Here is a 57671-nt window from a genome sequence, read left to right on the forward strand (position 1 = left end):
AGCTTTCCTGCATGCAGTTCCGGATAGCCGCCGGGAAGATAGATCGCATCGGCATCGGCTGCCGGCGCTTCATCGGCAAGCGGCGAGAAGAAGGAAATCTCCGCCCCGCGCCGCCGCCAGCCGAGCAGCATGTGCTCATAGCAGAAGGCAAAGGCGATATCGCGGGCAACGGCGATGTGCCGGCCGAAAGGCATCAGCCGGGCGATATTGGCAGCCGAGGGCCGGTTCAAGCCCTGCCGCGCGATGCGCATCAGGAACTCGAAATTGCACTCTTCGGAAACGGCATTGGCCGCATATTCGATGAATTCCTCGAGCGCCCCATGCTCGCCGGCCTGCACCAGCCCGAGATGCCGCTCGGGCAGCGCCAGCATCGCATCCTTGCGGATGACAGCGACGATGGGCATGCGGATCGCTTCCAGCGCCTGACGCAGCATCATCTCATGCCGGTCGCTGCCGACCTTGTTCAGGATGACGCCGGCAATGCGCACATCGGCGCGAAATCCCGCAAAGCCGCTGACGAGGGGCGCCACCGATTGCGACAACCGCGAGGCATCGACGACCAGCACCACGGAAAGCCCAAGCTGCGCCGCAAGTTCCGCCGCCGTGCCGCGCCCGTCGGCCGCCCCGTCGAACAGGCCCATCATGCCCTCAATGAGCAACACGCGGTCGCCGGAACGATGCAGTGTCGCGTTAGCCGATATCAGCTCCTGCCGCATGCCCCAGGGATCGAAATTCAGGCAGAGCGAGCCACTCGCCGCGGCATGGAAGGCCGGATCGATATAGTCGGGACCGGCCTTGCCGGGCGCAACGGCGACGCCTCGATTGCGCAGCGCCCTGAGCAGCCCGAGTGTTACCGTGGTCTTGCCGGAACCGGAGGATGGCGCAGCGATCAGCAATCCGCTCATGCCGTCTCCTTTCCCTGCCCGCCGGCATGACGAAAGGGATCGGGCTGCAGGCGGCGCCCGCCGAGCGCGCCGAGCCAGTCAAGCGAAGCGCGAAGCCGCACCACCTCGCCGACGACGACGACTGCCGGCGGCTCCAGCCCGGAAGCGGCAACTGCTGCAGGCGCTTCTCCAAGCGTGGTTTCCAGCACCTGCTGCTCGCCGGTCGCCGCATTGCAAACGAAGGCGACGGGCTCGGATGCCGAACGGCCCGATGCAATCAGATTGGCGCTGATCTGCGCGATATGTTTCATCGCCATATACATGACGATGACGGGCGAACCCTTGCCGATCGCGCCCCAGTTGATCGCATCGGGAACGATGCCGGAGGAATCGTGGCCGGTGAGGAACGTCACCGCATGATTGATCTCGCGATGCGTGACCGGAATGCCGGCATAGGCCAGCCCGCCGATGCCGGCCGTGATGCCTGGCACGATGCGGAACGGGATATTGTGCTCGACCAGCGTCAGCGCCTCTTCCCCGCCACGGCCGAAAACGAAGGGATCGCCGCCCTTCAGCCGCAGCACGCGTTTGCCCGCCCGCGCCAGTTCCACTAACCGCAGGGAAATATCCCGCTGTTTGGCCGAGGGCTTGCCGCCGCGTTTGCCAGCATATTCGAGCTCCGCACCCGTTCGCGCGAGCTTCAGACAGTCTTCGTTGACCAGCGCGTCGTGGACGACAACATCGGCTTCCGCCAATCCCTTCGCAGCAAGCAGCGTCAGCAGGCCCGGGTCACCCGGACCAGCGCCGACAAGCCAGACGCTGCCCGGCTCCAGCGCCGGCAGATGTGAGAATGCACCATCGATCATCCAGCTGATCTAGGCCCGCGGGATGACGAGGTCAACGGCGTCAAGGGCCGCACACTGGAAGTTGACGAAACGGGATTGAATCAACTCCGCAAGAACCAGAATCAAGCTCGCAAGCAACCCAGATAAACGATTGATTGGATTCCGGAATCGGAAACGGGCCGGCAGCAGATCGCGCATCCGGCCCGTCTGAGGCAATCAGACGCGCAGCAGTGTATCGCGGATCAGGGAGAGCACCTTTTCCGACTCGATACCGGTTGCAACCACCTGGCTCGGCAGGCCATCCCAGTCGCCCGGCGGGAAACGGCGGCCGTCCGGCTTGATCACGGTCTGGCCATCGGCAATGCCGCCACAGACGACGCGCAGCGCGCCGGTAATCGTCTTGAACAGGTCCGGCGCCACGACATAGACGGCAGCACAGCTGTCATGCACCATCATTCCGTCCTCGACCGCATGCTTGTAGAAGTCGATATAGGATTGCGAGAGCTCGTCGAGCTGCTTGACCGCCTTGTCGCCCTTGTCAGCCATGYCGCGCAGATAGGCCCTGCTCATCGTCGTGATCGCGGTCACATCGAGACCGATGACGACGACCTTCCACGGCGCGGTCAGCACGATATCGGCCGCTTCCGGATCGCCATGAATATTGGCTTCGGCAACCGGCGAGACATTGCCTGGCACATAGAAATTGCCGCCCATGATGACGACTTCCTTCACGAGGCCTGCAATGCCGGGATCTTCCTTCAGCGCCAGCGCGAGGTTCGTCATGCGGCCGACGGCAACCAGCGTCACCTCGCCCGGATTGGCCCGCACGGTCTCGATGATGAAGCGATATGCCGGACGCGGATCGAGCGGCAGGTCGATCGTCTCGGGCACCGGCATGTCGCCAAGCCCATTTTCGCCATGCACCATGGTCGGCCAGGGGCGCTCGTGACGCTTGGGATCGATGGTGACGCTTGCACCCTTGGCAACGGGGGCCGCGATATCCCATTCCCGCTTCAGGAACAGCGCATTGCGCGTCGTCGTCTCGATCGAGGCATTGCCGAAGACAGTGGTGATGCCGACCAGATCGATCTCGGGATGGCGGTGCAGGAAAAGCAGCGCCATTGCGTCATCAACGCCCGGATCCGTGTCATAAATGACCTTGTGCATGTGTATCCTCCAGAACAATTCCAGCAAAACCGTGCGGCGGCCTTGTACTCGAAACTGCATAAAAACAAAGGGATAGAGCAAATCCGTGAATCAGGATCGGAAGTGCTCCGGATGCGAGTCGCCGGCAGCCGGATGGCGCCGCGAAGTGCCGCCACCATAGCGCCCGTCAGGCTTTGTGCAACCCGATGCGGGCGACGGCCGCTGTCGCATGTCGAGATTTGATCTTGCCGAGCACGAGTTCAGCATCCGCGCCCAGGGCCGCAAGGGCCGCCGCTTCCGCCACCCCATGGCAGCCGACGCGGGCAAAGACGATCTCGGAGGGATTTTTCAGCCGCGGCGTCTCCGCTTCCAGCCGCGCCGCATCGAAGAACACGGCAGGCACGGAAAAATGCGCGGCAACGGCAAGGATCGCCGGCTCTTGCCTGCGGCTGTCGATCGAGGCAACCGCAGCCAGCGCCGTGCCCGCGATACCGGCCGCGTCCAGCGCCTGGGCTGCTAAGGCCATCACCTCGGCAGGCGAAGTCCCGCGCTCGCAGCCGAGCCCGAGCACATGCCGCCTTGTCTCATCAATGGTGATGTCGCTCATTCCCATCAGCCGATTGCGCCCCGCTGTGTCCGCCATGCCATTGCAGCTCATGGCCGGAAATGCAACAAGGCCGCCCGAAAGCCCCCGCCCCGAATGCCCCTCCCGGAATAATCTCTTGCCTGACATCGCCATCCATCTGCTTCTGCTGCTCTGCGCGGCTGCCTTCTTTGCCGGTTTCGTCGATTCCATCGCCGGCGGCGGCGGCCTCATCACCGTCCCTGCCATGCTGATTGCAGGCATTCCGCCGCTGCAGACGCTCGGCACCAACAAGGTGCAGTCCCTCTTCGGCGCCGCCTCTGCAACCATCGCCTATGCCCGCAAGGGCCATGTGAAGCTTTCGGACCAATTGCCGATGGCGCTGATGGCCGTCATGGGTGGCTCGCTGGGTGCGGCCCTTGCCACGCTCGTGCCCGGCCAGGTTCTGCAGGCCGTGATGCCGGTGCTCCTGATGGCGATCGCCATCTTCTTCGCCGTCAAGCCGAACCTGAATGATTCCGACACGCACCGCCGGATGACGCCCTTCCTCTTCGGGCTGACGCTGGTGCCGATCATCGGCTTCTACGATGGCGTCTTCGGCCCCGGCACCGGCTCCTTCTTCATGCTGGCCTTCGTCACGCTTGCCGGCTTCGGCATGCTGAAGGCGACCGCCCATACCAAGCTTCTCAATCTCGGCTCGAATTTCGGCGCGCTCGTCGTCTTCGCAAGCTTCGGCGCCACGCTCTGGAAGATCGGCCTGCTGATGGGTGCCTGCCAGTTCCTCGGCGCGCAGCTCGGCTCGCGGCTCGCCATGCGCATCGGCGCAAGGCTCATCAAGCCGCTGCTCGTCATCGTCTGCATCGCCTTTGCGATAAAGCTGCTCTCCGACCCCGCAAACCCGCTGCGTGTCTGGCTTGGCGTCTAGAATTTGATCTCGTCGATGGTCGTCAACACTGTCTTGGCCGAAACACCCGGCGCATTGGCGAAATGCCAGGCGACATATTGCTCGGCATAGGGATCGGTCGACGACATGCCGTCGACCGGCAGGATGATATTCATGCCGGTCAGCGCCGCATAGGCCGCCGTATTCAGCACCGCCCCCTCGGATGCCGTGCCGGCCACAATGATGGTCTTGATATGCTTTTCGGTCAGGATCTTTTCGAGATCGGTGTTGATGAACTTGTTGGCGCCGCCCTGCACCACCGGATCGCCCTCTCTCGGCGCCAATACGCTGGCGATATCGCCCTTCGTGGCGCCGCCGGTGATACTGTAGATGACGGGCACGCCGCTCTTGCGTGCCTCGTTCAGAAGCTTTTCCACCTTCGGCAGCGAGGCGATGCAACGCGGCTTGGTCTTCGTGTTGCACGGGCCTTTCGATGGGTCCTGCGCGCCGTTGAAATCGAGCAGCAGCAGCGCCGTATCCGATAAATTCACATTGACCGGCCTCAGCACGGGTGCAGCGGGCACCTTGATCGTATTCCAGTCGTCGATCACATTCGCTTGCGTGGCCGGAGCGCCCAGAAGCGCGATGGCGAAGGCGGCTAAAGCCTTGCAGGAACGGGTTTTCATGGGGTTTCTCCTCCCGGGGCAAAAGAGTTGCCGCAAATCTTCGGGCTCGCTCCTCACCTGTCAAATCACCAAGCCGCGACCTGGATTTGATTCCGGCAATCAGGCTTCCATTACGTCAGGCGTAATTGATAGGCTGCACCGCTTTCGCCGATGATCGCCCTGCCTGAACATGGCAGGCGATCAAAAGGAGACGACCCGATGAACGACACCCAGATGAACAAGGCAAGGACCAACGCCGAGCGGTATCTCGCGATCTGGAACGAGACGGATGCCACCCGCCGCCGTGCGCTGATCGCCGAGAGCTGGACGGAAGCCGCGACCTATATCGACCCGCTGATGCGCGGCGAAGGCCATGAGCAGATCAATTCGCTGGTCGAGGCCGTGCAGAGCCGCTTCCCCGGCTTCCGCTTCGAATTGATCGGCACCGCCGATGGCTACGGCGACAACCTGCGCTTCTCCTGGGGCCTCGGCCCCGACAATGGCGAAGCGCTGATCAAGGGCACGGATTTCGCCGAACTCGAAGACGGCAAGCTGAAATCCGTCCGCGGCTTCATCGACCAACTGCCGGAAGCCGCCTGATGAGCCCGACCGCCCGCTCTCTCGGAGATCATCTGCGCGAATGGCGCCAGCGCCGCCGCATGAGCCAGCTCGATCTCGCGCTGGAAGCCGATATCTCGCAACGGCACCTGAGCTTCATCGAGAGCGGGCGCTCGACCCCGAGCCGCGAAATGCTGTTGCATCTGGCCGAACGCCTCGGCGTCCCCTTGCGTGATCGCAACCCGCTGCTTCTGGCAGCGGGTTTCGCCCCCGTCTTTGCCGAACGCAAACTGGACGATCCGGCCCTTCTTCCTGCACGCCGCGCCATCGACAGGGTGCTGAAAGGCCATGAGCCCTACCCCGCCATCGCGATCGACCGCCACTGGACGTTGATCGCGGCCAACGCCGCCCTGACGCCGCTGCTCGAAACCATCGCCGATCCCACTTTGCTGGAACCACTCGTCAACGTGCTCCGCCTCAGCCTGCACCCGCAGGGCCTGGCACCGCAAATCGCCAATCTCGCCGAATGGCGTGCCCACCTGCTCGATAGGCTGCGCCAACAGATATCTGTCTCGGGCGATCCCGTGCTGGAAAAGCTCTTGAAGGAACTGCTCTCCTACCCCGCGCCCAAAGAGGCGGCCGAGCCCCACACCGACCTCGCCGGCATCGCCGTGCCCCTGCAGCTTTCGACCAAAGCCGGCCTTCTCTCCTTCATCTCGACGACAACAGTCTTCGGCACGCCCGTCGATATCACCCTGTCGGAACTCGCAATCGAGACGCTCTTCCCGGCCGATGAGGAGACGGCCGCGATCCTGCGCAGCCATCTGGCCAATTAGACCTTTTCCGCGCAATTCCGGACGCAAAACCGCGGACATATTTGCTGGAAATGCTTTAGAATTCGACGCCCGGCTGCCCCTTGATGCCGGAGCGGAACGGATGCTTGACGAGCTCCATCTCGGTCACCAGATCGGCAATCTCGATCAGTTCGTCCTTGGCATTGCGCCCCGTCAGCACGACATGCGTCATGTAAGGCTTCTCGTTCTTCAGGAATTCGACGACTTCGTTGATATCGAGATAGTCGTAGCGCAGTGCGATATTGATCTCGTCGAGCAGCACCATGGAATTGCGCTCGTCGCGGATCAGCTCCTTGGCCTTTTCCCAGGCAGCCCCTGCCGCCGCCACATCCCGCGCCCGGTCCTGCGTCTCCCAGGTAAAGCCTTCACCCATCGTGTGGAACTGGCAGAGATCGGAGAAATGCTTTTCGATCAGATCCCGCTCGCCCGTCCACATCGCACCCTTGATGAACTGCACCACGGCCGACGGCTTGCCGTGGGCGATATGGCGGAAGATCATGCCGAAGGCGGAAGACGACTTGCCCTTGCCCTTGCCGGTATGGACGATAATGAGGCCCTTCTCATCCGTCTTGGTCGCCATGATCTTGTCACGCGCGGCCTTCTTCTTCGCCATCTTCTCGTTGTGACGGGCATCGTCCTTTTCGGCTGGTACGACTGGCTCTTCGCTCATGATTGGCTGCCTGCTTTTTTCTTGGTTTCGTTGATGTCTGTAAGATCGAATTGCGCCGAGTTGCTGCGCGGCGTCCAGAGCCTGCGCTCGATCGCCTCCAGCAGCCGATCCTTCATTTCGGAGAGCGCCGCCGGGTTCTTCTCCTCCATGAAATCGCGCACTTTGGGATCAGCGACGAAAGCCTGATAGACCGCCTCGAAATGATGGTTGCCGACAGCCCCCGTCGTCGCCGCAAAGGCAAAGAGATAATCGACCGTCGCAGCAATCTCGAAAGCACCCTTGTAGCCATGGCGCATCACGCCCTCGATCCATTTCGGATTGACGACGCGCCCGCGCACCACCCGCCCGATCTCCTCTTCGAGCGAACGGATCACAGGCTTTTCCGGCCGTGAATGATCGTTGTGATAGATCGCCGGCCGCACTCCGCCCAACGTCTCGGCCGCCGCCGCCATGCCGCCTTCGAACTGGTAGTAATCATCGCTGTCGAGCAGGTCGTGCTCGCGATTGTCCTGGTTCTGGACAACAGCCTGGATGGAGCGCAGCCGCTCCTCGAAGACGCCGCGCTCGGCCTTGCCTTCTTCACCCGCACCATAGGCATAGCTGCCCCAGACGAGATAGGCTTCGGCAAGATCAGCCCGCCGCTCCCAGCCCTTCTCGTCGATCAGCGCCTGCAGCCCGGCGCCATACGCACCCGGCTTGGAGCCAAAAATGCGATACCCCGCCCGCTTCGCCGCCGCCTTCTCGTCGAGCCCGGCAGCGATCAGCCGCACCGCCTCGCCGCGCATGCGCCCAGCTATCGGATTGTCGGCCGCGTCCTCGTCGAGTGCGCCGACAGCGCGGATCGCCTTGTCGAAGAGCGCGATCTGCTCGGGAAAGGCATCGCGGAAGAAACCGGAGATCCGCAACGTCACATCCACCCGCGGCCGCCGCAGCATGGCTGGCGGAGTGATCTCGTAGCCGGTGACGCGCCGCGACGCCATGTCCCAGACCGGCTTCACGCCGATCAGCGCCAGCGCCTGGGCGATATCGTCGCCGCCGGTGCGCATATTGGACGTGCCCCAGGCCGTCAGCCCGAAGGAGACGGGCCATTCGCCGTGATCCTGCACGTAGCGGCGGATGAGCAATTCGGCGGATTTCTTGCCGAGTTCGTAGGCGGCGGGTGTCGGCACCGCGCGGCTGTCCACGGAGTAGAAATTCCGCCCGGTCGGCAACACGTCAGGCCGCCCGCGCGTCGGTGCACCGGATGGACCGGGCGGGACGAAACGACCGTCGAGGCCGCGCAGCAGACTGGTGATTTCGGCCGGACCGCAGGCGAGAATGGAAGGCTTGAGGCGAGCTTCGATTTCGTCAAGCACCCGTCTGGTTTGGGACCAGAGGGTTGAGCAAGCGAGTTCGCCGGAGACGAGCTTGGCTGCGAGCAGCTCGATCCGCTCGACGGTGTCGCCGTTCGTGCGCCAGGGGGCATCAGTGATTTCTGCTAGGATTGCCGGGCGTGAGCCGACCCAAGTGCCGGCCATGTCACAATCAAGTGGATCGAAGGAACGCTGAAGCACGCGACTCCCCTTCTCCCCAGCGGGGAGAAGGTGGCCCGACGGGTCGGATGAGGGGGCCATAGGCTCGGCCTCGCCTTCGCCCAGCCGCTCGCTCCTCACGTCGTTTGCCCCCTCATCTGCCCTGACAGACATCTTCTCCCCGCTGGGGAGAAGGGGGAATGTCAACACATCCCCCGCAATCGCCCGCTGCAGGCTCGGATCCCCGCCCTCACCCAGCCCACGCGGCACCCGCGCCAGCGCCACGGTGAGATCCGTCAGCAGCCGGCCCTCGGGCGACACGCCAAACACATGTAACCCGTCGCGGATCTGCATTTCCTTGAGATCGCACAAATAGGCATCGAGCTTCTTCAAAGCCTCGCCTTCGCTCTCACCCTTTGCAATCCCCGCGTCCCGATCCAGCCCGATATCGGCAACAAGCTCGAGGATCTGCCGCGACAGCAGCCGGATACGCCGGGGATCGACGCCCGAGGCCTCGTAATATTCATCGACCAGCGTCTCCAGATCCTTGAGCGGCCCGTAGCTTTCGGCCCGCGTCAGCGGCGGCGTCAGATGATCGATGATGACGGCGGCCGTGCGGCGCTTCGCCTGAGTGCCCTCGCCGGGATCGTTGACGATGAATGGATAGAGATGTGGCAGCGGCCCGAGGATCGCTTCGGGATAACAGACCTCCGACAGCGCCAGCGCCTTGCCCGGCAGCCATTCCAGATTGCCGTGCTTGCCCATGTGGATCACCGCATCGGCGCCGAACTCTTCGCGCAAGAAGGCATAGAAGGCGAGATAGCCGTGCGGCGGCACGAGATCGGGCGAGTGATAGCTTTCCTTCGGATCGATATTGTAGCCGCGTGCAGGCTGGATGCCGACGAGCAGCCCGCCGAAACGCGCAAAGGGGAGCGCAAAAGCACCCTCGCGCATATAGGGATCGGCCTCCGGATCGCCCCATCGCGCGTTGACTTCATCCTGAATCTGATTGGGAAGAGAGGCGAAGAAATCCTTGTATCGACTCAAGGAAAGCCGCTCGCGCACAACCTTGCCGTCGAAACCGGAATTGGTCGGCCCGGCCATCAGATGCCGCATGAGCGCATCGCCATCATCAGGAATATCGGCGAGCGGATAACCGGCCTTCGCCATCGCCCGCATCACCTCGATCGTCCCGGCGGGCGTATCGAGCCCGACGCCATTGCCGAGCCGTCCGTCCCGGTTCGGATAGTTCGCCATGACCAGCGCGACACGCCGCTCCGAAACCGGCCGCTGCCGCAGCCGCGCCCAGTTAGCGGCAAGGGCCGCGACATAGGCCATACGTCCGGCATCCGGCTCGCTGGAAACGATATTGGCCTCGACCGCGGCATCGTAGCGAGCGGCAGCCTTGAAGGAGACGGCGCGCGAAAGCACGCGGCCATCCACCTCCGGCAGCGCGACGTTCATGCCGAGATCGCGGGCCGACAAGCCTTGCGATGAGGCGGCCCAGGCCTCCCGCGACGAGGCGGAAAAGATCGCCTGCAGCACGATCGCGTCGTTGGCCTCCAGCACCGTCGGCTCGCGATCGGCGCCGGGTGCGGAGACGGCAAAGCCTGTCGTGTTGATGACCACGTCGGGTTGGAGATCGGCGAAGATGGCTTCGAGGATGCCCTTGGAAACCGGGTCCTTGAGGCTGTAGGCAAAGACCGGCAATGGGCGAAGACCCTGCGCCTGCAGGGTTTCGATCAGTGCCTCGACAGGGCGGGTTTCGCCGCTGTGCACGAGTGCGCGGTAGAAGGCGATGGCAACGACGGGTGCTGCCTGTCCCTTCTCCCCAGCGGGGGTCCGGAGGACAGGTCGAGACCCGTGGCTCGACCCCGGTCGGTGGCCCGAAGGGTCGGATGAGGGGGCCACCCCACAAACCTCGAAATCGTGCTCCTGTTGCTCGCTCTCTCCGTCGCTCGCCCCTCTCATCTGCCCTGCCGGGCATCTTCTCCCCGCTGGGGAGAAGACAGAACCGGTGAGCTTCCGCCACTCCTCGACCCCAACAAGTCCCCGCCCCGGCCACCAGATCCCGGCCTTCATCAACGGCACAGCCGGCGCCGGCTTCTCCTCTCCCGAGAGCATCGCCGCCGCATAGGCCAGAAAGCCCCGCGCATTGGCATCGCCACCCTCGATCAGATAGGCCCAGAGCGCATTCAGATCCTCCAGAACCACATTGGAAAACGGCGTCAGCCCGGCATCCGGCTTGGAATCCCCCGGCAGCACCGCAATCAGCGCACCGCTGCGCGCCGCGACCGCATGCAGCGCCTCCAGCGCATAGTGGAAATAGCTCGCCCCGCCGAGCGCCCGCACGATGATCAGCTTCGCATGCCGCGCCGTCCGCTCCACATAGGCATCGACCGACATCGGGTGCTTCAGGCTCATCAGGCTCGCAAGCCTCAGCGAATAGCCTCCTTCTCCGCCGCTATGGGCCGCGGCAATCGCCGCAAGCTCGGTATCGGCAGCGGACAGGAACAGGATATCGCCCGGCGACTGGCCGAGGTCGATCGCCTCGTCCCCGTCGCTGATCGTCCCCTGTTGAGCGAGAAGCAGATGCATTCGTTATGTCCTCAGACGAGCGCTTCGATCGCCTTGCGCACTGCGTCCTGATCCATCTCGTGCAGACCGATGACGACGAGACGCGTATTGCGGGCCTCACCCGGCGCCCAGGCACGGTCGAAATACTGGTCGATGCGGGCACCCACGGCCTGTAGCTGCAGGCGCATCGGCTTGCCGGAGACATCGATGAAGCCCTTCAGGCGCAGCACGTCATGCTCGGCGATGATGCCCTTCAGCTTCTCGACGAAACCTGCCGTATCCGAGACAGCCCCGAGTTCGACGACGAAACTGTCGAATTCGTCATGGTCGTGCGGCTCGCCATCCTCATGCTCCAGCTCGTGATGGGACTTGCGGTTGACGATATCGTCTTCCGTGCCGATGCCGAGGCCGAGCAGCACGCTTGCCGGCACCTCGCCGTTCTTCGCTTCGATCATGACAGGCTTGCGGGCAATGCGCGAGGCAACTTCGCTCTTCACGCGGCCAAGCCCGTCCGCGTCGATCAGATCGGTCTTGTTGAGCACGATCAGGTCGGCGCAGGTCAGCTGATCCTCGAACAGTTCCTCGATCGGGCTTTCATGATCCAGCGATTCATCCTCGACACGGCGCGCATCGACGGCATCGTGGTCATCGGCAAAACGACCGGCAGCAACGGCCGCACTATCGACCACGGTGATGACGCCATCGACGGTGACTTCGCTGCGGATGTCTGGCCAGTTGAAGGCGGCGACAAGCGGCTGCGGCAGGGCAAGGCCCGAGGTTTCGATGACGATATGGTCAGGGCGCTGCTCGCGCTCCAGAAGCTTGGTCATGGTCGGAATGAAATCGTCGGCAACGGTGCAGCAGATGCAGCCATTGGTGAGCTCGATGATGTCGTCCTCGGTGCAGTTTTCCGCACCGCAGCCCTTCAGCACGTCGCCATCGACGCCGAGATCGCCGAACTCGTTGATGATCAGCGCGATCTTCTTGCCGCCGGCATTGGTGAGCAGGTTGCGGATCATCGTCGTCTTGCCGGCGCCGAGAAAGCCGGTGATGACGGTTGCGGGGATTTTCTGCTGCATGGAACTAACCCTTCATTTTCAGCGGCAGACCCGCTGCGATAAAATAAACATCCGCGGCCGAAGCCGCGATCATCTGGTGCAGCCGGCCTGCATAGTCGCGAAATTCCCGCGCCATGCGGTTCTCGGGCACGATGCCGAGGCCGACTTCATTGGAAACGATGACGAGCCGCGCCTTAGCATGAGGCAGAAAGCCAGCAAGGGTGGCAGACTGGGCGGCGATATCGCGCCCCTCCATCATCAGATTGGTGAGCCACAGCGTCAGACAATCGACGAGGATGGCCCTGCCCTCCGCGTCGATGGCGGTCAGGCGCTCGGTGAGATCGAGCGGTTCCTCATGCGTCGTCCAGGAGGGGCCGCGATCGGCCCTGTGCTGGTCGATGCGCGCCTGCATCTCGTCGTCCCAGGCGCGGCCGGTGGCGATGTAATGGCGCTCGATACCGCTCGTGGCAATAAGATTTTCGGCGAAGCGGGATTTGCCGGAGCGAGCGCCGCCGAGGATGAAGGTGGTGGTCATGACAGCACCGTCCGTTGAGGATGGGCGCGGCCTTCGCCACACCCCTCATTCCTGTGCTTGTCACAGGAATCCAGCCTGCCCAAGTCCTTGGGCAGGAGAGACTCATTCCGCGATAACATTGATTCATTCACGGCGCAGACGCGCCGTGGCTGGTTTCCTGTGACAAGCACAGGAATCAGGGAAGAGAAAACGGCCTGCGCCAGAAGCTCATCACAGAGGGGCGGCGGAACACCGCGCCCATATCGCACCACCAGAGGCAGCGCTGAATAACATCCTTCAGCCAAGACAACCTCCGTGCTGGCAGCGGGCAAAGCGCCCAAATTGGGCATTATGCCCGGCACGGATAGCAGGTCTCCTGGCTCGCAGTTATCGGCCGCGACAGGGGCGACCGCTCGGTCGCCCCTTATCGTGCCAGCGGATCTACCTCGCCTTCCCGGCTGCATCTCGTGAAAAGGCGGACGATTCGTAGAATTAGAGGCGTCCTGCCCCGGCTGATCACGATGCATTTCCAGTGGCTTTTCCGGCACTTGTCCGCCTTGCCCGCTTGCAGAATGCAAGACCGTCGGCGCCGCAATCCAAATGCCGGATGGAAGACCCTGACTGCTCTACAGTCGCGGGGTCGGCTGTGATGAAGGCGCCCGGCTTGGGTCCGCCCCGTCACATTCCCTTTTAATCCGGAAGGCGTTTGCCGATCCGGAACCATCCATTATGTGGATTCATGGTTAGGCGCGTGCAACTCCCATGTCAATTGCCGCGCAACGCCCCGCTCATGTTCATCTCGACTTACACTACCGATATTATCGTCTTTAATCAAAGGCTTACGTCACAAAAACTTTACGGCCCGGTCGGTTTTTTGCCGCAATTGCCGCTCATGCGGATGCCGGCTCCGCCCTTGACCCCTATTCTTGCCGCCTAATTTCCCCATGATGCTCTCCCGAATGCACATTCGCCGCCTCGGCCCTCTAGGCACCGCCTTCGATCCGGGGCGCCTGCGCGCGCTTATTCGCCACAGCGAAATGGGCATGGTCTTTGCCGGCGCGCTTGTCGGCATCGTATCGGGGCTTGCGGTCTCAGCCATGAGCTATGTCTCGGAAGAGATGCACAGCCTGATCTTCGGCATAGACGGCACGACGAGGCTCAGCGCCTCGCAGATCGACAGCAAGTTTTTGCTGATGTCGGCCCCGGTAGCCGGCGGCATGCTTCTCGGGCTCTTGCTCTTCATTCTCGCCAAATGGCGCAAGAAGCCGATGGTCGACCCGATCGAGGCCAATGCGCTGCATGGCGGTCGCCTGTCGCTGACGGACAGCATCCTTGTCGCGATCCAGAATCTCGTTTCCAATGGCTTCGGCGCATCCGTCGGCCTGGAAGCCGGTTATACGCAGCTTGCGGCCGGCATCGCCTCGAAATTCGGCCTGAAGCTGCAGCTGCGCCGCGCGGACCTGCGTGTGCTCGTCGGCTGCGGCGCAGCCGGCGCCATCGCCGCCGCCTTCAATGCGCCGCTGACCGGCGCCTTCTACGCCTTCGAGCTGATCATCGGCACCTACACCATTATGTCGCTGACACCTGTCGTCGTCTCGGCGCTTGTCGCAACTCTTGTTGCGCGCCTTCTTGCCGGCAGCGATTTCATCATCGATGTCGGCAGTTTCGGCGCTGTACAGCCGGCAGACTACGTGCCGGCCATCGCGCTCGGCGCCTTCTGCGCCGGCGTCGGCATCCTCATCATGCAGGGCGTCTCCTTCGTAGAGGAATTGGCGCGCAAGAGCGCCATCGCACTGCCTTTCCGCCCGGCGCTCGGCGGCATCGTCGTCGGCCTGCTGGCGCTGGTATCGCCACAGGTGCTGGCCGCCGGCCACGGCGCGCTGCATCTGAACCTCTCCCACGAGATCACGATCCCCGCGCTGATCGGTCTTTTCCTTCTGAAGTCGGTGGCATCCGCCGTCTCCATCGGCTCCGGCTTCAGGGGCGGCCTGTTCTTCGCCTCGCTTTTCATGGGCGCGCTGCTCGGCAAGCTCTTTGCCTATTCCGCCCCCTATTTCGCCGATGCGACGCTGACGCCCGTGATCTATGCCGTGGTCGGTATGAGCTCGCTCGCCGTCGCCGTCATCGGCGGGCCGCTGACCATGACCTTCCTGGCGCTGGAGATCACCGGCGACTTTCCAATCACCGCACTGGTGCTCGCAGCCGTCATCACCTCCTCGCTCGTCGTGCGCACGACCTTCGGCTACTCCTTCGCCACATGGCGCTTTCACTTGCGCGGCGAAAGCATCCGCAGCGCCCATGATGTCGGCTGGATCCGCAATCTCACCGTCGACAAGCTGATGCGTTCAGACGTAAAGACCGCAAAACTCGGGATAACGCTGGACGCGTTCAAGGAGGCCTTCCCCATCGGCTCGACGCAGCGTGTCATCCTCGTCGATGAGGGCGACAAATATGCCGGCCTCGTGCTCGTGCCGGAAATCTACGCAAACCCCACCAGCGCGCAGGACGAAGCCCAGAATCTCGGCGATTTCATCCGCTATAAAAACGATTTCCTGCAGCCGCAGATGAATGCCAAACAGGCGGCCGCGATCTTTGACAAGACGGAAAGCGAAGCGCTCGCCGTCGTCAACAACCTCATCGAGCGCAAGGTGATCGGCCAGCTCAGCGAAAGCCACACGCTGCGCCGCTACAGCGAAGAACTCGACCGCCGGCGCCGCGAGGTGTCAGGCGAGATCTGAGGCTTTTGCCGCCGATTTTCGAGCCGATGCCACAATCGGATCCGCGAGCTTGAACACGTCGGCCTTCCTCGAAACGCCGCGCAACTCGAACGATCCCAGGCGTTCGCAGGCGACACCGCAGGCAGCCGCGAAGCTTTCCGACATCAGAAGCGACTGGCCGAGTTCGCCGCAGAGTTTCTCGATCCGCGAGGCCTCGTTGACGGCCCTGCCGATCACGGTGAAGTCGAGCCTGCCGCGGGCGCCGATATTTCCGTAAAACACTTCTCCGAGATGCAGGACGACGTCGACGCCGATGTCGGGGCCACCCCTGCCTGCCCGCTCTCGGTTCAGCGCCTCGTTGGCCTTCAGCATGTTCCGGGCCGAGGCGAGTGCTGCGCGGCAAGCCTGTTCGGGATCATCCCCCTCTTCGCTGCCGGTCGGAAAGATCGCTAGCACGCTGTCGCCCATGAACTTGAGGATCTCCCCGGAATTTTCCTCGACATGCCTGCCGATCAGCTCGAAATGCGCATCCAGAAACCCGGCGATTTCGCCCGGCTCATAGACGTCGGTCAATGCCGTGAAATTTCTGAGATCGGCCAGCAGGACCGCAGCATTGATGGATCCGCCCTTGCCTCTCTGAGCCTCGCCCGCAAGGATGCGTGCGCTTGTCCTGGCGCCTGTGTAGACAGCCAGAATATCGGCAGCGGTTTTCGATGCGGCCATGCGGTAGCAGGCGAGCCCCAGAGCCGGAATAAGCTCTGCGACGGTCGTCAGCTGCTCGTCGGAAAATCCACCCGATGCGTCGCTGGTCAGCGCCAGGCTGAAGCCGCGCAACGCGACCTCCTTCGGAAACTCGAAAATGCTGACCACGTGATCGGTCGCTCCGGCAAGGGCGAATTCCTTGAGCCGCGGGTACTCCAGACCCTCTCCCTTGGCTAAATTCCAGCGCCCCGCTCTCTCACCGCGGCTCAGCAGATGAAATGTCGGCGTTTTCTCGAAGTTGCGCTCGTCCACGCCGCCATGCTCGGAGTTTTCGAGGGTCGTTACCCCGCCTCGCACGAAATTGGCGGAGATGCCGCGGTACATCGGATGAAGAGATGGCATCATGATACTGGCCCGCCAGATCGGAAACCCACCAGCGACCAGCCGGTCGCACAGGCCTCCAACGAGGTCGCCAATATTGTCGCTCGCGATTCCCTGCTCTATAAGCCACTGAATATGATCGTTAATTTCGGAATCTCCAGATGGTTGAAACCGTTCTATGATCGGGAAATCCGGCGAATGGGCGGCAAGGCCGGACCGTGCCGCCACAAAATCCGGCAATCGTCGCGCCAGCCGGGTTTCCTAGCCATCGCGCCCGGCGACGACAACCGCCGGGCAGGCACGGAGAGAGTGATACCTGGCATCATCAATCGCCTGCTTCACCTCGTCATGCCATTCACGGGCGACCGAGGCAGTGCGGAATTCGATGATGATCAGCCTGTTCATCTGCCGGTCTCCCTGAACCGGATGGACCGCGCCGCCACAGGATCGCACATTGCCTCCATGGAACGTCACGTCGGGCGATATGCATGCGAGATAATCATCGATCGTCTGATCTTCGATATCGGGATGGATTTCGAGAATGAAATAAGCGCTCATCGATCGCTGCCTCCGACAAGGACCGGGCAGCCATGCGAGAGTATCGACATGACGCCGACAGTTCCTTAGAATATCGAAACAATTATTAGTTCGGAGATCTAAACGTTTTGCCGCAAAAGTCAACCGGCCGCCTCGCGCGCTACATCCCGACGGTCCAGCTGTTTTCAGCCAGGCTCGTGCTGTTCCATCAGAAGATGGCCGAGAAAGTTGGTCTGACCGGCACCGAATTCAAGTGTTTCCGGCTGCTGGAGCAGCTCGGTCCGCTGTCGATGACGGCCCTGTCGCGCGAGGTCGGGTTGAAGGTCGGAACGGTCAGCGGATTGATCGACAAGCTGGAGGCCACCGGTTTCGTCGTCAGGCAGCGTGATGAGACGGACAAGCGCCGCCTTGTCCTGGTTGCCTGTCCCGAGGCCTCGGCACGCGCCAGCTCGCTCTACGAGGAGCATGGCGAGGCGATGGCCGCACTGCTGGAGACATACAGCGAGGCCGAGTTCAATCTGCTGCTGACCTTCCTCACCGATATCGGCAATGTCCTCGCCCGGACCTCGTCAACAGCACCGGAAGAACCGCTTCCCGAGCGCACCTCCGCACCTTGAGGAGCGGCGGGAAACGCCGGTTTCCGCTTACATCCTGACAGTCATGCCGCCGTCCACGGTCAGCACATGGCCATTGACGAAGGAGGCGGCACTGCTCGCAAGAAACAGCGCGGCACCAGCGATCTCATCCGGGCGGCCCCAGCGCTGGACCGGGATGCGCTGGCGCACGAAGGGCATCAACTCCTCGTTCGCAGCCATCGCCGCGTTCGTCTCGGTGGCGAACCAGCCGGGTGCAATCGCGTTGCTGGTGATGCCGTATGGGCCGAACTCGACCGCCATGCCGCGCATCAGGCCGGTCAGGCCCTGCTTGGCCGCCGGATAGACGCAGTCGCCGGGCATGACGACATGGCCGCTGATCGAGGTGACCGCGATTAGGCGGCCATGATTATGCCGCTTCATCAGCGTGGCGGCATCCCGCGAGAGCGTCATCGCGGCCGCCAGATCGGTGCGCAACAGCTCGATAATGGCATCGTCATCGAATTCGGCCAGCGGCCGCCTGTCGCGGGCGCCGACATTGTTGATCAGAATATCGAGACGGCCATGGATCTTTTCGATGTCGGCCATCAGCGCACGCTGCGCCTCCCGGTCGACGATGTCGAAGGYGGCAGCCTGCGCCGTGCCGCCGCTACTGCGGATCGTCCCTACGGCATCTTCAAGCGTCGTCGCCGTACGCCCGGTGACGATGACATGCGCACCGGCCTCGGCAAGTGCGCGCGCCATCTCGAATCCGAGGCCACGGCCGCCGCCGGTTACGAGCGCCACCTGGCCCGTCAGGGAAAATCTATCCAGTATGGTCATGGTTTTCATTGCTCTCGACCGGATGTATCGGAACAATTAATGGACTCAGTCAACTAATTTGGCAATAGCAAACGATGCCCTGATTGCGTCTGCCCGCTCGGCAGGTCCGTGAGGCAGGCAAGCGACATCCGGCCTAGCCGAACAGACCGGCAAGCCAGCGCGGGTCGAGATACTGTTCCAGGCCGCCTGCGACCTCGTCGAGCGCCCGGTCGACGTTTTCGCGGTAGTTGCTCGCTTCGCCTGACAGGCCAAAGCTTTGAAGCAGCCGGGCGCGGTAGACATCACTGCTGAAGAGGCCGTGCAGATAGGTGCCCATGATGCGGCCGTCTGGCGAAAGCGCTCCGTCGGGTGCGCCGTCGACGATAGCAGAGGGCCTGACGCAATCCGRCCCGCGGGTAATGCCGAGATGGATCTGGTAGCCGGCAAGCGGCGCGTCGTATTCGGTCGAGCGGGCGGTGCTGTTGCGCACGGTCTTCTCCGGCGCCATCTCGGTCTCGACATCGAGAAGCGAAAGCCCCTGCGTCTCGGCCGTCCCGCCTTCGATGCCGAGCGGATCATGCACCTTGCGGCCAAGCATCTGGTAACCGCCGCAGATGCCGATCACCCGGCCGCCGCGCCTGACATGCGCCAGGAGATCGCGATCCCAGCCGGCCGCACGCAGGTCCGCGAGATCCGATATCGTCGATTTCGAACCGGGAAGGATGACGAGCGCGGCATCGTGGGGCAGCCGCTCACCGGACCTGATGAAGACGAGTTCGACATCGGCCTCTGTCCGCAGCGGATCGAGATCGTCGAAATTGGCAATGCGCGGCAGCACCGGCACGGCAACCTTCAGCGCGCCCTGCCTGCCCCGCGCCAGCCGTTCGAGCACGACCGAATCCTCTGCCGGCAGGCGTGTGGCACCCGGCAGCCACGGCACGACGCCGAAGCACGGCCAGCCGGTGAAACCTTCGATGGCCCGGATACCGTCGTCGAACAGCGAGACATCGCCGCGGAACTTGTTGATGATGTAACCCGAAATCATGCCGCGATCCTCTTCGCTGAGGATCGCATGCGTGCCGACGAGCGAGGCGATGACGCCGCCGCGATCGATATCTCCAACGAGGACGACAGGGACGTTCGCCCGTGTCGCAAAGCCCATATTGGCGATATCGCCTGCCCTCAGGTTGATTTCGGCCGGTGAGCCCGCCCCCTCGACGATCACGAGGTCAGCCCCCTCGGACACCTTGGCGAAACTCTCCAGAACCGACGAAAGCAGCTGCGGCTTCAGCCGCTGGTAGTCGCGCCCCTTTGCCTGGCCGAATACCCTGCCCTGCACGATGATCTGGCTGCCGTTTTCCGATTGCGGCTTCAGAAGCACCGGGTTCATATGCACGGATGACGGTACCCTCGCCGCGAGCGACTGCAGCCATTGCGCCCGGCCGATCTCGCCGCCGTCGTCGGAAACCGCGGCATTGTTCGACATATTTTGCGGTTTGAACGGTCGCACCTTCAGACCGCGATTGGCAGCCAGCCGGCAAAGCCCCGCCACCAGCACTGTCTTGCCGACATCGGAGCCGGTTCCCTGCAGCATGATGGCTCTGGTCATTGGTGCCTGTCCGTGAAGCGTTTCCGGCAGGCCTACAATGCGCGCAGACGTCAGGTCAACAGACGGTTGAAAAGCCGACAAAGGCCCAGAAATGCGAAAACCGCGATCGGGCCATGGACCCTACGCGGTTTGCCATAAAACGCTGACGCCATCATCATTACGCAATGAAGCTCGCTTTTTCCGGGACGCACTACCTGATCCGGAAAAGCAGCGGTTGTCCCCCGCCGCGTCACAACAGATAACGGCACATCCTTACCGGATGGTTATTGAAGACGGCTCTTGGAGGGAATTTTGACTTTTTTTGAACTTTTTCGAATTTTTCGATTTTTGGGAACCGCTTTCAGCCCTCTCCGCGGCCCCGCAAGCCTGCTGATCGACCTCAAATTTCCCGCTTTCGCGATTGGCCGCATRAGTTCTTCGGATTCAATTATTTAGTAAGATTGCAATGCGCAAAAGAGAGTTGATTTCCTGCCGCAAATCCGTAGGTTTGCTCATAATGAGCCATCGATAGAAATGGCCAGCGACGAGCCGCCGGAAAGCGAGACGAACGGCGCCGCAGACGGGAAAGCCTGGCGAAATCCTATTCCGGCCGGGCATTGGCACCCTGAAGCGGCGGAGAGATTTGTCGGCTAATGACCCGGCGCATGCGCGTTCGATCACATAAAGATCCGGGGAACTTTCATGAAGACATTTTTCACGTCATTCATTCTTGCCGTCTGTTTTTACACGGGAATTGCGCAAGCCGCCGGCTGCGGCAAGGTCTCGATCGCCGAGATGAGATGGGGCTCTGCTGCAATCGCTGCGAGCTTTGACAAGTTCATCCTGGAAAAGGGCTACGGCTGCTCCGTCACCATTGTCGATGGTGACACGCTGCCGACCTTCGCTTCCATGGATGGCAGCGGCACGCCCGATATCGCCTCGGAATTCTGGGTGAAAGCGGTCAAACCGCAGCTCGATACCGCCATCAGCGCCGGTCGCCTGGTCAAGGGCGCCGAAATTCTGGCGGATGGGGCCGTCGAAGGCTGGTACATTCCGAAATTCATCGCCGATGCAAATCCGGACATCCTGTCCGTGCAGGATGCGCTGAAGCATCCGGAACTCTTTCCCGATATCTACCATCCCTCGCTTGCTGCGATCTATAATTGCCCCGAAGCCTGGGCCTGCGAAATCTCGACCAGCAATCTCTTCAAGGCGCTCGGTGCCGATAAGCTCGGCTTTGCGCTGATCGACAGCCCGACCCCGGCCGATTTCGACAATTCGATCGCCCGTGCCTTCAAAAACAAGGTCGGCTGGCTCGGCTATTACTGGTCGCCGACATCGGTTCTCGGCAAATACGACATGAAACAGCTGGGTTTCGGCGTGCCTCACGATCAGGCTGAATGGGACGCCTGTACCTCAGTGCCCCACTGCGCCAATCCCAGGCTGAACGCCTACCCCGTGTCCCAGGCTTTCACGCTGATTACCAGCGCTTTTGCCGATCGCGCCGGCCCCGTCATGAACTATCTGAAGACCCGCAGCTGGGACAACGAAACCATCAGCCAGGTACTGGCCTGGCAGGATGAGAACGGCGAAGACAACGAGAACGCCGCCCTCTATTTCCTTGAGAATTATGAGGAACTGTGGAGCCGCTGGGTTCCGGCCGATGTAGCCGAGAAGGTTAAGGCCAGTCTATAAACCTTCCTCACAACAAGGATTGGACGATTCGTTATGACTGGCACGGTGCCCTTCCCCGATCGCGATACAGTCGCGGAAAAACTTGCGGCGCTCTCGGAAACCGACAAATCCTACCTGTCGCTGCTGATGGAAAATCCGCAGCAGGACGACAACCTGCTCGAGGGCCTGCATCGGCATCTCGATGTCGCCTCATCCTCGCGTCTTCTAAACTCGCTGAAGCTCGAAGCCCTCGGCAAGTGGATCGGCGAAGCTGCACCCGACCGGCTGCAGATCAGGCTCATGGAAGCGGCGCGCTCGAGCCAGCACCCGGCCTATGCCGCATTCCGGACCGGGCTGACCCGATCCGATGGTCTCGAAAAAGCCTATCCGACTTCAAAAATCTGAAAATAACTATCTCTTAGCTGCGCGATCGACACTGCGGCCGGCATCCTGCGTGGCATTGACGGCATTGGCCGTATCCCTGCCCACGCCACGGATCGTGTTGGCGCAGGAAGAGAGCGCGAGAAGGATCATCAAGGCGGATGCGATTTTACCCGTGGTCGTCATTTGCGAAATCCCTTTGTGAATTCAACCCCGGACGGCCGATGCCGTCCGGGCGGGATAACGCATTCGTGAGCGAAAAGTTCACCGGCTAAGAGCCTTTCTCCAGACAAGGCCGACATCCTCGATATCGCCGCTCCTCAAGCGCATCTCAGCTGCGCTCGATGCCCCTTGCCGACAGGGTCTCGTCAATGTCTGCCGATACCAGGAACGCCGATAGCTGGCTCGCAGCCTCCGCATCTGTTGAATCGGCGCTGACGCCAATGGCAAAATCGATGTAACTTTGCAGTTCTGCCGGAAACCTGCCGACCAGCATGGCCTCGGGCGCGACAGCAAGGATGGACGTCACGGGAACGACACCCAGATCGGCCTCTCCACGGCCGACGGCCGCCGCCGTCTGCCCTCCCGATACCGGCACCAGCTTCGGCTTCACCTCATCGGCTATTCCCAGGCGCTCCAGCAAACCCGAGAAGTAGCCGCCGCTGGTTCCGTCACTGGCATAGGCGATTGATCGCGCACCCTTCAGGGTCTGTTTGAAAGCTTCGACGGAGCCGATATCGAGGGCCCGGCTGCCTTCCCTCGCCGCCACGCCCATTGCTATCCGGCCGAACGTGACCTGGCTTCCCGTCCTGACCTTTCCAAGGGAAACGAGTTCCTCGATCAGGTTCGGATTGGTAATGACGAGATCGAAAGGCTCACCGGCTTCGATCTGCGTCCTGACGGCGGGATTGAGCTCCCACCTGGCCGCGACCCTGTATCCCGTGATCGTCTCGAAGCGGGGGATGACGGCAAGCACGGCCGGCCGCACTGCGACAGCGCCAAAAAGCCGGATTTGCTGATCCATGGCCTGACCTCCCCCTTCAACAGGCTACTAATCCTGCATTCGCCGGCGCTCATCATTTCCTACCCAGGGTCGCAGTGCGTCCGTTCCCCGCTCTCCCGGATAATCAGGCTGCCGCCGCCTTGGACTTTTCGGCGAAGGATGCGCGGATACTGTCGGCCACCGTCTCGATCGGCCCTGTCGTCTGTGATGCGGTCAGGAGCTGGATGTCGAAAGAGCCGAGTTCAGGCAAGCCTTCCTGGATACCGAGGATCGCCATGTCCTCGCTGACATAGGAGAGCGGCAGCGGCGCGATGGCGAGATCGGAAACCACTGCGGCGCGCTGCGCCATCGTGTGGGCGCTGAGATAGGCGACGCGATAGGGCCGCTTGTTGCGCTCGAGCTGGGTGATCGCCTCCTGCCGCCAGATGCAGCCGTCTTCCCAGATCGAGATCGGCAGCGGATCGCGCCGATGCGCCGAACCGCATTTGGCGCCGGCCCAGACGAGGCGCTCGCGGTAGACAACCTCGCCATTGGTCGGGAACGGCCGCGTCGCGCAGTTGATGAGCGCGAGATCGAGGCGCTGCTCCTCCATCCGCTTTTTCAGGCAGATGCTCATGTCGATCGTCACGTCGACCATGATACCAGGATAGATCTGTGCAAAGCTCTTCAGGATCTGCGGTAGCAGGCGCTCGCCGATATCCTCGGGCGCGCCGAGCCGTACCACGCCGCTAAGCTCGGGCATGATGAAGCGCGATACCGCCTCGTTGGAGAGCGCCAGGATATTGCGCGCGTAGGACAGCAGCATTTCACCATGCTGCGTCAGCGTCACCGAGCGCGCATCGCGGCGAAACAGCGTGACGCCGAGTTGCTCTTCGAGCTTCTTGATCTGCATGGAAACAGCCGATGGCGTGCGAAACACGGTTTCGGCCGCTGTCGAAAAATTACCGGTCTCTGCGATGGCGACGAACGTGCGCAACACGTCATTATCGAGCAGAGGAATGGGACGGCGAAATGGGATAGTCATCGTCACATCTTTCAATTTTTCTGAATGACCAAGGTGTATCATTCTATTTGATTGAAAGTCAATCTGCCCCCTATTTTGAGGGCGATCGCGATGAGCCGATCAGAGTTCAGCCCTCGGTGCCGAAACGGCTGGTCTTGAAGCTGGCCCCAGCAGCACCCGAAGCAACCGTCCTGCCCTCGCCCCTCGGATAGGTGTTGCCGATCAAGGAAGGCGCAGTGAGTTCAACCGACGTTTCCGGAGACCGCACCGCCCAGGCAATTAGCGCCCGTGCGGACATTTCTCCGACGCCGCCCGAGACATGCTCAGACGCGGAGACCGGCAATACCGCGATCTGCTCCGCCGTCGGTGCGGGATGGGTCAGCCGGTCGGCGACGACAGACGTGTTGGCGGGCTTGCGGCCAACGACGAAACGCGTGAAGTCGGCCGTAGCCGGCTGGACGGATGCAAACACCGGCGCAAGCGTGGCCACAGGCGGCGCAGGCACGGGCACCGGCGTCTCGCTCTCGACGGCCTCGACCTCGACCGGGCGCAGCATCGGCAGCGGAACGGTGAGCGAGGCGAGATCGGCAAATCCGCGGTCGGCAACCGCCCGGTCCTCGGGTTTGGCAAGCTGCGGCGCAAGTCCGATATCGGCCCGCTTTTGCGGCGTCGGCAGCATGGCGGTGACAAGGCTTCCGGTCACGACGGGATCGGGTGCCCTGGCAGGTGCTGTCGCGCGCGCCGTCAGCAGGGTCGGTGCCGCCTTCGGCGTTACCGGCGCATCGTCATCCTCATCCTCGCCCGCCACGATCTCGATCGGCGCAGAGCGGATGCCCTTCTTGCGCTCGGCAAGGGCTACCTGATAGCCCGGCAGCGGACGACCGTCCGCCGGCAGGTGGATCGTTCGCCCGTCCGGGAAGAGCCGCGCCAGCTCCTGGCGCGACATGCGCGGCCATGCGCGCACATTGCCAACATCGAGATGCACGAAGGGCGAACCCGAGGTCGGGTAATAGCCGACGCCGCCGACCTGCATCTGCATGGCGAGCCCGCGCAGCGTCGCAAGCTTGACGCCGGGAATATAGAAATCCATCGCCTTGCCGAGCATGTGCTGGCTGYGCTTGGCGACGCCGGTATTGCGCGAACGGTTGCGCAGCATGTTGTTGGTCGCCGGCGAGCGGTAGGCGGAGACGACGTGGATCGTCTCCTTTGCCCCGCTCTTGCGATAGACTTCCCAGACGAGATCGAGCAGCCGCGGGTCCATTTTGGCCGGCTCGTTGCGCCGCCAGTCACGCAGGAAGCGGTTGATCTGGTTGAGGCCGCGCTGGTCGTACTTGCCGTTGCGCTTGAAGACGATAGTCGCCCGCTCGCCCGTATGCGTGAAGTAGAGTTTCAGCGCCCTGTCCTCGGCCGCTGCCTCGCCCGCTCCGGCTATGACGGCAAAGACAAAGGCCGCCACGACCGCCAACCGATGGGCGACGACAGACAGAAACCACGCACAGGCGGTCGTCGGAATGGCGGCGATGGCTTGATGAAGGGACACAGGCTTCGTCCTTGGTGCGAGACACGAAAACATCACAGGCACCGCACACGCGGGCGGCGTTAAGCCTTCATTATGGTCAACAGATCCTTAAAAGGGGGTTTATGAGCCGCCGATTATACGACGCTCGGTTTCAGGCAGATGCCATCCTACGTTTCCGAGGCGGCGCCGGTAGCGAGAAGTCCGCCATAATTATCTTGCCAAGTGCCCATGATCTTCGCTCGGAACTCTCGCAAAGCGATGCGAGATCGCATAGTTTCGACGGATCGTTATCATCAAAACAGGCCAAAGTTTGTATACCGAAATAGCCATCGTCATTCTTCTCACCATTCTCAATGGCGTCCTTGCAATGTCGGAGCTCGCAATCGTCTCCGCCCGCCCGGCACGCCTCAAGGTCCTGGCGGACCAGGGAAGCAGAGGAGCACGACTGGCTCTGCGCCTGGCTGAAAACCCCGGGCGTTTCCTATCGACGGTCCAGATCGGCATCACCCTCGTCGGCGTGCTGTCGGGCGCCTTCTCGGGTGCGACACTCGGCGCACGATTCTCCACCTGGCTCCTGGCGCAGGGCCTTCCCGATGCCTGGGCGGACGGGCTCGGCGTCGGTACCGTCGTCGTGGCGATCACCTATCTTTCCCTCATCATCGGTGAGCTGGTGCCCAAGCAGATGGCCCTTCGTGCGCCGGAAGCCGTGGCGGCCAGAGTCGCGCCGACGATGACCTACCTGTCGAAGGCGGCTCTCCCGCTTGTCTGGCTGCTCGACGGTTCGGGCAAGCTCGTTCTCGCCCTGCTCGGCCAATCCGGAAAGAACGCCGATGGCGTCACCGACGAGGAGATCAAGACCGTTCTCGCCGAAGCACAGAGCGCCGGCGTGATCGAGATCGGCGAATCCGCCATGATCACCGGCGTCATGCGCCTCGCCGACCGGCAGGCCCGCGCGCTGATGACGCCGCGTCGCGACGTCGAGCTGATCGATATCGAAGATTCCGCCGAGGAGATCCGCAAGACCATCCAGTCGACGTCGCGCACGCGACTGCCGGCCCGCAAGGGCAGTTCCGACGAGGTTATCGGCGTTCTCGCCGTCAAGGATTATTACGACGCGCTCGCGGCCAGCAGGTCGGTCGACATCATGACGCTGGTGCGGGATGTTCCGATCATCTCGGACCTCGCTCCCGCCTCCTCGGTGATCGAGGCGATCAGGAGGTCGTCGCAGCATATGGTTCTGGTTTTTGACGAATATGGCCACTTCGAGGGTGTGATCACCTCGGGCGACATCCTGGAATCGATCATGGGCGTCTTCGGCGATGCGGCCTCCGGCGAAGAGCCGGCAATCAAGCGGCGCGACGACGGCTCCTACCTCGTGTCCGGATGGACGCCGATCGACGAGTTCTCGGAATTCATGAACTTCCCGCTTGACGAAGACGTCGAATATCAGACCGTTGCCGGTCTCGTTCTGGAAGAACTGAAGCATCTTCCCGAACTCGGGGAGACCTTCGTCAAGAACGACTGGAAATTCGAGGTCATCGACCTCGATGGAAGGCGCGTCGACAAGGTTCTCGTCAGCGCGCTGGCAAAGGATGAGGCACGGGCGGAGATATGACCCGCGCGTCGCCAGTCCGGACGCAATCTGCATGATGCATTCGCGCGCAGCTTGGCGCGCGTTCGACATGCCTTTCTCATCGTGCCGCCCCATATCTATTCCTGTAAATCAAGGGAAGCTCAATGTCCGCCACGACGACGCACGAAGCAGACCGGCCTCAGCACGGCCAGCAGAAGTTTGCCGCGCTTCTGCTTGGAGCTGTCGGGGTGGTCTATGGCGATATCGGCACGAGCCCGCTCTACGCTTTCCGTGAAGCGCTCCGGCCCTTCGCGCATGACGGCGTGACCCCGAACGAGGTCATCGGGCTGATCTCGCTGATGATCTGGACGCTGACGATCATCGTCACCTTCAAATACGTGCTGTTTCTCCTGCGGGCCGATAACGAGGGCGAAGGCGGAACCCTTTCGCTGCTCGCGCTGCTGATGAAGAAGACCAGCCGGCATGCGACGATCTTCTTCTTCGCCGGCATCATCGGCGCAGCACTCTTCATCGGCGACGCCATGATTACGCCTGCCCTGTCGGTCCTCTCGGCACTCGAGGGATTGAAGCTCGTGACTCCGGTCTTCACGCCCTACATCCTGCCGGTCGCCATCGCGATCATGCTGCTGCTTTTCCTGGTGCAATCGGTCGGCACCGCCTCCGTCTCGAAACTCTTCGGCCCGATAACGCTGCTCTGGTTCGTCGTGATGGGGCTCGGCGGCCTCATCCATCTCGCTGACGATCCCGCGATCTTCGCAGCGCTCAATCCGCTCTATGCCTTCGACTTCATCACCCACGCGGGTCTCGTCGGCCTCATTGTCCTCGGCGCCGTCTTCCTGACAGTGACGGGAGCCGAAGCGCTCTATGCCGACCTCGGCCATTTCGGCAGGAAACCGATCCAGGCTGCCTGGTTCGCCGTGGTCTTCCCATCGCTTGCGCTGAACTATCTCGGCCAGGGCGGGCTCGTCCTGGCCAATCCTCAAGCCGTCTCCGATCCGTTCTTCCTGATGTTTCCGGAATGGGCGCTGCTTCCCGTGGTCATTCTTGCGACCGCTGCCACGATCATCGCCAGCCAGGCGGTGATCACCGGCGCCTTTTCGCTGGCACGCCAGGCAATCCATCTCGGCTTCCTGCCCAGGCTTGAGATCTGCTTTACCTCGGCTTCCAATACGGGCCAGATCTATGTGCCGGCCGTCAATATCGCGCTCCTGCTCGGTGTCCTTGCCCTGATCTTCGCCTTCGGCTCCTCCGAGGCGCTAGCCACGGCCTACGGAATTTCCGTCACGGGCGCGATGGTGGTCACGACGATCCTCTCCTTCCAGTTTCTCCGTGTCGTCTGGGGGTGGACGGTGCTCGCTGCCGCTGCCGTTCTGCTGCCGCTCTTCCTGCTCGAAAGCGTCTTCCTGGGCGCCAACCTCCTGAAGATCCACGACGGCGGCTATGTTCCGGTGCTGATCGCCGGTGCGCTGATGATCATGATGTGGACCTGGAAGAAGGGCACCATGCTGGTTCGCGAGAAGGCGGCAAGGAACGAGATCCCCTTGGTGCCGTTCATCGCCTCGATCGAACGCAAGTCGGACCACTCTCCCGTCCAGGTGCCGGGAACCGCGATCTTCCTGACAAGCCTCACCGACATGGCTCCGGGCGTGCTGCTGCACAATCTCAAGCACAATCGCGTCCTGCACGCCCGCAATGCGATCCTCAACATCAAGACCGCTCCCCGCCCCTATGTGCCGGAGGCGGAGCGGGTAACGATCGAGAGGCTCTCGGACCGGTTCATCAAGATCCAGCTCCTCTTCGGCTTCATGGAAGACCAGGACGTTTCCAGGGCCTTGCCGCTCTGCCGCAAGGCCGGCTTCGATTTCGAGATCATGTCGACTTCGTTCTATGTCGGCAGGCGAAAGCTCGTCGGTGATCCGAACACCGGCCTGCCGGCCTGGCAGGACCGGCTCTTCATCGCCATGGCCGGCTTTGCGATCGACCCCTCGGACTATTTCCAGCTCCCCAGCAACCGCGTGGTGGAGCTTGGCGAGCAGATGGTCATCTGACGGCCGCCGCATAGCTCATCCCTTCCGTCGACATGTCGACCGAGAAGGCGTCGGCCGGGGCTGAAGCCAGCCTGTCGCGCGCGGTTATTGTCTTTCAATTTCGCTGAACCTTAAGGCCAGTTCATTTCATTTGTTTGAACTAGCCCGAGTACCTATATTTTAGTTGTGACGATGAGGCTGAAGAAAAGGAGGCCGATCATGTCGCAACTGGCAGGCTTCAACATTCTCCAGGCTTTCTTCGCGTTTCGGGCCCGCATGTTTCGGGTGGCGGCACGCGAACGGATTAGGCAGGAATTGAAGCATTATCCGCCGCATCTCGCGGCCGATGTCTGCGCCCTGCCCGCCCTGGACGAGCAGCAGCGATAGTTCAAAATCGCTTATGGTACTTATAAAATCTATTCGTTTGAATGATGAGTACCGCAAGCGCATATTTCATCTCAAGGATACGGCGATCCCGTGTCTCGCAAGGAAAGGAAACGGCAATGTCCTCGATCACTTACAGAGATGGCGGCAAGAGCCTGTCATCCTACCGCACACATTCTTCGTTCGGTTCCTATGCTGAAAAGCTCGTGCGCGCATGGCGCCGCTGGCAGACGGAACGTCAGATCGAATCCATGCCCCTAGACATCCGCAAGGATATCGGCTGGCCGAGCGCCGATGAGATTGGCAAGAACCGAGCTCACTAACGACAGGGCTCGTGAATGCAAGATCATGCAATGAATGCGACAACCTCCCAAGCTAGAGGCGGTGCCTGTCCCAAGCAGCACCGCCTTTTTCATGTCCGTCGCCCGCCTCTCCCCGGTGAATTTCATAGCACCACCCCGCCGCAGCGACACTTTTTGCTTCGCTCGCGCCGCAAATCTTCTGCCATGTCGCAGATTTGCTCTTCCTAGCCGCATTTTTCCATGCCAGTGTCGCTTTTAGAACATCGGAGCGACGCATTCCACGCGACCAATATGCAGTCGCCCTCGAGCATGGATTTTCCAATGAACAAGATGCAGCTCAAGAAACGTTCCGTAGTCTTCTTCATGGTCCCTCAATTCACCATGCTGCCCTTTTCGGCGGCGGTGGATACACTGCGCATCGCAAACCGCATGCTCGGCTATCAGGCCTATACGTGGCGCCTGACTTCGGTCGACGGCGAAAAGGTCTATTCCTCCTGCGGCATCGGCGTGGAGGCCAATTCCTCGCTCGCCGAAGAGCGCCGCCATCTCGGCGGGGAAAACCGGCCGGGCATGGTGCTCGTCTGTTCCGGCATCGATGTCGAGACCTTCAACAATAAATCCGTCAATGCCTGGCTGCGCGAATCCTACAATCGCGGCGTTGCCGTCGGTTCGCTCTGTACGGGCGCGCATGTGCTTGCCCAGGCGGGTCTCCTGAATGGCAAGCGCTGCGCGATCCACTGGGAAAACCTTCCGGGCTTCTCCGAGGCGTTTCCGCAGGCCGAGGTCTATGCCGACCTCTACGAGGTCGACAACAATCTCTATACCTGTGCCGGCGGCACGGCCTCGCTCGACATGATGCTGAACCTCGTCGGCGAGGATTTCGGCGAAAGCCTCGTCAACCGCATCTGCGAACAGCATCTGACCGATCGCGTGCGCAACCCGCATGATCGTCAGCGCCTGCCGCTGCGCGCCCGCCTCGGTGTCCAGAATGCCAAGGTGCTGTCGATCATCGAACTGATGGAAGGCAATCTCGCCGAGCCCCTGTCTCTGCTCGAAATCGCCGAGGGCGCCGGCCTGTCGCGCCGCCAGATCGAGCGCCTCTTCCGCCAGGAAATGGGCCGGTCCCCTGCCCGCTACTATCTGGAAATACGTCTCGACCGCGCCCGCCACCTGCTGGTGCAGTCCTCCATGCCGGTCGTCGAAGTCGCCGTCGCCTGCGGCTTCGTCTCCGCCTCGCACTTTTCCAAGTGTTATCGCGAACTCTATCAGCGTTCCCCGCAACAGGAGCGCGCCGACCGCAAGATGACCATGGCAACGGCCCGCCAGCAGGCAGTCGCGGCTTGAGGCAGTGACGGCAGCATGACGGAACATGAAAGGCGGCTCGGTGGCCGCCTTTTTTTGATTTGCGGCAGCACTGCCACCGTCATGGTCGCGCCTGTCCCAAGGAGGACGGCAAGCGAATTGCGCCCTTACTGCGCCGCCTCTTCCGTCATCTTGGCATCGGAATAGACAAGGTTACGCCCCTTGTGCTTGGCCATGTAAAGAAACTGGTCTGCCGCGTTCAGATAGTTTTCGAAGGTCTCGTAGCCGGCGATTTCGGCCACGCCGATCGAGACCGTCACCGACAGTTCCTCATCGTCCGCCGTGACCTTGAGACGGGAGATATCCGAGCGGATCTCGTCGCAGAGCTTGGTGGCCGCAAGCGAATCCATTTGCGGGAAGAGGATCGCGAATTCCTCGCCGCCGAGACGCGAGAGAAGATTGTCGCTGCCTTCGAAGATCGTCTGTAGCCTGTCTGCGACGGCCTTCAGCACCTTGTCGCCGATCTCGTGGCCATAGGTGTCGTTGAGACGTTTGAAATGGTCGATATCGAGAATGGCGACCGCGCTCGACATTTTCAGGCGCAGGCATTCGTTCACCAGCTTCGGGCCATTGTCGTAGAAATAGCGCCGGTTATAGAGGCCGGTCAGGTAGTCGCAGGCGGCCGCCGCGCGCAGCTGCTTCATCTGCGTCAGCGTCTCGACATTGTTGGCGATACGGCACTGCAGCTCTTCGACGACGAAGGGCCGGTAGACGAAATCGCTGGCGCCCGCCTTCAGGAAACTTGCCGACAGCATGCGGTCGTTCGACGAGGAAACGCCGATGACGCGCATCTTGTCCGAGCCGAACCGGTGGCGGATGCGCCGCGTCAGCTCATAGCCGCTCATATCGGGCATATGATGGTCTGTCACGACGAGTTCGATGTCGCCGAAGGCTTCCAGTGCCGCGAGCGCCTCGAGGCCGGAACTGGCCTCCACCACCATATATTGCTGCGCCCTCAGCAGATCGACCAGCACCTGGCGCGCCGAGGGCACGTCATCGACGACGAGCACGCGCGTCTTGCGGTTCATGATCGCCCGGCGCACCGTCGCGACCAGATTGTCGAGCGCGAACTCGTTATCCTTCAGCACATAGTCGATGACGTTGCGCTCCAGGATACGGGCACGCGTATTGAGATCGAAAGTCGCCGTGAAAACGATGGCAGGAATATTATGCTCGATCATGCAGTCGAGCGCCTCGCCATAAGGCGCGTCAGGCAGGTTCAGGTCAACCACGGCCATGCCGTAGTCATGGCCTTCCTGGGAGAGCTCCTCGCGTAGCGCCTTCAGCGACGAACAGCATTTGACATTGAGATTGAGCTCCGTCTGGAAGCGATGGCGGAGCACGGCCGAAAACATCCGGGAATCTTCAACCAGTAGTACGCGAACTCCTCCGAACCGAGGACCCGAACCATCTCGCTGAAACTCCCCCTGGAATGCCACAGCTGCCTATCCCCCGACGCGCCCGGAGGGCTCGACTCGCCCTCTCTCATAACGCGCTGGACGATAACCGAGAGCCCCTCCTCCGTGAAGGGGACAAATGGCGGTCGCAATACCTGTGATTGCAAGAATATGCGCCGCCTTTGAGCCACCCCGATGAAGACCGATCATCGGGCCGCTTCCCTGTCGCTGATCTTCGCGGCCGGGTCAGGCAACAGCGCGTTCCCTGCGCATCGACTGGATCTGCAGAAGCGTATCCAGGTTCTGGTTGACGCGGCAGTAGAATTCCTCGTCGATGAACGGTCGCAGCATGAAATCATTGCCGCCGGCCTTCAGGAACCGCGCCGAAAGCAGCCGGTTCGATGAGGAGGAAACGCCGATGATGCGCAGCTCGTGCGAGCCGATCGTGGCGCGGATGCGGCGCGTCAGCTCGAAGCCGTCAATATCGGGCATATTGTAGTCAGTGACCATCAGGCCGATATCGCGGTTGGCCTTGAGGATCTCGAGCGCCTTGGCGCCGCTCTCGGCGGTGCTGACGCGGAAATTATAGCGCTTCAGGCGGCTGGAGAGCAGCGCGCGGGCCGTGGCGCTGTCATCGACGATCAGCACGTGATGGCGGTGATTGGTCAGGAACCGGCAGATCGACTCCGCCAGGAGATCGACGGCAAAGATATTGTCCTTGAGGATATAGTCGACGATATCCTTGGCGAGCAGCTTGTCGCGCATGCCTTCCTGGAAGGTACCGGTAAAGACGATCGTCGGGATCGACAGGTCGACCAGATATTCCAGCGCCTCGCCGTTTTCGGCGCCCGGCAGGTTGATGTTGGAAATCGCCAGCGTGATCGGGTCTGAAGACTTGTCATAGGAAAGCTGCAGCTCTTCGAAGCTGCGGCAGATCTCGACGTCGATGTCGAAGAGCTCCTTCAGGCGCTTTCCGATCATCGAGGTGAAGACGTTGGAATCTTCAGCGAGGATAATACGCGCGCCGGCAAACATTTCTCCGGAATATTGCATTCCCGAAATACCTAGAAACGCCATGGCAAACCTTTAAAGTGGAAATTGTGTCCCCGAACGAAACGGTTACATGAATTCATTTGAATAATTATTAATCGGCTTGCCATGGCCAGCGATGAAAAAGGCGGCCGATGGTGCGGCCGCCTTTTTCTTCTTCATATGCTTAAGAAACTAGAACAGGTCACAGGGCGGTCAGGCGCGAAGTGCCGCGTTCTCCGTATCGAACGGGCTCTCGCCGACGACGGTGGCGTTGTAGGTGGTGCCGAGGATCTTGATCTTCAGCTTCGTGCCTTCCTTGGCATAATCGGGCCGCAGCATGGCAAGCGCGAGCGAGCGGTTGATGCGGAAGCCGAACGTACCGTTGGTGGCGCGCCCGACGAGCTCGCCCGCCTCGTTGTAGATCGCCTCCGAGCCGCGCGCATCGACGTCGTTGCCGGTCTCGACGACCAGCGTCGCGAAATTCCACTTCAGGCCCTTCTCCTTGTAGGAGAGCAGGCCCTCGCGGCCGAGGAATTCCTTCTCCGGCTTGATGAAGCGGTCGAGGCCGGATTCATAGGCATTGTACTCGATCGACATTTCGCGCGGGATCAGTCGATAGGATTTTTCGACCGACATGGAAAGCATGGCGCGGATGCCGAAGGGCTTGATGCCGAATTCGGCGCCGGCTTCCATCAGCTTGTCGAAGATGTAGTTCTGCATCTCGATCGGATGATGCAGCTCCCAGCCGAGTTCGCCGACGAAGTTGACGCGCAGCGCATGGGCGCTCGCCGCACCGACCGAGATCTCCTTGCCCGAAAGCCACGGGAAATCCTTGTTGTCTAGGCTCGTGCGCGTCAGCTTCTTCAGCACATCGCGCGACTTCGGCCCGGCGAGAACGAGCACGCCCCAGCCCTGGGTGATCGGCGTGAACTTGACGCTTCCGTCTGCCGGCAGGAGTTTGCGCATATAGTCGTGGTCATGCGCCTCATAGGCGCCCGCCGAGACGAGATAGAAAGTGCCGGGCGCGCTTTCATAAACGGTGAATTCTGCGCGCACGCCGCCTTCCTTGGTCAGCATGTGGCAGAGCGCGATACGGCCGCGCTTCTTCGGGATCGCATTGGCGAAGATCGATTCCAGCCACGCGCGCGCGCCGGGACCGGTGACCAGCGCCTTGGCGAAAGCCGACATGTCGAGCACGCCGACATTCTTGTTGACGTTCATGACTTCGTTGCCGACATGCTCGAAATAGTTCGAGCGGCGGAAGGACCACTTTTCCAGGATACGGCCGTCTTCGGTCGGATCCGAGTGATTGTGGTTGGTCAGAACGTCGGCGCCAACGCCGATCTGGTCCTTCGGCAGGTCATAGCCCTCGGGCGCAAACCAGTTGGCGCGCTCCCAGCCATAGACGGAACCGAACACGGCGCCGAGCGCCTTCAGGCGATCGTAGACCGGCGTCGTCTTCAGCGGACGGGCGGCGGCGCGCTCTTCATCCGGATAGTGCATGGTGAAGACGTTGGCATAGGCCTCCTCGTTCTTGGCGATGAGGTAGCCTTCCTTCGCATAGGGGCCGAAACGGCGCGGATCGACACCCATCATGTCGACGGTCGGCTCGCCATCGACGATCCATTCGGCAAGCTGCCAGCCGGCGCCGCCGGCCGCGGTGATGCCGAAGGAATGGCCTTCGTTCAGCCAGAAGTTCTTGAGGCCCGGCGCCGGGCCGACGATCGGATTGCCGTCAGGCGTATAGGCGATGGCGCCGTTATAGACCTTCTTGATGCCGACTTCGCCGAAGGCCGGCACGCGGGCGATCGCGGTTTCGATATGCGGCATCAGGCGCTCGAGTTCTTCCTGGAAGAGCTCATATTCGCTGTCATCGGAGGGACCGTTGACATAACAGACCGGTGCGCCCTGCTCGTAAGGGCCGAGCAGCAGCCCGCCATTTTCCTCGCGCATGTACCAGGCGCTGTCGGCCTCACGCAGCACGCCCATTTCTGGCAGGCCCTTTGCCTTGCGGGCCAGAATATCGGGATGCGGCTCGGTGACGATATACTGGTGCTCGACCGGGATGACGGGAATGTTGATGCCGACCATATCGCCGGTCTTGCGGGCGAAGTTGCCGGTGCAGGAGATGATGTGTTCGGCGGTGATCTCACCCTTGTCGGTCGTCACCTTCCAGAGGCCGTCAGCCTGCTGCTCGATGGCGGTGACCGTCGTGTTGCGGTAGATCGTGGCGCCACGGTCGCGCGCGCCCTTGGCAAGCGCCTGTGTCAGGTCCGCCGGCTGGATATAGCCGTCATCGGGATGCTGGATGGCGCCGAGCAACCCATCGGTCTCACAGAGCGGCCAGATTTCCTTCACCTGCTCAGGTGTGAGGATATTGACCTTCACGCCGATCGTCTCGGCAATGCCGGCATAGTACATGAATTCGTCCCAGCGATCCCTGGTGCGAGCGAGACGGATATTGGAAACCTTGCTGAAGCCGACATTCATGCCGGTTTCCTCTTGCAGTTCCTGATAGAAGCGGACGGAATATTTGTGGATCTGGCCGACCGAGTAGCTCATGTTGAAGAGCGGCAGCAGGCCGGCTGCATGCCAGGTCGAGCCTGATGTCAGCTCCTTGCGCTCGATGAGCACGCTGTCGCCCCATCCCTTCTTCGCAAGGTGATAGAGCGTCGAAACGCCGACGACGCCGCCGCCGATGACCACTGCCCGCGCATGTGACTTCATGGAGAAAATACCCTCTTCTACCTGATATCCGGCAGCCCATACCGGATGAACTCCCAATATCCGGCTGCTCGAGCCGGACGAACCATCTTCGCGAACTATGCAGCGAGGCCTGCGTCATGAGAGGCCTGTTTACGACATGGGAAAAGCTTGCCGCGACGATGCGCAAATAGACAAGCGTCAAAAGCCACGAGGCTCAAAAATTCATAAAAATCGATGGTGGCCGGGCGCAAGCCGCCGTCATTTGATGACGGCGGAACCCTTGACGATCTCGATCGTCTCGTCGCCGGAAAGCCCGATACGGTCGCCATCGGGCGTCGTCATGAAGCAACCGGAAGGACAGAACCGTTCGGAAGCGCCGGCGTCGACGACGACTTCGACACGGTTTCCGCCCTCGGTGACGGACAGCACCACCGGGGCCTCGTCCTTGTTGGTAACGGAGGCTGCCAGTACGAAAGATGTCGTGGAAAGGAGAAGAAGAAATGCGACTGCGGATCGTGTCACGGTATGCGACATAGGCTTTACGCCCTCCCCTGGGCGCTCGTCGCTGCGCCTGCAGCGATCGATTGCCTGAGGTTATAGCGCAAAACCCGTGAATGAGCGCTGAATGGCCCGTTCAGCCTTTGAGCTTGCCGTCCGCCGTCTTGCTGCGCAATTGGCGCACCGGCCGCTCGTCTTCTACCGTTTCTATATCCTTGACCTCGTCTTCAGCCGCGGCCTCTTCGGGCTCATCGGGCTTTTGGACGAGCACCTTCTCCGCCTCCGCATTTGCCTGCCGGTGAATGGTCAGATCGCTCTGCGGCAATGGGATCTCGATGCCCTCCGCCTTGAAGCGCCTGAGGATCTCGATCCTCAGATTGTTGCGCACGGTCAGGCCGTCGCCCATATCGGCCAGGAAGAAGCGCAGCTCGAAATCGAGCGAATAAGGTCCAAAGCGCAGGAACTCCACATGGGGCTCGGGATTGCGCAGGATCAACGGCACGGCGGCTGTCAGCTCCAGCAGAATATCCATCACCTTGCGCGGATCGGCCTCGTAGCTCACGGAAACCGGGATTTCCGAACGGCCGAGCTTGTTGCGATGCGTCCAGTTGCCGACGAGCCCGTTGATCAGATCCGAGTTCGGCACGATGATCGACTGCTTGCGGAAGGTCTCGATTTCGGTGGCGCGCACCGAGATGCGCTTGACGATGCCTTCGGCGGTGCCCGAAACGACATGGTCGCCCACCTTGAAGGGGCGCTCGACCAGCAGGATCAGGCCTGAAACGAAGTTCGACACGATATTCTGCAGGCCGAAACCGATACCGACCGAGAGTGCCGAAGCAACGAGCGCAAGGTTCGAAAGGTCGATGCCRGCAGCCGAAACGCCGAAGATCGCCGCCAGGCCTACGCCGAGATAGCCGATGCCGGTCTTGACGGAATTGCGCACGCCCAGATCGACATGGCTGCGCGCCATGACATTGCTGTCGAGCCATTTCTGCACCCAGCGCGTCGCGAGATAACCGCCGGCAAAGAGCAGGATGCCCGTGAAGATGCCGAGCAGCGAAATGCTGATGCCGCCGAGCCGCACCTCTGTGAATAGCCGGTAGGCAAGCAGCTGCAGATCCTGCACATGGAAGCCCCAGAGCAGCAGGATGAGCGGAATGCCTGTCAGGAGTGCCACGGCGTAGATCAGGAGGCCGACAACCAGCCCCACCTGATCGATCGCAACGTCGCCAAGCTTGAAGCGGGTCTGCAGGAAGCGCCCGAGGAACGTATCGGCGAAATTGTCCTGCCGCGAGATCGCCTTGCCGAGCAGCAGGCCGATATAGGTGGTGACGATGATGGCACTGGTGATGATGAGCTGCGTGGCGACGAACCGCGCCAAGCCCACATAGCCCGAGAGCGCCGCAAGGATGAGGCCTGCACCGAAAACACGCAGCAGGATCGCCATGCCGCGCGGCCAGTGACGGCCCGGCGCATCGGGATCGCCATTCTTCGCCAGCATCGGCTTGCCGAAGGAAACGGCAATCAGGATGAGGCCGATGATCAGCGCCGCAAGCAGGCTGCGTACGACCGTCAGAACCAACGGCGATCCCATCGCCTCGCCGATGGCGCCGAAGAGATAATCGAGCGCGTTGACGACGGCCATGGCGATCAGGCAGTAGCCGACCGAGCGGGCGCCGAGATTGGAAAGGCGCACCAGACGCCAGGACGGATCATTCGGCGCAAAGACCGCGTTGACGAAACGGCCGACGAAATAGACGAGGCCGATCGAGCCGAAAAGCGCGCCGATCACAGGCGTGATATCGCTTCTCAGCACATTGAAGCCGTCGAGGAAGATCAGCGACGTCACCAGCAGCACATCCAGCGAAGCCGTGCGGATCAGCGTCGACCAGAAGGCAAAGGAAAGGCGGCTGATATAGGAGGGTTCCTCGACATGGAGATCACGCCGCAGATACTGGCCGAAAAGCCGGTAGCCGCCGGAAAGCAGGATAAGGGCCGTCGCGAGCGACAGGAAGATCGCTGCAAACAGCTGCAGGCTCTTGAATTTCCAGACGAAGGTAATCCAGCTCGAAAGCGTCTGCAAAAACTCGCCCGCCTCATCAACGAACGCACCGACCGCATCGTCGATGACGGAGGCGGAAATTTCGGTGCGCCGGAACAGCGTATCGGCAAAGAGCTGGCGCCGCGTCGCCGTGATCACGTTGGAAAGCTTGGTGATCGCGATCGACAGATTCTCCGCGTCACCCGTGACGGCATTGATCTGCGAGCGTTCCGCCGTCAGCGCATTGCGCTCGTCGGTGACGATCTGCGCTTCCGGCGGCTGGCCGTCCTTCGGCGGCTCGCCAAGTTCGGTCAGGCGGCTCTTGATCTGGTCGAAACGCGGGCGCAGGCTGACGGATGTCGCGATAACGCCGCGGCCGAGTTCATCCGTCTGGCCGGCAAGCTCCACGAGAGCATCGTCATTGTCGGCATTCTGCTTGACGCGGTCCTGCAGCGAGACAAGCTGGTTCTTCGCCTTGTCGATATCCTTCAGCGCCTGATCGAGTGCGCCGTTGGCAAGGGGCGCCTCTGTTGCGGCCGCCGGAGCTGGCGCCGCCTGGCCCGGAGCTGCCTGGCTTGGAGCTGTCTGGGCCGGAGCGGACTGCGTCTGTGCCTCGGCCGCCGGCTGAGGGGCCTGCGCGAAGACGGCCTTTCCATCGAGGTGCAGGCCGGCAACAGCCAGCGACAGCAGAAGAACGGTGCGAAACAGCCAATGTGTCAAGCGCAAGAAGCCCCCGGGTGGATTCGTATCAGAGGTAATTGACCGCTTCTTATAGGAAAGAAAGGCGACAGAAAGGCGGAATTCCAAGGTAATGGCTCAGAAACCGGAACCGGGAAGCGCCAGATACGCCAGTTCGGCCTCGCTCGACTCCCGTCCGACGATAGCATTGCGATGCGGAAAACGCCCATATGTCGCGATCACGTCCCGGTGGCGAAGCGCATAGTCGCGGAACTCCTCGTCGCCGAGTGCGGTGAAAAGCACGACCGAACGATCCTGCTCGACGAGGTCTTCCGCATGTTCGAACGGCATGTAGAAGAAGGTCCGCTGGATGCCCTCGAGGGCGTGGTCGGCGCCGACGGCAAGCGCCATCTTCGCCTCGCGCAACGCCAGTCCGTCAGTCGAAAAGGCAAGCGGTGTCGCCCGGTAGATATTGCGCGGAAACTGGTCGAGCACGATCACGGCCGCAAGCCGGCTTTCCGGGGTGGAGCGCCATTCCTCGGTAACGCTGCGGGCAAGCGACAGGTGGGTTGCGCGGAACCGGGCCCGGATTTCCTCGTCCAGTTCGGCGGTCGAGCCGAACCATTCCTTCCGGCTACAGCGAACGAACCAGAAATCGTAGACTTCGTCAGGCGTGCAGACGATATCCGTGTTCATGATGCCTCCCCAGGCGTCAGGTCAGCCTATGGAAAAGACCAGTATCGCCCTCGTGCCGCGATGCTCCGGATCGTAGACAAGTTCGGATTTCAGGCTGCCGGCCATTGCGGTCAGGATTTTCGAGCCGAGGCCGGTTCCCTTCGCCGGGCCGGAGGGATCAAAGCCCTGGCCGCCATCCTCGACGGTCACTTTCAGCACATCGCTATCCTGTTGGACGATAACATTGATCTCGCCCGAGCTGCCATCCGGATAGGCATATTTAAAGGCATTGGTGACGAGTTCGCTGACGATCAGCCCGAGTGTGATGACCTTGTCGGTCGAGAGATTGACCGGCTGGGCGGTCAGCACCACGCGGTGCGGCCGCTTGTCGTCGCGTATCGAGGTCTCGAGCTCGGTCAGAAGGCTGCTCAGATATTCATCCACCTGCACGGTGCCGACCTGCCGGTTGGTGTAGAGGCGGCGGTGAACGCTGGCGATTGCGTTGATGCGCATCTGCGTTTCCTGCAGCGCATCGACCGCCACCTGATCCTTGGTCATGGAGGACTGCATCCGGATCAGGGCGCCGACGAGGCCGAGGCTGTTGGCAATGCGGTGATTGACTTCGGCAAGCAGCATTTCGGCATGATCGCGCTGCTGTCGGATCACCTCCTGCGCCTGCGCCGTATCGCGGCGGAAGCGCGCCCGCTCCAGCCCCTGTTCCAGCGCCGCAGCCAGAAGATCGAAATAATCGGGCGAAATACCCTTCAGCACATAGTCGTCCGCGCCAGCCTTCAGGGCTGCAACCGCAATGCTCGTATCGCCGGAGCCGGTGGCGTAGATGACAGGCGGGTGATCGGGCAGCGCCATGATGCGCGGCAGGATTTCGAGGCCGGTTTCGGCTTTCAGGAAATGGTCGAGAACGACTGCATCGATGCCCCCCTTGGCGAGCCGCTCAAGACCCGTCGTCCCGTCGCTTGCCCATTCGAGCGTAAAGCCGCGACGGCCGAGGTTCTTCTGCATCAGCAGCGCCAGCGCCTCGTCATCATCGATATAAAGGATACGGATTGCAGCATCCGTATTGGACTCGCTCATTCTGCCTCCGGGCGTTTTCCCGCAGCAATACCGGCTGTGAGGCCGCCGAGTCGTTCTGCATGTGACTGTCGTATTGCATCGACAGGCGCGCGTAAACAGCACCTAGCCTTTGGTATGATGTGACGCCTGATGCCAGACGGATCGAAGGAAGATGCCATCGGAAATGTCGACCCCTGCCCCGGCTGCAGCCGGAAGCCCCTCTAAAAAAATTGCGAACACGAATACTGAAAACCAGGTTTTAAACGCAAGGAGAGGCAAATGGTTCCGCCCACAGATCAGCTTTTTTGAAAGCGGCGGTGGTGCGAAACTTCGGCACCCGCGTCGGCAGAAAGCTGCAGGAACCGCAGGCAAGATAAAAAGCCGATCATGCCGACCACGAAGAACGCCCAGCGGAAATCGCCAAGTGCGGGGCCTGCAGCACCGCGAAGCCCCGAGGAAATGTTGAGGACGGCGGCCGCAACAGCAACGCCGAGCAGCATGGAAATCTGCTGCAGCATGCTCGACAGTGTCGAAGCCGAACTTCTCTGCGATGGACCGATATCGGCAAATGACAGCGTGTTGAGCGCCGTAAACTCCATCGACCGGGAAAGCCCGGCAACGAGGAGCAGCGCCGAAATGACGACCTCAGGAGTATCAGGCGTGAGAAAGCCGCAGCCAATGATCGAGCCGGCTGCAATGACGCCGTTGAAGAAGAGCACGTTACGGAAGCCGAAAAGCCGCAAGAGCGGCGTCGTCACCGTCTTCATGCCCAGATTGCCGAGGAAATAGACCAGGAGATAGGTGCCGGCAGCAATCGAGCTCAGGCCAAAACCCAGCTGGAAGAGCAGCGGCAGCAGGAACGGCGTCGCATTGATCGCCGTGCGGCAGGCCGTGCCCGCCGAAAGCGTCGTCATCGAGAAGGTCTGCACCCTGAAGGCGGCGAGATCGAGCAGCGGATTGTCGACCCGCCGGAAATGCCGCGTCGCCATGACGGAAAACGCGATACCGGCGCCAAGCAGCACGATGAGCGGCAGTAAGCCGCCCTCCCATTTGACCGATAGTTCGAGCCCGGCAAGCAGCAGGGTCAGGCCGGCCGCACTCAGGAAAAAGCCCTTTACATCGAGCGGTCCGACCCTCTCCTCGCGCTGCTCCGGCACGAAGCGCAGCACCAGCGCGATGCCGATCATGCCGATCGGGATATTGATCAGGAAGTTCCAGTGCCAGCTGGCATAGGTGGTGATGAAGCTGCCCAGCACCGGGCCGACGACGGGCGCCGTCAGCGCCGGCCAGGTGATCAGCGCGATCGCCTGCACCAGCTCGGACTTGCGGGCGTTCTTGAGCACGATGATACGCCCGACCGGCGTCATCAGCGCACTGCCTACGCCCTGCACCGCACGCGCAATGACGAATTCGGTGAGGCTTCCCGACAGGCCGCAGAACAGCGATGCCACAGTAAAAACGGCAATGGACGTGAGAAAGACGCGTCGCGCCCCAAACCGGTCGCCCAGCCAGCCTGAAAGCGGAATGAAGGCCGCCGTCGTGAGCATATAGACAGTAATGCCGATGCTCATGGCGACCGGCTGTACGCCGAAACTCGCCGCCATCTGCGGCAGCGACGTGGTGACGATCGTGCCATCGAGAATCTGCATGAAGAATGAAACGGCAACGACCAGCGCTACGATCTTGGCCTGACGGGCGCCGAACGCCTCATCTGTCTTCTCACTCGTCTGAACTGCAGTCATCGATCTGTGCGAAATCCGGATTACGGGAGAAAAGGCGGGAAACCGACAGGCAGGCCGCACGGAGGGATACCCGATCTGGATACGCCCCTTATCCGGGATCGGAAAGGAAAAATGCCGTAAGGGCCGAAATTTTTGTCGCCATGTGCGGCAACAATTCGGGATCAGCGGTCGACGGCAGTTTCAACCGGTTTTGCAGTGACGCTTGCTGCCGGAAGCTTGCCGAGTTCCGACCTGCGGCTGGCCGTGTCGAGTTCGGAAAAGTTGTCGGCCAATTCAGACGTTACTTCGCCCTGCACTACGCAGTCGATCATGAACATCGGCCGGCGCTTGTGCTCCTGCACGAGGCGGCCGACATATTCGCCGAGCGTGCCGAGCGCGATCAGCTGGATGGCGCTCAGGGCCGAAATGGCCGCCATGATGCTCGACCAGCCGGTGATGACATTGCCCTCGAACCATTGCACGAGCGTATAGACCAGAAGTCCGACCGCAAACACCGCCGAAATCAGCCCCATCCACGCGCTGACGCGCAGCGGAATGATCGAAAAGCTGGTGATCGCATCGATCGCGAAGCGGATCATCTTCTTCAGCGGATATTTCGTCGAGCCGGCATAGCGGGCATCGCGCGTATACCGCAGCGCCACCTGCCTGCCTCCGATCCAGCTCACCATTCCCCGGATGAAGCGGTGCCGCTCCGGCATGTTGAGGAGGATATGCACGATGCGCGCCTTCATCAGCCGGAAATCGCCAGTGTCCTGCGGGATCGAGATGGAGGTAAGCCGCGTCAGCAGCCGGTAGAAGACGGAGGCGGTGATGAGCTTGAACTTCGTCTCGCCCTTGCGCTCGCTGCGCTGCCCGTAAACGACGTCGGCGTCCTGATCCATGATCGCCATCATCTGGGAAAGCAACTCCGGCGGATCCTGCAGATCGGCATCGATAAGCAGCACGCGCTCGCCGCGCGCCACCGCAAGGCCCGAGGTCGCCGCGAGCTGATGGCCGTGATTGCGCAGGAGCTTGACGCCGAGTACCTGCGGAATGCCTGCCGCAAGCTGCGATATCACGCCCCAGGTATCGTCGCTGGATCCGTCGTCGACGAGGATGATCTCGAAAGATTGGCCGGCAACAGCCTGCGCAGCCGCCCTCGCCCGCCGGCAGAACTCTTTCAGTCCTTCGGCCTCGTTGTAGCAGGGTGCGACGATGGAAAGCTTCGTCTTCGTCTCGGCACCATCAACGGATTTGCCCATATCCACCGAACCTCCTTGCTCCCCGCAGGGCAGCATGACCAATCACCTGAAGGCACAGGGGCAGCGCGCCCCTGGCCTGATGGTCGCAACCTGCGCCTCCGGCCATGGCTTGATATCATGCGTCTGCTTTGCAGATTCTAAAGGCAGAGCCACAAAGTGAATTGCGCGGCATAAGCGCAAGGAGGCGTCATGCAGGATGCAGCACCTGATCTCGGCCGCAGGGCCGCCGAAGCCAATGCCAAGTTTCTCGTCGCCCTCGCCGTCATGGTCTTCCTGGCGGCAGGCACGCTCGCCTATTGGCAGGGCTGGCTGTTCTTCGTCAATTTCGCCGCCTGGTCGGCCGGCTCATCGGCCTATTTCTATTATCGGGACCCGGCACTCCTGGAAAAGCGCATGCGCGCCGGCCCTGCCGCCGAGACGGAACCGGTGCAGAAGCGCATCCAGCTCTTCACCAGCGTCGTCATGATCGCCCTCATCCTGGTTTCAGCGCTTGACTACCGCTTCGGCTGGTCGAGCGTTCCGGCTTGGGCAGTCATTCTCGGCAATCTGCTGATCTCGGCAGGCTTCCTGTTCGTCGTGTTCGTCCTCAGGGAAAACACCTTTGCCTCGGCCACGATCCAGGTATCGGAGGACCAGAAGGTCATCTCCACAGGCCCTTACGCCTTGGTGCGCCACCCGATGTATGCCGCCGTCCTGCCGCTCGCATCCGGCATTCCGTTGGCCCTCTCCTCCCTGTGGGGGCTCGTTATCGTGCCATTGATCTTCATCGGCCTGATCCTGCGGCTCCTGGACGAAGAAAAGCATCTGCGCCGGGATCTGTCCGGTTATGAAGATTATTGCCGCAAGGTGAAGTACCGGCTGTTTCCCGGCCTCTGGTGAAAATCCGCCTGAGACTCAGGGCTCATAGCGGCTGACCTCCAGCCCCGATCCGACCGGCAGCAGCACGCTGGTTATCCCCGGCTTGGTCCTGATGGCCCGGGCATAGATCTTCACATCTTCAGTCACCGGATAAATCATGTTGTCGGCAACGATGATCGCGCCCGTATTGAGCTTCGGATAGAAGGCTTCGAGGCACGGCAGGTAAAGATCCTTCCAGAGGTCGACGAGCACGAAATCCACCTTGCCCCGCAATTCGCGGATCATCGCGACCGCATCGCCCACCCGGAAATCGATATGTTCGGCAAGCCCGGCCTTCTCTGCCATCGTCTGCGCATGGGCGGATTTATAGCCATGCACTTCCATGGTGATCAGCCGCCCGCCGGTCGCCCGCGCAGCTTCCGCGAGCCAGATGCCGGAATAGCCGAAGGAAGTGCCAAGCTCGAGAATGGTCGGCGCCGTCAGGCTTCGGACGAGAATATTGAGGAATCGCCCTGTCTCCGGACCGACCGCCCGCATCCGCAGATCCTGCCCGCCGTCGCGTCCACCCGGCGCCTCCTGGCGCAACGTGCCGCGCTCCTCGTCGATCCGCTGGTGATAGGAATGCAGGACATCGAGAACTTTCTCATCCAGCCGATGTTCGCCGATCAAGGTGGCATGATCCTGCTTATCATTGCTCATCGACACTCCTCCTGGGTTCGGCCTGCGGCGACAGATACCGCGGCAATGGCCTCGATCCACGAGTTAAATATCAAGAGAGATTTCCGGCAAGGGCGGAATGATCAGAAGATGGCCATCCGTGATGTAAGGCTAGAACCTACGACCCGCTGACAGGCATGTTGAAGCCGACTATTCGAGAGATAAGCTAGTTCCCAGTGAAACGGATTCCGAATGGCGCACGATAGACGCCCACGCAGGTACCATCAGTTTTTCTAACAATGTGGCGAAGTCCGACAAAACTTGGAAAGTCGTCGGTTTCGTCCGGCTCGACGACGCCGCTAAAATACTCGTAACCGCTCGGACCGAGCCAATTTACAACCAGGTCGAATTTTTTCTCATTCACAACCACGAACTTAGCCGCCATGCCTAAATCGGTTGGCCCAATATTGGTCGGACATGGATTTGGGACCGGCCATGGAAATGCCAAAGCCATTCCCGCACCGGCAGTTAATGCAAGAAACCCGACTAGAATTGTCCTCTTCATTAGGCTGCCCTGTGCGACGCGACGGAGCTGGGTTTTGATCTCTTACCTCGACCGCCATCTCGTATTCGGTAAATGACAGCCGTAAGGCCGATTCCGTAAAACAAGAGCATTCCAACGAATGAAGCGATACCAATCCAGTTTTGGGTGAGAAGATCATTCCACAGTAACGCGACCGTCAGACTCACAGCGGTCTGCGCGACCAGAGCGTAGAAAAATAGAGCGAGTAGAAGCCATTCGATCCCCGTTACGGGTGAAGTACGTCGCCCCTCCATCAGAAATTTTCCTCCGACGTATGACGTACACGCCACAACTGCAAAAAGTGCAACCACGAATAAAAACTTAAGGCTGAATGCAGACAAATCCAAACGGCTTGTCATGAGGTTGTTCTGTAGCGAGATGGGATCGAAATTGACACCGAGAGCTACCCCGACACCTAAGGCGGCAGACAATACAAGAACTTTCCCGATAAATTTTAAAAACGTAGTGCCTGTGACGCGATGCTGAACTCCGGTTCGGATGGCCAAACCCGTTGTTGCGGACGCCAGAAGGAGCACGAACAGCGCGCTGAGAATGACATCGAAGAAATATCCTGGGTTGGAGAAGAGAATTTCCATCAGACCAGCACCATCTTCGTCAATTCCGAGGTTCCAGTCGAGGAGCTTGTCCTGCTGAGCGTACTGATTGACTACGCCATTCGCTGCCGAAATGAACAGACCCCAGACTGCGCCGACGACAAATATCGTGCTTGCCTTAGGCAGGCCGGCAAGTTGCCAACGCCCAAGGGACGTACGTCGCTCGGAGATCGATGGATGGACCCGGAAAAGCCATTTGATCCTATCCGCTAAGTTGTGCACATCATCGGACGTGCTTTTCGCGAGCGCATCTTGGACCACAGCAGGGCCGACCCGATAGGCCGCCTCGGCATCGGCCATGAATTCTCGTTGTCGAACGAAGGCGCGATTTTCTATCCAGAACAGAGCCAACCAAGCAACAGCCCCGATGTAAACCGGCAACCCAAAGCTCACGAACGTAAACAGCGCGACGGAGTCAGCTGATAATCTATGAAAGTGCATGACATATTGGCAGGTCCAGAATCCAACCAAACCTGTAATGAAAATATAGGACGCATAAAGAATTGCGAGCGATAGAACTGCCGTGTCGACGTCCCCGTTCCGAATATGCCCTAGTTCGTGACAAAGACGAGCCCTGAACTTTTCTGGGAAGCGGGCTCTGTAGAGAAGGGCACCGCGCTGGAGAAAAACTCGACGCCTCCAAGGCGGTCCATAAGCCGCCATATCAGAGCTTCTCAACTCCTCGCCAAGCGAGAAGCTGACGCGAGGTAGGCCCATTTCCGCTGCGATTGCTTTTGCATCAGCGATGAGTTGATGCTCACTTGCACTCTGAGCAGGGCGCCCCCCCGCAGTCGACTGATAGACGGCGTACACAACGGCGACAGCTACCCAGAAAACCAAAACTAGGAAAAGTGCCAATAATAGCGAGACGGGACGGTCGAGATAGTAATTGATAAATGCCAGACTGCGCGGAAGCTGGTACCCGTACCAAATCACCATCATGCAGGCAGACCCTGCGATAGCCAAGAAACGAACGTTGGTCGAACTTGGGTAATCGTTCGGATTGATCATACTGCGCTCGCAAGCCGCGTCTCAATCCAACTCGTCAATTTCGTCTGCTGTTCTGGTGAAAGTTTCGAGGCATCTGGCGACGCTAACACAAGACGGGTTAAGTCGCTCATTGTTTCCTTTGAGAGGTAAATAGGTGAAGGGTCTTTAGCCCCTTTGAGTTTGCCGGCGAACCACTTCGCAACTGCCTCTTGGGCGCTCTTGCTGCAATCCTTTACTAACTGGCCCGCAGCATCCTTGCCATTTTCCCAAATAAACGATGCCACCGTTTTTCCAATGGAAAGTAAGAATGTGGTCGCAAAAACCATAACAGTGTCTTCGCCACCGAAACCTAAATATTTATCCGATGAGACAGTTGGATCGGATCTTTGGGCCGCGATCTCTTCAAAGAATTCAACTTCATCCGGCGCTAGCTCAAAAACCAAATTTTCAGCAATCGTTCTCGCAAAAGCTCCCTGCACATCCACTTTTAGTTCTCCCCCTAGTTGCGGATGACGAGAATAAACGCAGAATAGGATTATTCAAGCGTATTGGCATAAATAGGGAGTTATAAGCGAACGTTCTTTCGGATGCTTTTTGATAGTAAGTGGAAATATTCTTTACTTTGCCTTCTTGAAGCAGTGGCGTTGACGAATTTTGGAGGGAACCAGGCTGCAAGGCCCACAATTGCCTGAACCCTCAGACCGGTATTCGAAACAACTACCGGCGTTTTCGACGTCACGTCAGACCTTAGTGTCCCGCACTTCTTGAGCACATCTACGAGCGCGCCGGATCAGCCACGAAACTTGAAACGCATTTCTGGGATAGAGAATGGGCACAAAGCCACCGCGCCCTAAGGCCGTTACGCTCTCTCAGCGTTTTTCCTCCATTCTCTGGAGGGCGACCATTCCGCGCATCGGAATCAAAAAGCCGAAAAGCCGAAAAGCCTTTGGTATCAAAGGCTTCATTTTCGTTTGAAGGAGAATTTGGTGGGTGATGTAGGGCTCGAACCTACGACCCGCTGATTAAGAGTCAGCTGCTCTACCAACTGAGCTAATCACCCGCACCGTGCTTGGCTGCGCGGTGTGACGGGGCATATAAATAGGATCGTCCGGCTTGTCTAGCGCCCTGTCGAAAATTCTTTGGTTAATTGCAAAGTTTTTTTGTCAGGGGCCGGAAATCCAATGAAATCAAAGGTCGAGAGTGCCGGTTGCAATCCGCACCGCCTGACCGCCGATCCGGGCGTTCGAAATCGTCCCGCCTTCGATATCCATATGCAGGTGGATGAAGGAGGGGCGGCCCATCTCCACGCCCTGCTCGATGAGGATCGGATGATGCCCGTCCGTCAGCCGGTCGAAATGGTTGATCGCGCCGGAGAGAGCGGCGGCTGCCGAACCGGTGGCCGGGTCCTCTGAAATGCCCATGCCGCTTGCAAACATGCGGGCATGGAACTTGGCGACATGGTTCACGCCGCCGCGGCAATAAATATAGGCCGAGGCGAGAGCGCCATCGACGAAGGGCACGGTCTTTTCCCAAAGCTGCGGATCGAACTCCAGCCGCTCCGCTGCGCCGACGTCGTGGACAGGCACCATCAGGAAGGGAACGCCGGCGCTCCAGATCGACGGCACGTGATTCTCGAAGCCGATCTCGGTGGTCTTCAAGGACAGCGCATCGGCGATGCCGAGCCTGTCGAGCGGCAATGGTATCTGCTGGGATTTGCGCGGCAGGTCGAATTCGGCAAAGCTCGCCTCGCCGTCCCTGAGCCTGACGGCACAGCGCACCGGGCCGACATTTTCTTCGAGCACCGAAACGAGGTCGAGGGCGGCGGCCCCGTGTGCCCGCTCCGCCAGCGCGATCGCCGTGCCAACGGTGGGATGGCCGGCAAAGGGCAGTTCGCGGCCGGGCGTGAAGATGCGGATGCGCGCCGTATAGGCGGGATTGTCCACAGGCTGCACAAACACCGTCTCGGAGAGATTGGTTTCGCGGGCGATAGCCTGCATCGCCTCGTCCCCGAGTCCCCCTCCATCGAAGATCACGGCCAGCGGATTGCCGGCAAGCTTGGTGTCGGTGAACACGTCATAGACGCTGTAGCTTAACGCCACATCGGCCTCCCTGGATGGTCATCGAAGCGCCAACCTGCCCGACCGCACGCCTGAGTGCAAGATTACCTGTTGAAATACCAGTCGATGATTGGAAGCATGGCGACGTTGTAAGGCTGCGCTGCCGGATCGGCGGAACGAATTGCGACAGCGCCGGATATTTCCTTGTCATCGGCGACCAGCATATGCCTGCCAATGAAATCGACCATCTCGTCGGCCGTCATGTCGAAGCGAAACAGCTTGAAAATCGAGACCGAGCGTCTGACGTGACCGGCATAAAGCCCCTCGCCCGCAACGGCATCCGAGAGATCGAGACCCGTCTCCTCCATCACCTCGCGGGCCATGTTGCTGTCGATATCACAGCGTCCGTCGACGATATCTTCGGGCTCCAGCGAACCGGCTGCAAAATAGACCTGGCCGGGATTGGCCGTATGCGCCCCCATGCGAATCGCGACCAGCGCGCCGTCGGATGATTCCAGCACGGGATAGGCGAAGAGATGGATGGCCCCCTTCCGATCCGGCTGCCTGCGCCACCACATGAAGGTCGAGAAAGGAACGGCATGAGCCTCGCTCGAAATTCCTTCCTCGGAGAGCTTCAGCCGGTGCTGCAACACCATGCGGCCATCGAAGAGCGCCGGATTGGCGGCAATTTCCCGCTCCCAGTTCTCGCGGATCGCCGACCTGTTGGCAATGAGCAGCGGATGATCGCCGTCGAGCACACGCAGGTTGGTGCCGGCGATCGGAAAAACCGTCTGTTCCGGCGGAAAGGCTGAAAGGTCTTCTGAAAAATTTGGTGTCATATGAGGTCCAGTGTCATGACGACGGGGCAATGGTCGGACGCCTTCGGCCTGTCCCACCCGGCGCGCGGGTAGCGCTCCACCTCCTGCCCCGGCGGGAAGATGGTGCGGTAGGGCTGTCCGTGGCGAATGATTTCGGGGATGCGCTTCGCATTGGCGGCAGCAAGTGCCGGCGACAGCCAGAGATAGTCGAGCTGGCAGAGCCACTGCTCCTCCGGCCCGCGCGAATGATAGAGCGTCCAGCGGTCGAGCGGCTCGCGGCGGCGCACGACATTTTCGGCGAATCCATCCTGGCTGAAGACATCGAGCGCGCTCTCGGCCTCGTCCCGATGCTCGAACCGGTATCCTGTCCCGCGCCGGCCGATGACATCGACCCGCTCCTGATAATCGTTCATGTCGCCGCAGATGACGAAGTTCTTTTTCGCCGTATGGCCTGCGCCGAATCTGTCCTCGATGATACGGCGAACGGCGCGCGCCTCGGCCCGGCGAATCGGCAGTGTCGATTGCCGTCCATCCATTCCTTCGCGCGGATTGCCCATCGATTTGAAATGCACGACATAGAGCGTCAGCGGCACACCGCCGATCCTCAAATCCAGTTCCAGGCAGTCGCGCTTGAAGATCTTGTCGTCGAGCCGATTGGTCTTGCCGATCTCCTCGTCGAAGAGATCGAAATCACGATAGGTAGCCATCGCGTGGCTCTTGATGTCCCTGAGCTCGATCTTCTGCCCGTCGCGCGTTTCCTCGCGCATCAGCACCGCCACATCGATCCCGCGGCTGTCATTGCCCTCGACCAGGTATTTCTGCCGGTAGCCATTGCCGACCATGCGGTAGAGATAGCCATATTCGAAGGCCTGAAGTGCCGCCATGTTGTCGATTTCCTGCAGGCAGAGAATATCTGCATCAGCATCGGCAATGGCGAGCGCCGTCATCTGCCTGGTATCGTCTGTCGATGCGATCACCCGCGCCTGCTCCAGCTGCTGGTAGACGCCTTCGTTGTTGACCTCGAAAAGTTTGATGACGCGGTCCTGCCGGAGCTGGTTGCGATAACCTGTGAAATCGAAGCGCGTCATCAGGTTTTCGACATTGAAAGTGGCAAGGCGAAGCGACATCGGGCATTCCCGGTTGGAATCACGGATACAACTAAAGCAATTCCAGCAAAAATGTGCAGCGGTTTTCCCGGAATTGCATGAAGACACCTAGACCCGAAAGCGCGCTTCGCAAAGCCATTCGTCTTCAGAGCCGCCAGCCGGCGCGGATGACGACGTGCACGGCTTCATCAGGCACAACAGCCACGCGGCTGTAGGCGCGCAGCGCCTGGCCGTTGCCGAGCGTGAGCTTCACGGCATAACGCTCGCCTTCGAAAAGCACGGATTCGATGGTTGCCGGAGCCCCCTCGCCGCCGATAACGACATCTTCCGGCCGCACCAGTATATCCGCGCCATCGATATTGGCAGCATGCAGCGCCCCCTCGAGCTCGTCCCACTCGAGCTGACGTTCGCCGCCCATGACCGGCAGTGTGATGATCGCGCCCCGGCCGATCAGCCCGCCGACCATGCGTCCTTCCGGCCGCGCATAGATCTCCGCCGGCGGTGCCACCTGCAGCAGCCGTCCTTCAAACATGACGGCGATGTCGGTCGCCAGTGCCATCGCCTCGCTCTGGTCATGCGTCACATAGATCATCGTGGCACCCGAGCGCTGGTGGAACTCACGGAACGTCTCTTCCATCTCCTGCTTCAGATGCCGGTCGAGATTGGCGAGCGGTTCGTCAAGCAGCACGACGTCGGGCGATGTCACGAGGCAGCGGGCAAGCGCCACGCGCTGCCGCTGACCACCCGACAGATCGGCCGGACGCCGCTCGGCATAATCGACAAGACGCACGGTCGACAGCGCATCCCGCACCCGGGCCTTGTAGGCCTCGCCGGAGATGCCGCGCACCTTCAGCGGGTAGCCGACGTTGTCTGCCACACTCATATGCGGCCAGAGCGCGTAGGACTGGAACACCATCGCCATGTTGCGCTTTTCCGGCGGCAGCGATTGCGAGGCATCGGCCAGCAGCCGTTCGCCGAGATGGATCGATCCGTCGCTCGGCGTCTCGAAACCGGCGATCATGCGCAGCACCGTCGTCTTGCCGCAGCCGGAAGGGCCGAGCAGCGCGAGAAAGCCGCCCTCGCGCACATCGAGCGAAAAGCCGCTGACGGCCGCCCTGCCCGTGCCGAAATCCTTGGCCACCTGATTGAGGATCAGCTTCGCCACGGCACCACTCCCTTGGGCAGATGTTTCGCCAGAAGCTCCAGAAGCAGCATCATGGCGACGACCATGAAGACGACGAGCACGGAGAGCGCCGATGCAAGATCGGAACTGCCGCTGTCATCGAGATTGTAGATGGCGACGCCGAGCGTCTGCGTGCCCGCCGACCAGAGCAGCGCCGAGATCGTCAGCTCGTTGCAGGCAATCAGGAAAACGAGGATGACGGATGCGCCGGCCGCCGGCGCGATCAGCGGCACGATAATATCCTTCAGCCGTCGGAAGAAGCCGGCACCGGAAAGCCGTGCCGCCTCTTCGAGCGCCGGATCGAGCTGATGAAAGGCACTGACGACAGGCTTCAGGCTGACGGCAAAGAAGGAAGAGAAATAGGCGATGAGAATGATCCAGACCGTGCCGTAAAGTGTCACGTTCAGCACCGGAACAGGCGCAGCAAAGACGAGGATGAAACACACGGCCATGACGATGCCCGGCAGCGAATAGGGTATTTCCACGAGGCTGGAGACGATGCGCGACAGCCCATCCCTGCGCCGCGTCAGTGCATAGGCCGCGAGCACCGTGACGAAGAGCAGCCCGACCGCCGCCCCGCTTGCGAGCGAGAGCGAGTTGACGAAGGCGGTACGCGTTACCGCCTGCCGGAAGAGAATCTCTTCGAAAGCATGGAAGGTCATCGTCTTGAAGGTGAGCGGCACGCCATAGGCAGGCACCAGAGCCCCCGCGACCAGCGCGAAGAAGGGCGCGGCCAGCATGAAGAACAGCATGATCCAGAGCAACGGGGTGAAGAGGAGCTTCCACCCGCCAAGCTCGAAGGCGGCCGTTGCACCCGAAAGCCCGATGACACGATAATCGCGTCCGCGCAGCGCCCGGTCCTGGATCGCCAGGCCCGCAACCGAGATCAGCGCGATGATGGCCGACAGCAGCGCCACATCGCCAAAGGTGCGGCCGGTAAAGGCGGTGAATTTCGAGAAGATCAGCGTCGGCAGCGTGAAGATCGAGGCGGGAATGCCGAGAATGGCCGGGATGCCGAAATTGCCGGTGCAGGAGACGAAGGAGATCGCAGCCCCGGCAATCACGCCCGGCAGCGACAGCGGCAGGATGATATCGCGGAAGACCCTGAGGCTCGACGCACCTGACAGCCGCGCCGCCTCCACCCCGTCGCGCGGCAGGGTCATCAGCCCTGCCCTCAGCGCCAGATAGACAAGCGGCGCATGCTGCACGCCGTAGAGCAGCGCAATGCCGCCGATAGAATAGAGCGGCTGCGGCGACCCCAGCGGCGGCGCGATATGCAGTGCCTTCAGAAGCGGGCTCGACGGCCCCGACATCTGCACCCAGGCGAGCGCCGTCACCTGCGGCGGGATCATCATCGGCAGCACGAAGAAGAAGCTGAGCGGCCCCTTGGCCGGGATATCGGTGAGCGTCAAGAGATAGGCGAAGGCGCAGCCGATGACGAGCGAGATGACCGTGCCGAGGACCGCCGTGACGATGGTGTAATAGACCGCCGACCAGACCATCGGGTCCGAAAGGACCACCATGACGCCGCCATTGGCAAAGGCGGAAATGCCGACGATCGCGAGCCGCGCCAGGGGCAGCACGCTGAGGAAGAGAACCACCGAAGCAATAAAAGGAAACAGCCAGACGGGCTGGCTGCTTCCTGCACGTACATAGCCCTGCATGGGTCTATTATTTCGAACCGTACAGATCCGTAAAGGTCTTCAGATCCTTGTCGGTATTCTTGAGAGCCTCGGCGGCATTGATGGGCAGAACCTTGATCGTATCGCGCGCCGGGAAGCCGTCAGGCAGCTTCATGCCGTTGCGAGCCGGGATATAGCCAAGCTTGAGGAAACCTTCCTGGCCCTTTTCCGAGAGAACGTAATCGACGAACTTCTTGGCGGCATCGGCATTCTTGGCGCTGGCGAGAATGCCGACCGGAGCGCCCTTGGCCTTTTCGCGGATCGGCAGATAATCGACGACCATGCCGTAAGCCTTTTCGCCCGAAGCAACGGACTTCAGCACCACGCCATTGCCGCCGGACGCGACAGCAGCATTGTCGGCGAGCGACTTGTAGAAATCCCAGCCGAGACCGGGAACGGCGGCGAGCGTCTGGGCGTGGATGAGAGCGGCACCCGAGGCGAGCGGGCTCGGCATGGTCACGAGGCCCTTTGCTTCCGGCTTGGCAAGGTCTTTCCAGCTCGTCGGCTTCATGGCGGCCGACGTGTTGTACATGATGCCTGTCGTGATCAGCTTGGTGGAATAGTAATAGCCGTCGGCATCATAGAGCGCGGCATCGTAATTGGCGGCTTCGGGCGACTTGTAGGCAAGCAGCTTGCCGTCTTCCTTCAGGCGCTCCAGCGTCACGACATCGGCGATCAGCAGCACATCCGCAACCGGGTTGCCGGCCTGAATTTCAGCCTGCAGCTTCGCCATGATCTTCGGCGTGCCATCGCGCACCCAATCGACCTTGATATCGGGATTGGCGGCCATGAAGCCATCGACGGTCGCCTGCGCGTCTTCGTTCGGCTGGCTGGTGTAGAGAACGAGGTTGGCAGCGGAAGCCGGGATAGCGAGAAGGCTCGCGGCAAGAAGTGCTGCGGCGGAAACTAGAGTTTTCATGGAAGGAATCCTCGAATGATGATGCCCCTCCTTATTGGGGGTGTTTTACAGCGGTGTGACAGGAGACTGCAACTCGGCTCCAGCCGGCGAAGCCGATATCCTCACACAATTTTCGATGAGAGACCTGCTGTCTTTGTCGATAGCGCCGCAAGATAATCTAAACTTAAGATTGCACGATATAGATCTCTATAAAACCAAGCCATTTTCAACAGCCTGGAGTTTGCATGAAGATCCGAATTGTAACCCTGCTTGCCTGTGCAATTCTCGCCGCATGTCAGACGGCAGACGGTAAAACGTCCAAAGATTTGAAGGATTATCCTGAGGCTTTAGCCTACAGGGACTGCATGTGGTCGCGCGCAGTTGCCTATGCTCCGCAGAACGGCTCGCCATTGGAATTGGGCTTGATCGCTGCCAACTCCTGCAGTTCCGCACGTCAGGCCCTGCTCGACGCCGTCAGCAAAAATGAAAGACCGGGTTTCATCCGCGAATTGTCGCGCCGGATGGAGCACAGCGAACCGCTCGTTGCAGCGGATATGATCATCGCTGTGAGGACGAGGAAATAGGGCTGGTTGCGGGCAACATGCCTCGCGCTCGCATAGAAAACCGTTGTCTAATACGCTCGCACAGGCGTCGGCAAAGGCGTAAATTCACGCAGGCGTGAACAGCATCGCACTTGCCTCGGCAGTCCGTTGCGGTACGTCAATCAGGCCATTTTCAAGRGGAGGAATTTCAATGGAATATCGTTTGCTCGGCCGTTCCGGCCTTAAAGTTTCCACCGTGACCGTGGGCACGATGACCTTCGGCGGCGTCGGCTGGGCCAAGACCGTTGGCGATCTCGGTGTGCAGGAAGCCCGCCGCATGGTCGATATCTGCCTCGATGCCGGCGTCAACCTGATCGACACGGCCAATGTCTATTCCAACGGCGAATCCGAGCGCATCATCGGCGAAGTGTTCGGCGGTAAGCGTCCCGATGGCGTATTGCTCGCCACCAAGGCCCGCTTCGGCATGGGCGACGGTCCAAACGATCGCGGCCTGTCGCGCTATCACCTGATCCGCGAATGCGAGGCAAGCCTCCAGCGCATGAAGACCGATGTCATCGATCTCTACCAGGTCCACGAATGGGACGGTCAGACGCCGCTCGAAGAAACGATGGAAGCGCTCGATACGCTCATCAAGCAGGGCAAGGTGCGCTATGTCGGCTGCTCGAACTATTCCGGCTGGCACATCATGAAGGCGCTCGGCGTTGCCAATGAAAACAAGTACCAGCGCTTCGTCAGCCAGCAGATCCACTATACGCTGGAAGCCCGTGACGCGGAATATGAACTGCTGCCGATCTCGATCGACCAGGGCCTCGGCGTGCTCGTCTGGAGCCCGCTCGCCGGCGGCCTTCTCTCCGGCAAGCACCGCCGCAATGCCGCCGCTCCCGAAGGCACCCGCCAGTTCGCCGGCTGGACCGAACCGCCGATCCGCGACGAGAACCGCCTCTGGAACATCGTCGAGACGCTTGTCGCGATCGGCCAGGAACGCGGCGTTTCCGCAGCCCAGGTGGCGCTCGCCTGGCTGATTGGCCGCAAGGCGGTCACCTCGGTCATTATCGGCGGCCGCACGGAAGCCCAGTTCAAGGACAATCTCGCCGCCGCCGAGCTGAAACTGTCTGCCGACGAGCGCAAGCGTCTCGACGATGTCAGCGTGCCGCCGGTCATCTATCCCTATTGGCACCAGCTCAACACGGCCAACGAGCGGCTGAGCGAAGCCGACATGGAACTCTTCGCCCCGCATGTGAAGAAGTAAACTCTCCAAAACG

General features: G+C 61.0%; 51 protein-coding genes, 1 tRNA gene and 1 riboswitch (1 of these 53 only partly in view). Of the genes, 15 read left to right on the forward strand and 37 right to left on the reverse strand.

The window, feature by feature from the left end; genetic code table 11:
* From AC1DF8_RS01755 to AC1DF8_RS01770, 4 genes are all read right to left on the reverse strand, one after another.
* Positions 1–905: the 5' portion of a cobyrinate a,c-diamide synthase gene (locus AC1DF8_RS01755; RefSeq protein WP_477994818.1), read on the reverse strand. It extends 403 nt beyond the left edge of the window; the window shows 905 of its 1308 coding nt (coding positions 1–905); the start codon lies at positions 903–905; its stop codon lies off the left edge, out of view.
* Positions 902–1750: a uroporphyrinogen-III C-methyltransferase gene (gene cobA, locus AC1DF8_RS01760; protein ID WP_113016675.1), complete on the reverse strand. Its 849-nt coding sequence runs from the start codon at positions 1748–1750 to the stop codon at positions 902–904. The genes AC1DF8_RS01755 and cobA overlap by 4 nt, the downstream gene beginning before the upstream one ends.
* A 195-nt stretch (positions 1751–1945) precedes the next feature.
* On the reverse strand, positions 1946–2896 hold the full coding sequence (locus AC1DF8_RS01765) for a nucleoside hydrolase (RefSeq protein WP_477994820.1): 951 nt from the start codon (positions 2894–2896) through the stop codon (positions 1946–1948).
* A 166-nt stretch (positions 2897–3062) separates the two neighbouring features.
* Positions 3063–3482 carry a cobalamin biosynthesis protein gene (locus tag AC1DF8_RS01770; protein WP_477995058.1) on the reverse strand — a complete coding sequence of 140 codons (420 nt, stop codon included), beginning with the start codon at positions 3480–3482 and terminating at the stop codon, positions 3063–3065.
* A 115-nt stretch (positions 3483–3597) separates the two neighbouring features.
* On the opposite strand from AC1DF8_RS01770, the gene AC1DF8_RS01775 reads away from it, so the two are divergent.
* Positions 3598–4383 carry a TSUP family transporter gene (locus AC1DF8_RS01775; RefSeq protein WP_477994822.1) on the forward strand — a complete coding sequence of 262 codons (786 nt, stop codon included), beginning with the start codon at positions 3598–3600 and terminating at the stop codon, positions 4381–4383.
* Here the strand turns inward: AC1DF8_RS01775 and AC1DF8_RS01780 are convergent.
* Positions 4380–5027 carry an isochorismatase family protein gene (locus tag AC1DF8_RS01780; protein WP_477994824.1) on the reverse strand — a complete coding sequence of 216 codons (648 nt, stop codon included), beginning with the start codon at positions 5025–5027 and terminating at the stop codon, positions 4380–4382. The two genes, AC1DF8_RS01775 and AC1DF8_RS01780, sit on opposite strands and share 4 nt — an antisense overlap.
* Before the next feature lie 213 nt (positions 5028–5240).
* Between AC1DF8_RS01780 and AC1DF8_RS01785 the strand changes: the two genes are divergently transcribed.
* Positions 5241–5606 (forward strand): nuclear transport factor 2 family protein, encoded by a 366-nt coding sequence (locus AC1DF8_RS01785; RefSeq protein ID WP_112546952.1) that lies wholly within the window; start codon positions 5241–5243, stop codon positions 5604–5606.
* Positions 5606–6400, forward strand: a complete 795-nt coding sequence (locus tag AC1DF8_RS01790) for a helix-turn-helix domain-containing protein (RefSeq protein WP_477994826.1) — start codon at positions 5606–5608, stop codon at positions 6398–6400. Before AC1DF8_RS01785 ends, AC1DF8_RS01790 begins: the two co-directional genes overlap by 1 nt.
* A 55-nt stretch (positions 6401–6455) precedes the next feature.
* Here AC1DF8_RS01790 and cobO read toward each other — a convergent pair whose 3' ends face one another.
* From cobO to cobU, 4 genes are read right to left on the reverse strand one after another with little or no spacing between them, the layout of a single operon-like run.
* Positions 6456–7088, reverse strand: coding sequence for a cob(I)yrinic acid a,c-diamide adenosyltransferase (gene cobO, locus AC1DF8_RS01795; RefSeq protein WP_112969338.1), 633 nt, complete (start codon positions 7086–7088; stop codon positions 6456–6458).
* Positions 7085–11197: a cobaltochelatase subunit CobN gene (gene cobN, locus AC1DF8_RS01800; protein WP_477994827.1), complete on the reverse strand. Its 4113-nt coding sequence runs from the start codon at positions 11195–11197 to the stop codon at positions 7085–7087. The genes cobO and cobN overlap by 4 nt, the downstream gene beginning before the upstream one ends.
* A gap of 11 nt (positions 11198–11208) precedes the next feature.
* Positions 11209–12255 (reverse strand): cobalamin biosynthesis protein CobW, encoded by a 1047-nt coding sequence (gene cobW, locus AC1DF8_RS01805; protein ID WP_113147406.1) that lies wholly within the window; start codon positions 12253–12255, stop codon positions 11209–11211.
* Between the two features lie 4 nt (positions 12256–12259).
* Positions 12260–12769: a bifunctional adenosylcobinamide kinase/adenosylcobinamide-phosphate guanylyltransferase gene (cobU, locus tag AC1DF8_RS01810; protein ID WP_477994828.1), complete on the reverse strand. Its 510-nt coding sequence runs from the start codon at positions 12767–12769 to the stop codon at positions 12260–12262.
* Between the two features lie 328 nt (positions 12770–13097).
* Positions 13098–13488: riboswitch (cobalamin riboswitch) on the reverse strand.
* A 207-nt stretch (positions 13489–13695) separates the two neighbouring features.
* Here cobU and AC1DF8_RS01815 point away from each other — a divergent pair.
* A complete protein-coding gene (locus tag AC1DF8_RS01815; protein WP_112546951.1) occupies positions 13696–15486 on the forward strand; it encodes a chloride channel protein in 1791 nt (596 codons plus the stop codon).
* Here AC1DF8_RS01815 and AC1DF8_RS01820 read toward each other — a convergent pair.
* On the reverse strand, positions 15472–16731 hold the full coding sequence (locus tag AC1DF8_RS01820) for an adenylate/guanylate cyclase domain-containing protein (RefSeq protein ID WP_477995059.1): 1260 nt from the start codon (positions 16729–16731) through the stop codon (positions 15472–15474). The two genes, AC1DF8_RS01815 and AC1DF8_RS01820, sit on opposite strands and share 15 nt — an antisense overlap.
* Positions 16732–16809: 78 nt before the next feature.
* Complete coding sequence (locus tag AC1DF8_RS01825) at positions 16810–17106, reverse strand: DUF1330 domain-containing protein (RefSeq protein ID WP_477994829.1); 297 nt, start codon at positions 17104–17106, stop codon at positions 16810–16812.
* 107 nt (positions 17107–17213) lie between these two features.
* On the opposite strand from AC1DF8_RS01825, the gene AC1DF8_RS01830 reads away from it, so the two are divergent.
* The gene (locus AC1DF8_RS01830; protein ID WP_477994830.1) at positions 17214–17702 is read left to right on the forward strand and encodes a MarR family winged helix-turn-helix transcriptional regulator; all 489 of its coding nucleotides are present in this window, start codon (positions 17214–17216) and stop codon (positions 17700–17702) included.
* 27 nt (positions 17703–17729) lie between these two features.
* Here AC1DF8_RS01830 and AC1DF8_RS01835 read toward each other — a convergent pair whose 3' ends face one another.
* Positions 17730–18500 carry an SDR family oxidoreductase gene (locus AC1DF8_RS01835; RefSeq protein ID WP_477994831.1) on the reverse strand — a complete coding sequence of 257 codons (771 nt, stop codon included), beginning with the start codon at positions 18498–18500 and terminating at the stop codon, positions 17730–17732.
* 133 nt (positions 18501–18633) lie between these two features.
* Positions 18634–20088 (reverse strand): cobyric acid synthase, encoded by a 1455-nt coding sequence (locus tag AC1DF8_RS01840; RefSeq protein ID WP_477994832.1) that lies wholly within the window; start codon positions 20086–20088, stop codon positions 18634–18636.
* A gap of 681 nt (positions 20089–20769) precedes the next feature.
* On the opposite strand from AC1DF8_RS01840, the gene AC1DF8_RS01845 reads away from it, so the two are divergent.
* Both AC1DF8_RS01845 and AC1DF8_RS01850 read left to right on the forward strand, forming a co-directional pair.
* Positions 20770–21762, forward strand: coding sequence for a glycine betaine ABC transporter substrate-binding protein (locus AC1DF8_RS01845; protein WP_477994833.1), 993 nt, complete (start codon positions 20770–20772; stop codon positions 21760–21762).
* 33 nt (positions 21763–21795) lie between these two features.
* Complete coding sequence (locus AC1DF8_RS01850) at positions 21796–22146, forward strand: hypothetical protein (protein WP_477994834.1); 351 nt, start codon at positions 21796–21798, stop codon at positions 22144–22146.
* Between the two features lie 6 nt (positions 22147–22152).
* On the opposite strand, the gene AC1DF8_RS01855 is transcribed toward AC1DF8_RS01850, so the two are convergent.
* The 4 genes from AC1DF8_RS01855 to AC1DF8_RS01870 all read right to left on the reverse strand — a co-directional run bounded on the left by AC1DF8_RS01855 (position 22153) and on the right by AC1DF8_RS01870 (position 25668).
* Complete coding sequence (locus tag AC1DF8_RS01855) at positions 22153–22308, reverse strand: entericidin domain-containing protein (protein WP_007813980.1); 156 nt, start codon at positions 22306–22308, stop codon at positions 22153–22155.
* Positions 22309–22453: 145 nt separating this feature from the next.
* The gene (locus AC1DF8_RS01860; protein ID WP_477994835.1) at positions 22454–23146 is read right to left on the reverse strand and encodes a molybdate ABC transporter substrate-binding protein; all 693 of its coding nucleotides are present in this window, start codon (positions 23144–23146) and stop codon (positions 22454–22456) included.
* Positions 23147–23249: 103 nt separating this feature from the next.
* The gene (locus AC1DF8_RS01865) at positions 23250–24191 is read right to left on the reverse strand and encodes a LysR family transcriptional regulator (RefSeq protein ID WP_409564306.1); all 942 of its coding nucleotides are present in this window, start codon (positions 24189–24191) and stop codon (positions 23250–23252) included.
* A gap of 64 nt (positions 24192–24255) precedes the next feature.
* Positions 24256–25668 (reverse strand): peptidoglycan L,D-endopeptidase MepK, encoded by a 1413-nt coding sequence (locus tag AC1DF8_RS01870; RefSeq protein WP_477994836.1) that lies wholly within the window; start codon positions 25666–25668, stop codon positions 24256–24258.
* A 289-nt stretch (positions 25669–25957) separates the two neighbouring features.
* Between AC1DF8_RS01870 and AC1DF8_RS01875 the strand changes: the two genes are divergently transcribed.
* The 5 genes from AC1DF8_RS01875 (at position 25958) to AC1DF8_RS01895 (ending at position 31298) form a co-directional block, all read left to right on the forward strand.
* Positions 25958–27262 (forward strand): hemolysin family protein, encoded by a 1305-nt coding sequence (locus AC1DF8_RS01875; RefSeq protein ID WP_018114509.1) that lies wholly within the window; start codon positions 25958–25960, stop codon positions 27260–27262.
* Between the two features lie 122 nt (positions 27263–27384).
* A complete protein-coding gene (locus tag AC1DF8_RS01880; RefSeq protein WP_112546810.1) occupies positions 27385–29289 on the forward strand; it encodes a potassium transporter Kup in 1905 nt (634 codons plus the stop codon).
* Positions 29290–29487: 198 nt separating this feature from the next.
* The gene (locus AC1DF8_RS01885) at positions 29488–29655 is read left to right on the forward strand and encodes a hypothetical protein (protein WP_183885829.1); all 168 of its coding nucleotides are present in this window, start codon (positions 29488–29490) and stop codon (positions 29653–29655) included.
* Positions 29656–29771: 116 nt separating this feature from the next.
* Entirely contained in the window at positions 29772–29975 is a 204-nt protein-coding gene (locus tag AC1DF8_RS01890) for a hypothetical protein (RefSeq protein WP_477994837.1), read from the forward strand.
* Between the two features lie 300 nt (positions 29976–30275).
* The gene (locus tag AC1DF8_RS01895) at positions 30276–31298 is read left to right on the forward strand and encodes a GlxA family transcriptional regulator (RefSeq protein WP_112546808.1); all 1023 of its coding nucleotides are present in this window, start codon (positions 30276–30278) and stop codon (positions 31296–31298) included.
* Positions 31299–31423: 125 nt separating this feature from the next.
* Here the strand turns inward: AC1DF8_RS01895 and AC1DF8_RS01900 are convergent, their stop codons facing one another.
* The 9 genes from AC1DF8_RS01900 to AC1DF8_RS01940 all read right to left on the reverse strand — a co-directional run bounded on the left by AC1DF8_RS01900 (position 31424) and on the right by AC1DF8_RS01940 (position 44400).
* Complete coding sequence (locus AC1DF8_RS01900; protein WP_029616363.1) at positions 31424–32755, reverse strand: diguanylate cyclase; 1332 nt, start codon at positions 32753–32755, stop codon at positions 31424–31426.
* A 204-nt stretch (positions 32756–32959) separates the two neighbouring features.
* Complete coding sequence (locus AC1DF8_RS01905) at positions 32960–33790, reverse strand: response regulator (RefSeq protein ID WP_029616362.1); 831 nt, start codon at positions 33788–33790, stop codon at positions 32960–32962.
* A gap of 168 nt (positions 33791–33958) precedes the next feature.
* Positions 33959–36472 (reverse strand): GcvT family protein, encoded by a 2514-nt coding sequence (locus tag AC1DF8_RS01910; protein ID WP_112969326.1) that lies wholly within the window; start codon positions 36470–36472, stop codon positions 33959–33961.
* Between the two features lie 237 nt (positions 36473–36709).
* Positions 36710–36985 carry a hypothetical protein gene (locus AC1DF8_RS01915; RefSeq protein ID WP_477994838.1) on the reverse strand — a complete coding sequence of 92 codons (276 nt, stop codon included), beginning with the start codon at positions 36983–36985 and terminating at the stop codon, positions 36710–36712.
* A 100-nt stretch (positions 36986–37085) separates the two neighbouring features.
* On the reverse strand, positions 37086–39719 hold the full coding sequence (locus tag AC1DF8_RS01920) for a mechanosensitive ion channel family protein (protein ID WP_183846889.1): 2634 nt from the start codon (positions 39717–39719) through the stop codon (positions 37086–37088).
* Between the two features lie 90 nt (positions 39720–39809).
* Positions 39810–40367 carry a DUF924 family protein gene (locus AC1DF8_RS01925; protein ID WP_112546804.1) on the reverse strand — a complete coding sequence of 186 codons (558 nt, stop codon included), beginning with the start codon at positions 40365–40367 and terminating at the stop codon, positions 39810–39812.
* 21 nt (positions 40368–40388) lie between these two features.
* Positions 40389–41438: a sensor histidine kinase gene (locus tag AC1DF8_RS01930; protein WP_477994839.1), complete on the reverse strand. Its 1050-nt coding sequence runs from the start codon at positions 41436–41438 to the stop codon at positions 40389–40391.
* 275 nt (positions 41439–41713) lie between these two features.
* On the reverse strand, positions 41714–43159 hold the full coding sequence (locus AC1DF8_RS01935) for an MFS transporter (RefSeq protein ID WP_477994840.1): 1446 nt from the start codon (positions 43157–43159) through the stop codon (positions 41714–41716).
* 161 nt (positions 43160–43320) lie between these two features.
* Positions 43321–44400 (reverse strand): glycosyltransferase family 2 protein, encoded by a 1080-nt coding sequence (locus tag AC1DF8_RS01940; protein WP_477994841.1) that lies wholly within the window; start codon positions 44398–44400, stop codon positions 43321–43323.
* A gap of 189 nt (positions 44401–44589) precedes the next feature.
* Between AC1DF8_RS01940 and AC1DF8_RS01945 the strand changes: the two genes are divergently transcribed.
* Positions 44590–45279, forward strand: a complete 690-nt coding sequence (locus tag AC1DF8_RS01945) for a methyltransferase family protein (RefSeq protein ID WP_477994842.1) — start codon at positions 44590–44592, stop codon at positions 45277–45279.
* Positions 45280–45294: 15 nt separating this feature from the next.
* On the opposite strand, the gene AC1DF8_RS01950 is transcribed toward AC1DF8_RS01945, so the two are convergent.
* The 11 genes from AC1DF8_RS01950 to AC1DF8_RS02000 form a co-directional block, all read right to left on the reverse strand.
* Positions 45295–45957, reverse strand: a complete 663-nt coding sequence (locus tag AC1DF8_RS01950) for an O-methyltransferase (RefSeq protein ID WP_477994843.1) — start codon at positions 45955–45957, stop codon at positions 45295–45297.
* A 184-nt stretch (positions 45958–46141) separates the two neighbouring features.
* Entirely contained in the window at positions 46142–46480 is a 339-nt protein-coding gene (locus AC1DF8_RS01955) for a hypothetical protein (RefSeq protein WP_477994844.1), read from the reverse strand.
* On the reverse strand, positions 46480–48123 hold the full coding sequence (locus AC1DF8_RS01960) for a M48 family metalloprotease (RefSeq protein ID WP_477994845.1): 1644 nt from the start codon (positions 48121–48123) through the stop codon (positions 46480–46482). The genes AC1DF8_RS01955 and AC1DF8_RS01960 overlap by 1 nt, the downstream gene beginning before the upstream one ends.
* Complete coding sequence (locus AC1DF8_RS01965) at positions 48120–48587, reverse strand: hypothetical protein (protein ID WP_477994846.1); 468 nt, start codon at positions 48585–48587, stop codon at positions 48120–48122. The genes AC1DF8_RS01960 and AC1DF8_RS01965 overlap by 4 nt, the downstream gene beginning before the upstream one ends.
* 499 nt (positions 48588–49086) lie before the next feature.
* Positions 49087–49162 (reverse strand) — tRNA-Lys (locus AC1DF8_RS01970).
* Between the two features lie 127 nt (positions 49163–49289).
* Positions 49290–50201 carry a PhzF family phenazine biosynthesis protein gene (locus AC1DF8_RS01975; RefSeq protein WP_477994847.1) on the reverse strand — a complete coding sequence of 304 codons (912 nt, stop codon included), beginning with the start codon at positions 50199–50201 and terminating at the stop codon, positions 49290–49292.
* Positions 50202–50263: 62 nt separating this feature from the next.
* Positions 50264–50998, reverse strand: coding sequence for an NUDIX hydrolase (locus tag AC1DF8_RS01980; protein WP_112546798.1), 735 nt, complete (start codon positions 50996–50998; stop codon positions 50264–50266).
* Positions 50995–52104, reverse strand: a complete 1110-nt coding sequence (locus AC1DF8_RS01985; protein WP_477994848.1) for an endonuclease/exonuclease/phosphatase family protein — start codon at positions 52102–52104, stop codon at positions 50995–50997. Before AC1DF8_RS01985 ends, AC1DF8_RS01980 begins: the two co-directional genes overlap by 4 nt.
* Positions 52105–52228: 124 nt before the next feature.
* On the reverse strand, positions 52229–53248 hold the full coding sequence (locus tag AC1DF8_RS01990; protein WP_477994849.1) for an ABC transporter ATP-binding protein: 1020 nt from the start codon (positions 53246–53248) through the stop codon (positions 52229–52231).
* Positions 53236–54930, reverse strand: coding sequence for an ABC transporter permease (locus tag AC1DF8_RS01995; protein WP_477994850.1), 1695 nt, complete (start codon positions 54928–54930; stop codon positions 53236–53238). Before AC1DF8_RS01995 ends, AC1DF8_RS01990 begins: the two co-directional genes overlap by 13 nt.
* 7 nt (positions 54931–54937) lie before the next feature.
* Positions 54938–55867: an ABC transporter substrate-binding protein gene (locus AC1DF8_RS02000; RefSeq protein WP_477994851.1), complete on the reverse strand. Its 930-nt coding sequence runs from the start codon at positions 55865–55867 to the stop codon at positions 54938–54940.
* A gap of 224 nt (positions 55868–56091) precedes the next feature.
* Here AC1DF8_RS02000 and AC1DF8_RS02005 point away from each other — a divergent pair, with 224 nt between their 5' ends.
* Together AC1DF8_RS02005 and AC1DF8_RS02010 are read left to right on the forward strand one after the other, a co-directional pair.
* Positions 56092–56430, forward strand: coding sequence for a hypothetical protein (locus AC1DF8_RS02005; protein WP_477994852.1), 339 nt, complete (start codon positions 56092–56094; stop codon positions 56428–56430).
* Positions 56431–56599: 169 nt separating this feature from the next.
* The gene (locus AC1DF8_RS02010) at positions 56600–57658 is read left to right on the forward strand and encodes an aldo/keto reductase (protein WP_018115618.1); all 1059 of its coding nucleotides are present in this window, start codon (positions 56600–56602) and stop codon (positions 57656–57658) included.
* The last annotated feature ends 13 nt before the right edge of the window (positions 57659–57671 follow it).

The sequence above is a fragment of the Rhizobium sp. 05N49 genome, from assembly GCF_056396805.1.

Coding starts and splice junctions, on each gene's coding strand:
- AC1DF8_RS01905 (WP_029616362.1), bottom strand. CDS start 33,790: ATGGCGTTTCTAGGTATTTCGGGAATGCAATATTCCGGAGAAATGTTT.
- AC1DF8_RS01950 (WP_477994843.1), bottom strand. CDS start 45,957: ATGAGCAATGATAAGCAGGATCATGCCACCTTGATCGGCGAACATCGG.
- AC1DF8_RS01855 (WP_007813980.1), bottom strand. CDS start 22,308: ATGACGACCACGGGTAAAATCGCATCCGCCTTGATGATCCTTCTCGCG.
- cobN (WP_477994827.1), bottom strand. CDS start 11,197: ATGCATCTGCTTCTCGCTCAACAGGGGACGATCAGCGACGGGGACGAG.
- AC1DF8_RS01790 (WP_477994826.1), top strand. CDS start 5,606: ATGAGCCCGACCGCCCGCTCTCTCGGAGATCATCTGCGCGAATGGCGC.
- AC1DF8_RS01850 (WP_477994834.1), top strand. CDS start 21,796: ATGACTGGCACGGTGCCCTTCCCCGATCGCGATACAGTCGCGGAAAAA.
- AC1DF8_RS01940 (WP_477994841.1), bottom strand. CDS start 44,400: ATGGGCAAATCCGTTGATGGTGCCGAGACGAAGACGAAGCTTTCCATC.
- AC1DF8_RS01945 (WP_477994842.1), top strand. CDS start 44,590: ATGCAGGATGCAGCACCTGATCTCGGCCGCAGGGCCGCCGAAGCCAAT.
- AC1DF8_RS01845 (WP_477994833.1), top strand. CDS start 20,770: ATGAAGACATTTTTCACGTCATTCATTCTTGCCGTCTGTTTTTACACG.
- cobA (WP_113016675.1), bottom strand. CDS start 1,750: ATGATCGATGGTGCATTCTCACATCTGCCGGCGCTGGAGCCGGGCAGC.
- cobU (WP_477994828.1), bottom strand. CDS start 12,769: ATGACCACCACCTTCATCCTCGGCGGCGCTCGCTCCGGCAAATCCCGC.
- AC1DF8_RS01770 (WP_477995058.1), bottom strand. CDS start 3,482: ATGAGCGACATCACCATTGATGAGACAAGGCGGCATGTGCTCGGGCTC.
- AC1DF8_RS02010 (WP_018115618.1), top strand. CDS start 56,600: ATGGAATATCGTTTGCTCGGCCGTTCCGGCCTTAAAGTTTCCACCGTG.
- cobO (WP_112969338.1), bottom strand. CDS start 7,088: ATGAGCGAAGAGCCAGTCGTACCAGCCGAAAAGGACGATGCCCGTCAC.
- AC1DF8_RS01825 (WP_477994829.1), bottom strand. CDS start 17,106: ATGAGCGCTTATTTCATTCTCGAAATCCATCCCGATATCGAAGATCAG.
- AC1DF8_RS01885 (WP_183885829.1), top strand. CDS start 29,488: ATGTCGCAACTGGCAGGCTTCAACATTCTCCAGGCTTTCTTCGCGTTT.
- AC1DF8_RS01910 (WP_112969326.1), bottom strand. CDS start 36,472: ATGAAGTCACATGCGCGGGCAGTGGTCATCGGCGGCGGCGTCGTCGGC.
- AC1DF8_RS01925 (WP_112546804.1), bottom strand. CDS start 40,367: ATGAACACGGATATCGTCTGCACGCCTGACGAAGTCTACGATTTCTGG.
- AC1DF8_RS02005 (WP_477994852.1), top strand. CDS start 56,092: ATGAAGATCCGAATTGTAACCCTGCTTGCCTGTGCAATTCTCGCCGCA.
- AC1DF8_RS01880 (WP_112546810.1), top strand. CDS start 27,385: ATGTCCGCCACGACGACGCACGAAGCAGACCGGCCTCAGCACGGCCAG.
- AC1DF8_RS01955 (WP_477994844.1), bottom strand. CDS start 46,480: ATGAAGAGGACAATTCTAGTCGGGTTTCTTGCATTAACTGCCGGTGCG.
- AC1DF8_RS01960 (WP_477994845.1), bottom strand. CDS start 48,123: ATGATCAATCCGAACGATTACCCAAGTTCGACCAACGTTCGTTTCTTG.
- AC1DF8_RS01985 (WP_477994848.1), bottom strand. CDS start 52,104: ATGTCGCTTCGCCTTGCCACTTTCAATGTCGAAAACCTGATGACGCGC.
- AC1DF8_RS01935 (WP_477994840.1), bottom strand. CDS start 43,159: ATGACTGCAGTTCAGACGAGTGAGAAGACAGATGAGGCGTTCGGCGCC.
- AC1DF8_RS01890 (WP_477994837.1), top strand. CDS start 29,772: ATGTCCTCGATCACTTACAGAGATGGCGGCAAGAGCCTGTCATCCTAC.
- AC1DF8_RS01780 (WP_477994824.1), bottom strand. CDS start 5,027: ATGAAAACCCGTTCCTGCAAGGCTTTAGCCGCCTTCGCCATCGCGCTT.
- AC1DF8_RS01995 (WP_477994850.1), bottom strand. CDS start 54,930: ATGCAGGGCTATGTACGTGCAGGAAGCAGCCAGCCCGTCTGGCTGTTT.
- AC1DF8_RS01860 (WP_477994835.1), bottom strand. CDS start 23,146: ATGGATCAGCAAATCCGGCTTTTTGGCGCTGTCGCAGTGCGGCCGGCC.
- AC1DF8_RS01980 (WP_112546798.1), bottom strand. CDS start 50,998: ATGACACCAAATTTTTCAGAAGACCTTTCAGCCTTTCCGCCGGAACAG.
- AC1DF8_RS01815 (WP_112546951.1), top strand. CDS start 13,696: ATGCTCTCCCGAATGCACATTCGCCGCCTCGGCCCTCTAGGCACCGCC.
- AC1DF8_RS01930 (WP_477994839.1), bottom strand. CDS start 41,438: ATGAGCGAGTCCAATACGGATGCTGCAATCCGTATCCTTTATATCGAT.
- AC1DF8_RS01915 (WP_477994838.1), bottom strand. CDS start 36,985: ATGTCGCATACCGTGACACGATCCGCAGTCGCATTTCTTCTTCTCCTT.
- AC1DF8_RS01865 (WP_409564306.1), bottom strand. CDS start 24,191: ATGATACACCTTGGTCATTCAGAAAAATTGAAAGATGTGACGATGACT.
- AC1DF8_RS01785 (WP_112546952.1), top strand. CDS start 5,241: ATGAACAAGGCAAGGACCAACGCCGAGCGGTATCTCGCGATCTGGAAC.
- AC1DF8_RS01895 (WP_112546808.1), top strand. CDS start 30,276: ATGAACAAGATGCAGCTCAAGAAACGTTCCGTAGTCTTCTTCATGGTC.
- AC1DF8_RS02000 (WP_477994851.1), bottom strand. CDS start 55,867: ATGAAAACTCTAGTTTCCGCCGCAGCACTTCTTGCCGCGAGCCTTCTC.
- cobW (WP_113147406.1), bottom strand. CDS start 12,255: ATGCAGCAGAAAATCCCCGCAACCGTCATCACCGGCTTTCTCGGCGCC.